General features: G+C 72.2%; 55 protein-coding genes and 3 pseudogenes (1 of these 58 only partly in view). 23 read left to right on the top strand and 35 right to left on the bottom strand.

Going from position 1 to position 55,365, the window contains the following annotated elements; genetic code table 11:
- From OFY01_RS13690 to OFY01_RS13680, 3 genes are all read left to right on the top strand, one after another.
- A protein-coding gene (locus OFY01_RS13690; protein ID WP_266599653.1) for a hypothetical protein crosses the window boundary here: on the top strand, positions 1–553 show its 3' portion. The gene continues 287 nt to the left of window position 1, outside the view; the window shows 553 of its 840 coding nt (coding positions 288–840); its start codon lies off the left edge, out of view; the stop codon is at positions 551–553.
- 84 nt (positions 554–637) lie between these two features.
- Entirely contained in the window at positions 638–859 is a 222-nt protein-coding gene (locus OFY01_RS13685; protein ID WP_266599651.1) for a DUF5988 family protein, read from the top strand.
- A gap of 128 nt (positions 860–987) precedes the next feature.
- A complete protein-coding gene (locus OFY01_RS13680; RefSeq protein ID WP_266599649.1) occupies positions 988–2,199 on the top strand; it encodes a low temperature requirement protein A in 1,212 nt (403 codons plus the stop codon).
- Here OFY01_RS13680 and OFY01_RS13675 read toward each other — a convergent pair.
- Together OFY01_RS13675 and OFY01_RS13670 are read right to left on the bottom strand one after the other, a co-directional pair.
- Positions 2,174–2,842, bottom strand: a complete 669-nt coding sequence (locus tag OFY01_RS13675) for a class F sortase (protein WP_266599647.1) — start codon at positions 2,840–2,842, stop codon at positions 2,174–2,176. The two genes, OFY01_RS13680 and OFY01_RS13675, sit on opposite strands and share 26 nt — an antisense overlap.
- On the bottom strand, positions 2,839–3,408 hold the full coding sequence (locus OFY01_RS13670; protein ID WP_266599645.1) for a hypothetical protein: 570 nt from the start codon (positions 3,406–3,408) through the stop codon (positions 2,839–2,841). Before OFY01_RS13670 ends, OFY01_RS13675 begins: the two co-directional genes overlap by 4 nt.
- A gap of 222 nt (positions 3,409–3,630) precedes the next feature.
- Here OFY01_RS13670 and OFY01_RS13665 point away from each other — a divergent pair, with 222 nt between their 5' ends.
- The 7 genes from OFY01_RS13665 (at position 3,631) to OFY01_RS13635 (ending at position 11,244) form a co-directional block, all read left to right on the top strand.
- The gene (locus OFY01_RS13665) at positions 3,631–3,909 is read left to right on the top strand and encodes a hypothetical protein (protein WP_266599644.1); all 279 of its coding nucleotides are present in this window, start codon (positions 3,631–3,633) and stop codon (positions 3,907–3,909) included.
- Positions 3,910–4,514: 605 nt separating this feature from the next.
- Positions 4,515–5,111 carry a TMEM165/GDT1 family protein gene (locus tag OFY01_RS13660; RefSeq protein ID WP_266599643.1) on the top strand — a complete coding sequence of 199 codons (597 nt, stop codon included), beginning with the start codon at positions 4,515–4,517 and terminating at the stop codon, positions 5,109–5,111.
- Positions 5,112–5,182: 71 nt separating this feature from the next.
- Positions 5,183–5,794 (top strand): TetR/AcrR family transcriptional regulator, encoded by a 612-nt coding sequence (locus OFY01_RS13655; protein WP_266599642.1) that lies wholly within the window; start codon positions 5,183–5,185, stop codon positions 5,792–5,794.
- A gap of 14 nt (positions 5,795–5,808) precedes the next feature.
- Complete coding sequence (locus OFY01_RS13650; RefSeq protein ID WP_266599683.1) at positions 5,809–7,500, top strand: FAD-binding dehydrogenase; 1,692 nt, start codon at positions 5,809–5,811, stop codon at positions 7,498–7,500.
- Positions 7,497–8,339 (top strand): SDR family oxidoreductase, encoded by an 843-nt coding sequence (locus tag OFY01_RS13645; RefSeq protein WP_266599641.1) that lies wholly within the window; start codon positions 7,497–7,499, stop codon positions 8,337–8,339. Before OFY01_RS13650 ends, OFY01_RS13645 begins: the two co-directional genes overlap by 4 nt.
- 231 nt (positions 8,340–8,570) lie before the next feature.
- Positions 8,571–10,391: a S9 family peptidase gene (locus OFY01_RS13640; RefSeq protein WP_266599640.1), complete on the top strand. Its 1,821-nt coding sequence runs from the start codon at positions 8,571–8,573 to the stop codon at positions 10,389–10,391.
- A gap of 64 nt (positions 10,392–10,455) precedes the next feature.
- Positions 10,456–11,244 carry an SURF1 family protein gene (locus OFY01_RS13635; protein WP_266599638.1) on the top strand — a complete coding sequence of 263 codons (789 nt, stop codon included), beginning with the start codon at positions 10,456–10,458 and terminating at the stop codon, positions 11,242–11,244.
- An 8-nt stretch (positions 11,245–11,252) separates the two neighbouring features.
- On the opposite strand, the gene OFY01_RS13630 is transcribed toward OFY01_RS13635, so the two are convergent.
- The 7 genes from OFY01_RS13630 to OFY01_RS13600 form a co-directional block, all read right to left on the bottom strand.
- Positions 11,253–12,455, bottom strand: coding sequence for a hypothetical protein (locus tag OFY01_RS13630; RefSeq protein ID WP_266599636.1), 1,203 nt, complete (start codon positions 12,453–12,455; stop codon positions 11,253–11,255).
- Positions 12,455–13,030: a SigE family RNA polymerase sigma factor gene (locus tag OFY01_RS13625; RefSeq protein ID WP_266599681.1), complete on the bottom strand. Its 576-nt coding sequence runs from the start codon at positions 13,028–13,030 to the stop codon at positions 12,455–12,457. Before OFY01_RS13625 ends, OFY01_RS13630 begins: the two co-directional genes overlap by 1 nt.
- A gap of 513 nt (positions 13,031–13,543) precedes the next feature.
- A complete protein-coding gene (locus OFY01_RS13620; protein ID WP_266599634.1) occupies positions 13,544–14,623 on the bottom strand; it encodes an aspartate-semialdehyde dehydrogenase in 1,080 nt (359 codons plus the stop codon).
- Entirely contained in the window at positions 14,623–15,900 is a 1,278-nt protein-coding gene (locus OFY01_RS13615) for an aspartate kinase (protein ID WP_266599632.1), read from the bottom strand. Before OFY01_RS13615 ends, OFY01_RS13620 begins: the two co-directional genes overlap by 1 nt.
- A gap of 342 nt (positions 15,901–16,242) precedes the next feature.
- A complete protein-coding gene (locus OFY01_RS13610) occupies positions 16,243–16,902 on the bottom strand; it encodes a DUF5063 domain-containing protein (protein WP_266599630.1) in 660 nt (219 codons plus the stop codon).
- Complete coding sequence (gene recR, locus OFY01_RS13605) at positions 16,895–17,494, bottom strand: recombination mediator RecR (RefSeq protein WP_266599628.1); 600 nt, start codon at positions 17,492–17,494, stop codon at positions 16,895–16,897. Before recR ends, OFY01_RS13610 begins: the two co-directional genes overlap by 8 nt.
- Before the next feature lie 76 nt (positions 17,495–17,570).
- On the bottom strand, positions 17,571–17,915 hold the full coding sequence (locus OFY01_RS13600) for a YbaB/EbfC family nucleoid-associated protein (protein ID WP_266599626.1): 345 nt from the start codon (positions 17,913–17,915) through the stop codon (positions 17,571–17,573).
- A 245-nt stretch (positions 17,916–18,160) separates the two neighbouring features.
- Here OFY01_RS13600 and OFY01_RS13595 point away from each other — a divergent pair, with 245 nt between their 5' ends.
- Complete coding sequence (locus tag OFY01_RS13595; RefSeq protein ID WP_266599624.1) at positions 18,161–18,928, top strand: SLATT domain-containing protein; 768 nt, start codon at positions 18,161–18,163, stop codon at positions 18,926–18,928.
- A 16-nt stretch (positions 18,929–18,944) separates the two neighbouring features.
- Here OFY01_RS13595 and OFY01_RS13590 read toward each other — a convergent pair whose 3' ends face one another.
- The 5 genes from OFY01_RS13590 to OFY01_RS13570 form a co-directional block, all read right to left on the bottom strand.
- A complete protein-coding gene (locus tag OFY01_RS13590) occupies positions 18,945–19,595 on the bottom strand; it encodes a hypothetical protein (RefSeq protein WP_266599622.1) in 651 nt (216 codons plus the stop codon).
- Positions 19,596–19,675: 80 nt separating this feature from the next.
- Positions 19,676–20,365 carry a GntR family transcriptional regulator gene (locus tag OFY01_RS13585; RefSeq protein WP_266599620.1) on the bottom strand — a complete coding sequence of 230 codons (690 nt, stop codon included), beginning with the start codon at positions 20,363–20,365 and terminating at the stop codon, positions 19,676–19,678.
- Positions 20,366–20,513: 148 nt separating this feature from the next.
- A complete protein-coding gene (locus OFY01_RS13580; protein ID WP_266599618.1) occupies positions 20,514–21,869 on the bottom strand; it encodes an aspartate aminotransferase family protein in 1,356 nt (451 codons plus the stop codon).
- A gap of 144 nt (positions 21,870–22,013) precedes the next feature.
- Positions 22,014–22,814, bottom strand: coding sequence for a VTC domain-containing protein (locus OFY01_RS13575; protein ID WP_266599616.1), 801 nt, complete (start codon positions 22,812–22,814; stop codon positions 22,014–22,016).
- 85 nt (positions 22,815–22,899) lie between these two features.
- Positions 22,900–23,709, bottom strand: coding sequence for a DUF4389 domain-containing protein (locus OFY01_RS13570; RefSeq protein ID WP_266599614.1), 810 nt, complete (start codon positions 23,707–23,709; stop codon positions 22,900–22,902).
- A gap of 144 nt (positions 23,710–23,853) precedes the next feature.
- Between OFY01_RS13570 and OFY01_RS13565 the strand changes: the two genes are divergently transcribed.
- Entirely contained in the window at positions 23,854–24,786 is a 933-nt protein-coding gene (locus OFY01_RS13565) for an ornithine cyclodeaminase family protein (RefSeq protein WP_266599612.1), read from the top strand.
- Positions 24,787–24,867: 81 nt separating this feature from the next.
- On the opposite strand, the pseudogene OFY01_RS13560 reads toward OFY01_RS13565, so the two are convergent.
- Positions 24,868–25,350, bottom strand: a pseudogene (locus tag OFY01_RS13560) (S1 RNA-binding domain-containing protein); the annotation flags it as partial.
- Positions 25,351–25,365: 15 nt separating this feature from the next.
- Entirely contained in the window at positions 25,366–25,770 is a 405-nt protein-coding gene (locus tag OFY01_RS13555) for a hypothetical protein (RefSeq protein ID WP_266599610.1), read from the bottom strand.
- Between the two features lie 115 nt (positions 25,771–25,885).
- On the opposite strand from OFY01_RS13555, the gene OFY01_RS13550 reads away from it, so the two are divergent.
- From OFY01_RS13550 to OFY01_RS13530, 5 genes are all read left to right on the top strand, one after another.
- Complete coding sequence (locus tag OFY01_RS13550) at positions 25,886–26,725, top strand: helix-turn-helix domain-containing protein (protein ID WP_266599679.1); 840 nt, start codon at positions 25,886–25,888, stop codon at positions 26,723–26,725.
- Positions 26,722–27,018 carry a DUF397 domain-containing protein gene (locus OFY01_RS13545; protein ID WP_266599608.1) on the top strand — a complete coding sequence of 99 codons (297 nt, stop codon included), beginning with the start codon at positions 26,722–26,724 and terminating at the stop codon, positions 27,016–27,018. The genes OFY01_RS13550 and OFY01_RS13545 overlap by 4 nt, the downstream gene beginning before the upstream one ends.
- Positions 27,019–27,133: 115 nt before the next feature.
- Positions 27,134–27,772 carry a hypothetical protein gene (locus OFY01_RS13540; RefSeq protein ID WP_266599606.1) on the top strand — a complete coding sequence of 213 codons (639 nt, stop codon included), beginning with the start codon at positions 27,134–27,136 and terminating at the stop codon, positions 27,770–27,772.
- A 23-nt stretch (positions 27,773–27,795) separates the two neighbouring features.
- Positions 27,796–28,164 carry a CU044_2847 family protein gene (locus OFY01_RS13535; RefSeq protein ID WP_266599604.1) on the top strand — a complete coding sequence of 123 codons (369 nt, stop codon included), beginning with the start codon at positions 27,796–27,798 and terminating at the stop codon, positions 28,162–28,164.
- A 50-nt stretch (positions 28,165–28,214) separates the two neighbouring features.
- Positions 28,215–32,534 (top strand): nSTAND1 domain-containing NTPase, encoded by a 4,320-nt coding sequence (locus tag OFY01_RS13530; protein WP_266599602.1) that lies wholly within the window; start codon positions 28,215–28,217, stop codon positions 32,532–32,534.
- Positions 32,535–32,548: 14 nt separating this feature from the next.
- Here OFY01_RS13530 and OFY01_RS13525 read toward each other — a convergent pair whose 3' ends face one another.
- Complete coding sequence (locus OFY01_RS13525) at positions 32,549–33,379, bottom strand: diacylglycerol kinase catalytic domain-containing protein (protein WP_266599677.1); 831 nt, start codon at positions 33,377–33,379, stop codon at positions 32,549–32,551.
- A gap of 241 nt (positions 33,380–33,620) precedes the next feature.
- On the opposite strand from OFY01_RS13525, the gene OFY01_RS13520 reads away from it, so the two are divergent.
- Positions 33,621–34,904 carry an adenylosuccinate synthase gene (locus tag OFY01_RS13520; protein ID WP_266599600.1) on the top strand — a complete coding sequence of 428 codons (1,284 nt, stop codon included), beginning with the start codon at positions 33,621–33,623 and terminating at the stop codon, positions 34,902–34,904.
- A 63-nt stretch (positions 34,905–34,967) separates the two neighbouring features.
- On the opposite strand, the gene OFY01_RS13515 is transcribed toward OFY01_RS13520, so the two are convergent.
- Complete coding sequence (locus tag OFY01_RS13515; protein ID WP_266599598.1) at positions 34,968–35,471, bottom strand: GbsR/MarR family transcriptional regulator; 504 nt, start codon at positions 35,469–35,471, stop codon at positions 34,968–34,970.
- Between the two features lie 63 nt (positions 35,472–35,534).
- On the opposite strand from OFY01_RS13515, the gene OFY01_RS13510 reads away from it, so the two are divergent.
- Complete coding sequence (locus OFY01_RS13510; protein ID WP_266599596.1) at positions 35,535–36,464, top strand: ABC transporter ATP-binding protein; 930 nt, start codon at positions 35,535–35,537, stop codon at positions 36,462–36,464.
- Complete coding sequence (locus OFY01_RS13505; RefSeq protein WP_266599594.1) at positions 36,461–38,038, top strand: ABC transporter permease; 1,578 nt, start codon at positions 36,461–36,463, stop codon at positions 38,036–38,038. The genes OFY01_RS13510 and OFY01_RS13505 overlap by 4 nt, the downstream gene beginning before the upstream one ends.
- A gap of 45 nt (positions 38,039–38,083) precedes the next feature.
- Here OFY01_RS13505 and OFY01_RS13500 read toward each other — a convergent pair whose 3' ends face one another.
- From OFY01_RS13500 to OFY01_RS13485, 4 genes and pseudogenes are all read right to left on the bottom strand, one after another.
- Complete coding sequence (locus OFY01_RS13500) at positions 38,084–38,422, bottom strand: hypothetical protein (RefSeq protein WP_266599592.1); 339 nt, start codon at positions 38,420–38,422, stop codon at positions 38,084–38,086.
- Between the two features lie 98 nt (positions 38,423–38,520).
- Positions 38,521–39,741 carry a cytochrome P450 gene (locus OFY01_RS13495; RefSeq protein ID WP_266599591.1) on the bottom strand — a complete coding sequence of 407 codons (1,221 nt, stop codon included), beginning with the start codon at positions 39,739–39,741 and terminating at the stop codon, positions 38,521–38,523.
- Between the two features lie 139 nt (positions 39,742–39,880).
- Positions 39,881–40,012: pseudogene (locus OFY01_RS32560) on the bottom strand (response regulator transcription factor); the annotation flags it as partial.
- 74 nt (positions 40,013–40,086) lie between these two features.
- Complete coding sequence (locus OFY01_RS13485) at positions 40,087–40,998, bottom strand: alpha/beta hydrolase (RefSeq protein WP_266599589.1); 912 nt, start codon at positions 40,996–40,998, stop codon at positions 40,087–40,089.
- A gap of 153 nt (positions 40,999–41,151) precedes the next feature.
- On the opposite strand from OFY01_RS13485, the gene OFY01_RS13480 reads away from it, so the two are divergent.
- Positions 41,152–41,865: a TetR/AcrR family transcriptional regulator gene (locus tag OFY01_RS13480; protein ID WP_266599588.1), complete on the top strand. Its 714-nt coding sequence runs from the start codon at positions 41,152–41,154 to the stop codon at positions 41,863–41,865.
- On the opposite strand, the gene kynU is transcribed toward OFY01_RS13480, so the two are convergent.
- The 10 genes from kynU to OFY01_RS13430 all read right to left on the bottom strand — a co-directional run bounded on the left by kynU (position 41,858) and on the right by OFY01_RS13430 (position 51,545).
- Positions 41,858–43,126, bottom strand: a complete 1,269-nt coding sequence (gene kynU / locus OFY01_RS13475) for a kynureninase (protein WP_266599587.1) — start codon at positions 43,124–43,126, stop codon at positions 41,858–41,860. The two genes, OFY01_RS13480 and kynU, sit on opposite strands and share 8 nt — an antisense overlap.
- Complete coding sequence (locus OFY01_RS13470; RefSeq protein ID WP_266599586.1) at positions 43,119–43,958, bottom strand: tryptophan 2,3-dioxygenase family protein; 840 nt, start codon at positions 43,956–43,958, stop codon at positions 43,119–43,121. The genes kynU and OFY01_RS13470 overlap by 8 nt, the downstream gene beginning before the upstream one ends.
- Positions 43,959–44,112: 154 nt before the next feature.
- Positions 44,113–44,526 (bottom strand): DUF3151 domain-containing protein, encoded by a 414-nt coding sequence (locus tag OFY01_RS13465; protein ID WP_266599584.1) that lies wholly within the window; start codon positions 44,524–44,526, stop codon positions 44,113–44,115.
- A gap of 80 nt (positions 44,527–44,606) precedes the next feature.
- Positions 44,607–45,638 carry a class II fructose-bisphosphate aldolase gene (gene fbaA / locus OFY01_RS13460; RefSeq protein ID WP_266599582.1) on the bottom strand — a complete coding sequence of 344 codons (1,032 nt, stop codon included), beginning with the start codon at positions 45,636–45,638 and terminating at the stop codon, positions 44,607–44,609.
- Positions 45,639–45,833: 195 nt separating this feature from the next.
- Positions 45,834–46,388 (bottom strand): orotate phosphoribosyltransferase, encoded by a 555-nt coding sequence (gene pyrE / locus OFY01_RS13455; RefSeq protein ID WP_266599580.1) that lies wholly within the window; start codon positions 46,386–46,388, stop codon positions 45,834–45,836.
- 24 nt (positions 46,389–46,412) lie between these two features.
- Complete coding sequence (locus OFY01_RS13450; protein WP_266599578.1) at positions 46,413–47,207, bottom strand: aldose epimerase family protein; 795 nt, start codon at positions 47,205–47,207, stop codon at positions 46,413–46,415.
- A gap of 107 nt (positions 47,208–47,314) precedes the next feature.
- Positions 47,315–48,316, bottom strand: coding sequence for an SRPBCC domain-containing protein (locus tag OFY01_RS13445; RefSeq protein ID WP_266599577.1), 1,002 nt, complete (start codon positions 48,314–48,316; stop codon positions 47,315–47,317).
- 256 nt (positions 48,317–48,572) lie between these two features.
- The gene (locus tag OFY01_RS13440; RefSeq protein ID WP_266599575.1) at positions 48,573–50,099 is read right to left on the bottom strand and encodes a polyamine aminopropyltransferase; all 1,527 of its coding nucleotides are present in this window, start codon (positions 50,097–50,099) and stop codon (positions 48,573–48,575) included.
- 116 nt (positions 50,100–50,215) lie between these two features.
- The gene (locus OFY01_RS13435; RefSeq protein WP_266599573.1) at positions 50,216–50,740 is read right to left on the bottom strand and encodes a DUF2617 family protein; all 525 of its coding nucleotides are present in this window, start codon (positions 50,738–50,740) and stop codon (positions 50,216–50,218) included.
- 499 nt (positions 50,741–51,239) lie between these two features.
- A complete protein-coding gene (locus OFY01_RS13430) occupies positions 51,240–51,545 on the bottom strand; it encodes a hypothetical protein (RefSeq protein WP_266599571.1) in 306 nt (101 codons plus the stop codon).
- A gap of 110 nt (positions 51,546–51,655) precedes the next feature.
- On the opposite strand from OFY01_RS13430, the gene OFY01_RS13425 reads away from it, so the two are divergent.
- Complete coding sequence (locus tag OFY01_RS13425; RefSeq protein WP_266599570.1) at positions 51,656–52,873, top strand: pyridoxal phosphate-dependent aminotransferase; 1,218 nt, start codon at positions 51,656–51,658, stop codon at positions 52,871–52,873.
- 52 nt (positions 52,874–52,925) lie between these two features.
- On the opposite strand, the gene OFY01_RS13420 is transcribed toward OFY01_RS13425, so the two are convergent.
- Both OFY01_RS13420 and OFY01_RS13415 read right to left on the bottom strand, forming a co-directional pair.
- Positions 52,926–53,276 (bottom strand): hypothetical protein, encoded by a 351-nt coding sequence (locus tag OFY01_RS13420; protein WP_102913566.1) that lies wholly within the window; start codon positions 53,274–53,276, stop codon positions 52,926–52,928.
- Positions 53,273–53,758, bottom strand: a complete 486-nt coding sequence (locus OFY01_RS13415) for a prevent-host-death family protein (protein ID WP_266599567.1) — start codon at positions 53,756–53,758, stop codon at positions 53,273–53,275. Before OFY01_RS13415 ends, OFY01_RS13420 begins: the two co-directional genes overlap by 4 nt.
- Positions 53,759–53,994: 236 nt before the next feature.
- On the opposite strand from OFY01_RS13415, the gene OFY01_RS13410 reads away from it, so the two are divergent.
- A complete protein-coding gene (locus OFY01_RS13410) occupies positions 53,995–55,248 on the top strand; it encodes a hypothetical protein (RefSeq protein ID WP_407700334.1) in 1,254 nt (417 codons plus the stop codon).
- A gap of 9 nt (positions 55,249–55,257) precedes the next feature.
- Here the strand turns inward: OFY01_RS13410 and OFY01_RS13405 are convergent.
- A pseudogene (locus tag OFY01_RS13405) lies at positions 55,258–55,365 on the bottom strand (YbjN domain-containing protein); the annotation flags it as partial.

Below are 55,365 nucleotides of genomic sequence, written 5' to 3'. Positions count from 1 at the left end.
GCGGGAACGGACGGCCGGCGGGCACATCCGTACCCGTACGTACTTCTACGACGTTCCCGGCGGCCACCTGGACACGCCGGACCCCGACCCCGAACCGGACCCGCCCGCGAAAGCCCCGGCACCCGCGCCCGAGCCCGAGCCGCCCGCCAAGGCCCCGGCGCCCGCCGACCCGCGCGCCCTCGCCGTACTCGGCTCGCTGCGCCGCTACGACTCACGCCTCATCCTGACCGTGGCCGAGGCCGACCGGCTCGCGCCGCACGTGGCGCGGTGGCTCGCGGCGGGCGTGGGGCCGGGACAGCTCACGGAGTTGCTGACGGCGGACCTGCCCGACCGGTTCCGTACGCGCCCGGTCGGCGTCCTGACGTACCGACTGCGCGAGACGCCGCTGCCCGCCCCGCCGCCACCGGCCCGGGATCCTTCGAGCGGGCGGCCCGCCGTGGTACCGCTCCGTAACTGCGACGGCTGCGAGCGCGCCTTCCGGTCGGACGAGCACCAGCACTGCCGGGAGTGCCGCGAACACCGCCACCGGGCGGCCACCACGAGCGCGGCGTAATCGGCTGTCGGCTGTCAGCGCCCACACGGCTGATTTCCCGCCCCGCACGCGACACCGCGCCCCGCCCCAGGGAACGGTGAGGGCATGAGCGAGACAGAGAACATGACAGGCAAGGCACTCCTGGAGGGCGGCCCGCTGGACCTGGCCGAGCGGGTCGTCCCCGTCGCCTCCCCCGGCGCGGACGTGAAGGTCCAGCACCGCAACGGCTACGAGCACTTCCGCCCCACCCAGCGGCGGGCCGAGACGGAGGACGGGGAGGAACTGCCCGTGTACGAGTGGTGGGAGCGGACCGAGATGCCCGGATAGGCAACCGGGCAGGGCTCCGGCGCTCCGGTCCCACGTAGGCTGCCGCCGTCGCAGCGCATGGCCCGCTGTTGTCACGGCGGCCAGGAGGGGGAGCGGGACTCGTGATACTGAGCGGGGAACGGCCACACATGGTCGCGACCACGGACGACCACGCGGTCACCACGGCCGAACTCTTCTTCGACCTCGTGTTCGTGTACGCGATCACACAGGTCACCGGTCTGATGGCCGCCCACCCGGTGCCGGTCCGGGTGGGCGGCGCCATGGTCGTGCTCGCACTGCTGTGGTGGTGCTGGTCGTGCTTCGCCTGGCTGGGCAATGTCGTACGGGCCGACTCGGGACCCGTGTTCGCGGTCCTGGTGACCGTGATGGCGGTCGTGTTCATCGTGTCGCTGGAGGTGCCCAGCGTCTACGGGCAGGGGCTCGGGCACGGGCTCGGGCCTGGACACGAGCACGTGCACGGCTCCGACGGGTTGCCGTCGGCGTTCGTGTTCGTCGTCTGCTACGGCCTGGTGCGGCTGCTGCACCTGGTCTCGTACTGGATCTCGGCGCCGGAGGACACGGCGTTGCGGGCGACCCTGCGGCGTACCGCGCTGATCTCGGTGGCGCCGCCGTTCGTGCTGCTGCTGATCGGCGCCGCATATCAGGGAACCGCCCGACTCTCCCTGTGGGCGGCGGCCGTTGTGCTCGACTACGCCGGGGTGTTCATCACCGCGACGGGCGCCTCCGGGTGGCGGGTGAGGTCCGCGGGGCACTTCTCCGAACGGCACGGCCTGATCGTGATCATCGCGCTCGGTGAGTCGATCGTGGCCATGGGCGTCGGGGTGTCCGGCTACCCGCTGACCGGCCCGGTCGTCGCGGCGTGCGTCGCGGGACTGCTGTACGCGGCGGCGCTGTGGTGGCTGTACTTCAAGGAGTTCGGCCCGGCCGCCGAGGAACGGGTCGCCGAACTCGACGGAAGCGCGCGCATGCGGGTCGCCCGGGACGTCTACACGTATCTGCACCTGGTGCTCGTGGCGGGCATCGTCATCGGCGCCCTGGGGGTGAAGAAGGTACTCACGGACGTCGCCGCCACCGGTCGGCACGGCTTGGCCGAACCACTGCACGGCGTGGTGGCCTGGGCGTTGAGCGGCGGCGCGGGGCTGTTTCTGCTCGGGGCGTGGGCGATCACGCTGCGCGCCACGGGCCGCGGATCCACGACGCTGCTGGTCGCCGGGGTGTGCGGCCTGGCGGCGGGCCCGCTGACCGCCCACGTACCGGCCCTCGCCGCACTCTGGGCGCTCGCGCTGGCCGTGACGGCGGTGGTGGCGGCCACCGTCAGGGCCTCGCGCTCACCCCGGTGAGGTGGGCGAAGACCACGACGTTCGCCAGGTAGCCGGTGGCCCGGTCGTAGCTGCCGCCACAGGTGATCACACGGAGTTCGGGGCGGCCGCGTGGCTCGTACACCTCGGCCGTCGGGAAGGACGACTTCGCGTACGTGTGGACCGAGTCCACGCGGAACACGGCGGTGCGGCCGTCCTGGCGCTGTACGTCGACGCGGTCGCCGGAGTGGACTCGGCTCAGCGGGTAGAAGACGGCCGGGCCGTATTCGGTGTCGACGTGCCCGACGACGACAGCCGTGCCCTGACTGCCCGGCGTCGGGGCGCCCGTGTACCAGCCGGCGATCGTGGGACGGCTCAGCGGCGGCGGCATCAGGTGCCGGGCCTTGTCCAGGCCGACCGCGGTGAGCGGCGCGTCGACGCCGATGCGCGGGATGACGATGCGCTCGGGCTCGGAGCGGGGCAGGGCGCCGCCCGTGTCCGGCGCCTGGGTCTTCGCGGGCGCGGCGGACGTGGCCGCCCGTGGGCCGGGCAGGGCGCGGGACCCATGGTGGGCCGTGCACGCGGGCGCGACAAGCAGCAGGGCCAGCACCGACAGAAGCGCGGCGAGGGCGCGCCCCGCCTTGCGGGCGGGTACGCGCTCCTCGGTCCGGGGCTGCTCGGTCACCGGGCCGCCATGCCGCCGCCACCGGCGTTCACGCCGCCCGTCGGATAACGGTGGCCATGGCCACCGTGGCCGTGCGTCGGGGTGGGCTTCGGGGTGGGCTTCGGGGTCGGTCCCGGCGGCGTCGGCGTCGGGGTCGGGGTCGGCGTGGGACGCGGCGGCCTGCCGCAGGTCACCTCGAACACCTTGTGCTTGGCCGAGCCGTGCTCACCCGGCCAGGTCCAGGTCACCTTGTAGTGGCCCTTGGGCAGCGAGTACGGGTACGTGAAGCCGTGCCCGTTGCGCAGACGCAACGTGCCGTGCGTGATCTCCTTGCGGCCGGTGGGCGGGAGTTGGTAGATCTTCCACGTCACGCGGCGCACGGGCTGGAAGTTGAACGCGTCGAGGTAGAAGCGGCACACCTTGGGGTCGTTGCGCTGGTCGCTGACCTTGGTGGTGATCTTGTGGACCTTGATGTCACCGTTGTCGCCGGGCGCGGCGTGCGCGCCGATCGCGCCCGGCACGGCGACCAGGGTCGCGGCCAGGGGGACGGCGATCCCCGCGCTCTTGAGAAGAGCCTTCACTTTCATGCGATCTCCAGATCGTCAGTCGGAGTGGTGGTCACGGCGGCGCTCGCTCACTTGCCCGCCATACCGCCGCCGCCCGCGTTCACGCCGCCGGAGGGGTACTGGTGGTGACCCTTGTGGTGGTGGCCCTTGTGTGGCCGCTTGTGGTGGTGCCGCTTGTGGTGGTGGTGACCGCCGACGTGCGTGGGCGTCGGGGTCGGAGTCGGGGCTGAGGCGGGCGGGGTCGTGGCCGGCGGAGTTGTCGCCGGTGGAGTCGTGGCCGGCGGGGTCGTGGCCGGCGGAGTTGTCGCCGGTGGAGTCGTGGCCGGCGGGGTCGTGGCGGGCGGCGTCGTGGCGGGCGGGGTCCAGCCCGAAGCGGGCGGGCTCGGCGGAACCGACCTGGGCGGCCGCGAGCTCGGGGGAGCCGTCGTCGGCGGGACGGTTCCGGGCGGGGTCTCGCCCGGCGGGGTCTCGCCCGGCGGCGTCCAGGTCGGCGGGGCCGAGACCGGCGGGCACACGGTGTAGTCCGCGCAGAGCCCGGGGCCGGGACTCCCCTCGCCGAACCCCTGACTGACGTGATGGGCCTTGCCGTCGACACCACCCCCGGGCGCGGCCTGCGCGCCCATCACACTCGGTACCGCGACGAGGGCGGCCACCAGGGGAACGGTCGCCCCGGCGCCCTTCAGAAGAACCTTCGCCTTCATGCGATCTCCAGCTTGTCGTTCCGTATGACAGTCGCACTGGCGCGACCACCGCCGAACAATGTGGAGCCCGCCGCCCGAGGACGTACGCCGGACACGACCGACACGCGGCGACGACCACTCGTCCGCACCCAGGCCGACCACTCGACCGGCGTCACAGTCAGTGCCCGGGGCGGCGTGTACGCTGGAGCGGAGAAAGCGAAGGGGAGTAGCCCCGCGAACCGGTCGTCGACACACTGGAACCCCCGGGTTCCCGGTGGCCGGGCCCAGCCGACAGGACGGTCAGAACCGTCGGAACTGTCACGACGCTCGGGCGGGCGAGACCTTCGACCAGGCAGTCATGTCCACTGCCGGGTCGAGTGGTCCTCCTGGCGCAGACAGCGGGTGGGTTCGCGAAGACCCGGCCCGTACGGAAAGCGCCCCGACTCCATGCACCTCGATCTCGACCCCCTGGCGATCGTCACCGCCTTCGGGCTGATCTTCCTCGCCGAGCTGCCCGACAAGACCATGTTCGCCTCGCTGGCCATGGGCACCCGGATGAAACCGCTGTACGTGTGGTTCGGCACGTCCGCGGCCTTCATCGTGCACGTGGCCATCGCCGTCGGCGCGGGCTCGCTGCTCGGGATGCTGCCCGGATGGAGCGTGAAGCTCGTCTCGGCGCTGCTGTTCGGGTTCGGCGCGTTCATGCTGCTGCGCGGCGGCGACGGCGACGAGGACGGCGACGACGCCGCGTCCGCGCGCACCGTCACCGGCTTCTGGCCGGTCTTCGGCACCGCCTTCATGGCCGTGTTCATCAGCGAGTGGGGCGACCTCACGCAGATCACCACGGCCAACCTCGCCGCGACGAACGGCACCTGGTCCACGGCCGTCGGCTCCGCCGCCGCTTTGATGTCCGTCTCCGCGCTCGCCCTGGTCGCCGGGCGGTTCATCGCCAAGCGGGTCCCGCTGAAGACCGTGCAGCGAGTGGGCGGCGTGTGCATGCTCGGGCTCGCCGTGTGGTCGCTGGTGGAGGTGTTCGCCGCCTGACCCTTGTCGATACACGAACGTATCGAATACGTTCGTGTATCGAACCGGTCCCGGCCAGGAAGGCGACGACCATGGCGACCACGACCGTCACCCGGCGGCGCGCCCGTACCCGGCAGCGGCTGCTCGACGCCGCGCTGCACACGTTCGCCGAGGAGGGGTTCGGGCGGACCACCGTCGAGCAGGTCTGTGAGCGGGCCGGGTTCACGCGCGGCGCCTTCTACTCCAACTTCTCCTCCCTCGACGAGCTGTTCCTCGCCCTGTGGGAGGAGCGGTCGGCGCGCATGCTCGACGAGGTGCGGGCCGCCCTCGCCGACCTCGACCCGGACGACCCCGAGGCCGCCGTGCGGGCCGCCGTCGCCGCCGCACCCGTCGACGACGCCTGGTACCGGATCACCGCCGAGTTCACCGCGCACGCCCTGCGCAACCCGGGCCTTCGCCGCGTCATGGCCGCCCGCGAGGCCGCCATCAGGGACGCGGTCCTGCCGGTGCTCGTCGCCGCGCTCGAACGGCTCGGGCGGCGCGTGCCCGACGAGCGGGCCCTGGGCGACGCGCTGGTGGCCGTGCACGACGGGACGGCCGTCCAGGTCCTGACGCAGCCCGACGACGACGCCGTACGGGCCCGGCGGCAGGCCCTGTTCATGAACGTACTGGACGTCTACAGCACACCGGAGGACAGCGCGTGAGTGACCTGAGCGAAATGAGCGGTGCGAGCGGCGCGAGTGGTGCGAGTGGCGACAAGGCCGATGTCATCGTCGTGGGGGCCGGGCTCGCCGGGCTCGTGGCCACGTACGAACTGACCCGCGCGGGCAAGCGCGTCCTCGTCGTCGACCAGGAGAACGAGGCCAACCTCGGCGGGCAGGCATTCTGGTCGCTCGGCGGGCTCTTCCTCGTCGACAGCCCCGAGCAGCGGCGGATGGGCATCAAGGACTCGCGCGAACTCGCCCTGGCCGACTGGCTGGGCTCGGCGGGCTTCGACCGCGAGCGCGAGGACCACTGGCCGCGCAAGTGGGCCGAGGCGTACGTGGACTTCGCGGCGGGCGAGAAGCGTGACTACCTGTACGGGCTCGGGCTGCGGCTCACCCCGAACGTCGGCTGGGCCGAACGCGGCGCCGGAACCGCCACCGGGCACGGCAACTCGGTGCCGCGCTTCCACATCACCTGGGGCACGGGCCCCGAGGTCGTCCGGGTCTTCCGCGAGCCGGTCCTCGCGGCCGCCGCGCGGGGCCTTGTCACCTTCAAGTACCGGCATCGCGTGGACGAGCTGGTGGTGGAGGACGGGGCCGCCGTCGGGGTGCGGGGGGCCGTGCTCGAACCGTCCGACCAGGCGCGTGGTGTCGCCTCCTCGCGAAAGAGCGTCGGCGAGTTCGAGCTGCGCGCCCAGGCCGTGCTCGTCACCTCCGGCGGTATCGGCGGCAACCAGGAACTGGTCAGGAAGAACTGGCCGGTCGACCGGGTCGGGCCCGCGCCCTCGTCCATGGTGACCGGTGTGCCCGCGTACGTCGACGGGCGCATGCTCGGCATCAGCGAGGAGGCGGGCGCGTCGATCGTCAACCGTGACCGCATGTGGCACTACACCGAGGGCGTCAAGAACTGGGACCCGATCTGGCCCGGACACGGCATCCGGATCATCCCCGGCCCGTCGTCGCTGTGGCTGGACGCGACCGGCAGACGACTGCCCGCGCCGCTCTTCCCCGGACACGACACCCTCGCCACCCTCAAGCACATCACCGCCTCCGGGCACGACCACACCTGGTTCGTGCTCACCCGGGCCATCGTCGAGAAGGAGTTCGCGCTCTCCGGGTCCGAGCAGAACCCCGACATCACCGGCAAGGATCTGAAGCTGGTGCTGCAACGGGTCAAGAAGGGGGCTCCCGGCCCCATTCAGGCGTTCCTCGACCGCGGGGCCGATTTTGTGGTACGGCGCGATCTGAAGGATCTCGTCGCCGGGATGAACGAGCTGACGCCCTCGACCCCCGTCTCGTACGAGCAGGTCGAGCGGGAGATCGTCGCCCGGGACCGGGAGGCCGGGCACGGGTATTCCAAGGACCTCCAGCTGATGGCCGTGCGCAACGCGCGGGCGTACCTGCCCGACCGCATCACCCGTGTCGCCAAGCCGCACCGGCTGCTCGACCCCGCGCACGGGCCGCTGATCGCCGTCCGGCTGCACGTGCTGACGCGCAAGACGCTCGGCGGGCTTGAGACCACCCTTGAGTCGCAGGTCGTACGGCCGGACGGCGAGGTGTTCGACGGGCTGTACGCGGCCGGTGAGGTCGCCGGATTCGGCGGGGGCGGCGTGCACGGGTACAACGCCCTCGAAGGGACCTTCCTCGGCGGGTGCGTATTCTCCGGGCGGGCCGCCGGACGCTCTCTCGCGCGCAGGCTCGCATGAGTGCGGCCACCCCGGCCACCCCGGCCACCCCGGACGCCGGTACGACCGCCGGTACGGCCCTCGTCACGGGGGCGTCGTCCGGGATCGGCGCCGCCGTCGCCGCCGCGCTGGTACGGCGCGGGTACCGGGTGTACGGGACCAGCCGGGACCCGGAGCGGGTCCAGTCGCCGGTGGACGGCGTGACCTACCTCGCGCTCGACCTCACCGACGAAGCCTCCATCGAGGCGTGCGCCGTCGCCGCCGGCGAGGTGGACGTGCTCGTCAACAACGCCGGGGAATCGCAGAGCGGGCCCTTCGAGGAACTGCCCATGGACGCGGTGCGGCGGCTGTTCCAGCTGAACGTGTTCGGAGCGGTGCGGCTCAGTCAGCTGCTCCTGCCCGGCATGCGGGAGCGGCGGCGCGGGCGGGTGGTCATGGTCGGCTCCATGCTCGCCAGCTTCCCGCTCGCCCACCGGTCCTCGTACGTCGCCTCGAAGGCGGCGATCAAGGGGTTCGCCAGTGCGGCGCGGCGGGAGTACGCGCCGTACGGGGTGGGTGTGACGACGGTGGAGCCGGGGGCCATCGCGACCGGGATCAGCGCGCGGCGTACCCAGTACGTGGCGGACGGGTCACCGTTCCAGGACGCGTACGAGACGATGCTGTCGCGGCTCAACCACCATGAGGCGCACGGAACTTCAGCCGAGAAGGTCGCCGCGAAGGTGGTCGCGGCCATCGAGGCCCGGCGGCCCCGGCAGCTCTACGCCGTGGGCAACGCGGCGCCGGTCGTGTTCGCGCTGCGGCGGATTCTGCCGCGCGGGGCGACGGAGTTCATGGTCCACCGCAGGCACGGGCTGCGGTGAAAGTTCCTGGTTGAACAGATATATGCGCCGGGTATTCCGGCGCACGCCGCGTAGGCGTACATTCCAGTCACCGTCGTCGCCGCGCGCGGGACGCTCTGATGAACGGGGTCGGCGCCGTTCATCCCTGGTTCCGCCGTGCCCGGCCGACGCGAGGCGGGCCCGGCCGCTCCCCCGGACGCTCCCTGGGCCGGGCCCTGCCGCCACGGGGGTCCTTGGGGGACCATGGGGGGCATGACTGAGAGCAACGGGGCGCAGAATCCCGCGCCCACGCCGTCCATGCCCGACTGGGAGAAGCGGTTCCGCGCACCACGTGTCTCCCTGCCCGACTGGGCACAGGACGCCCCGCACCGCTCGCTGTTCGTGTCGAACGCGACGGGCACGTACGAGCTGTACGCGTGGGACAGGACCACCGGAGAGCAGCGGCAGGCCACGGACCGGGCCAACGGGACGACGGACGGCGTGCTCTCCCCGGACGGCGGCTGGATCTGGTGGTTCGACGACACGGACGGCGACGAGTTCGGGGTGTGGCGGCGCCAGCCGTTCGACGGTGGCGACGACAGCGAGGCCGTGCCGGGCCTCGCCCCCTCCTACCCGGCCGGTCTCGCGCTCGGCCGCGACGGGCACACGGCGGTCGTCGGCCGGTCCACGGACGAGGACGGCACGACCATCCACGTCGTACGCCCCGGCTCACAGGACCCGGTCGAGATCTACCGGCACCGCGAGTCCGCGGGCGTCGGCGACCTCAGCCACGACGGCACGCTCATCGCGATCGAGCACACCGAGCACGGCGACGCGATGCACTCGTCGCTGCGCGTCGTCCGCCTCGACGGCTCGACCGTCGCCGAACTCGACGACACGGCGGGCGGCACGAAGGAGCTGGGGCTTGAGGTCCTCGGCTTCGCGCCGGTGGACGGCGACACGCGCCTTCTCGTCGGGCACCAGCGCCGCGGCCGCTGGGAGCCCATGGTCTGGGACGTGGCGAGCGGGGAGCAGCACGACCTCGCGCTCGATCTGCCGGGCGACGTGTCCGCCGAGTGGTACCCGGACGGCTCGGCGCTGCTGATCGCGCACAGCTTCGAGGCCCGCGGCGAGCTGTTCCGCCACGACCTCGCGAGCGCCCGTACGACCAGGCTCGACACCCCCGTCGGCTCGGTGTCGGGCGCGGCCGCCCGCCCGGACGGCAGCGTCGAGTACCTGTGGTCGTCGGCCGCCGAGCCGCCCGCCGTCCGCTCCACCGAGGGCGGCGTGGTGCTCGACCCGCCCGGCATGAGGGCGCCGCGGTCGGTGCCCGTGGAGGACGTGTGGGTGGACGGGCCCGGCGGGCGCGTCCACGCCCTCGTGCAGAAGCCCGAGGGGGCGAGCGGGCCGCTCCCCACCGTTTTCGAGGTGCACGGCGGGCCGACCTGGCACGACTCGGACTCGTTCGCGGCGGGGCCCGCCGCCTGGGTCGACCACGGGTTCGCGGTGGTGCGGGTCAACTACCGCGGCTCGACCGGGTACGGGCGGGAGTGGACGGACGCGCTCAAGCACCGCGTCGGCCTCATCGAGCTGGAGGACATCGCGGCGGTCCGCGAGTGGGCGATCACGTCCGGCCTTGCCGACCCCGACCGGCTCGTCCTGGCGGGCGGCTCCTGGGGCGGCTATCTGACCCTGCTCGGCCTCGGCACGCAGCCGGGCTCGTGGACGGTGGGGCTCGCGGCGGTGCCCGTCGCCGACTACGTGGCGGCGTACGAGGACGAGATGGAGGCGCTCAAGGCCCTCGACCGCACGCTCTTCGGCGGCTCGCCCGAACAGGTGCCCGAGCGGTTCACGGCGTCGTCGCCGCTGACGTACGTCGACGACGTGAAGGCCCCCGTCTTCATCTCCGCCGGGGTCAACGACCCGCGCTGCCCGATCCGCCAGATCGACAACTACGTCGACCGGCTCGCGGCGCGCGAGGCGGTCCACGAGGTGTACCGGTACGACGCCGGGCACGGCTCGCTCGTCGTCGACGAGCGGATCAAGCAGCTCGGCCTCGAACTGGACTTCGCGCGGCGCCACCTGCCCAGGTGAGCGGCGGCCGTCGGGGCGGGGGGCGCGGTACGGGTCCTCACATCGGACCCGTACCGTGGACGGTGTGTACCGGTTCCTGCTGACTCCCCGCTGGTGGGGGATCAACCTCTTCGTCGTCCTGGCGATCCCCGTGTGCGTCTTCATGGGCTCGTGGCAGCTGAGCCGCTTCGAGGCCCGGGTGCAGGAGCACCGCGACGCCTCGCAGCAGTCGCTGGCGAACAAGCAGGAGGCCCCCGAGCCGCTCGGCTCGCTGCTGCCCGTGAGCACGAAGACCTCCGGCAAGCAGGCCGAGGCGACCGGCCGCTACGACAGGCAGTTCCTGGTCCCCGGCCGCGAGCTCGACAAGCGCGACGGCTTCTACGTGGTCACACTGCTGCGCACCGAGACCTCCGGCGGCAAGCCCGGCAAGGCGGTCCCGGTCGTGCGCGGCTGGCTGCCCGGCCCGGCGTCCGCCGCGAAGGCGCCGGCGCCGCCGAAGGGCGAGGTCACGGTGGTCGGCGCGCTCCAGGCGTCGGAGACGGCGCAGTCGGACGGCGTGACGGCGGCCGGTGGCCTGCCCTCGGGCCAGGTCGGCATCATCAGCGCGGCGTCGCTCGTCAACCTGGTGCCGTACGGCGTCTACGACGGGTGGATCACGCTCGACAAGGCGGACTCCGGCATGACGGCGGTCCCGGCCTCGGCCCCGCAGGGCAGCGGCCTCGACCTCAAGGCATTCCAGAACCTCGGCTACACCGGCGAGTGGTTCGTCTTCGCGGGCTTCGTCCTGTTCATGTGGTTCCGCCTGGTCAGGAGAGAGGCGGAGGCGCTCCGCGACGCGCGGATGGGCGTGGCCGCCCCGGCACAAGCCCCGTAGGGCCGCGCTCAGGGCGACGACGCGGGCAGCACACCCGTCCGGTACACCGTCCCGGCGCACGCGTTCGCAATCGTCGCGGCCGCGCTCGGGTCGCCCGGCTCCGCCGTGTGGGACACGGCGACGCTGCCGTCACCCGAGCCTCCCGTGCCGGTACCGGCGTCCGTCCCGGTCCCCATCTGCGTGGACATCCCGGAGGACGTCGTCGCGGTCGACGTGGCGGCCGCGTGGTCGGCGGTGCCGCCGGTGCCGCCAGTGCTGCCGCCGCCGGAGGCGGACGGCGAGGGTGACGGCGACGCCGTGGCGTCCCCGCCGGTCGAGCCCGTGCCACCGCCGGACGGCGTGCACGCGGCGGACGGCACCCAGGCGAAGCGGATCTCGTACGCCATCCCCGGCTTGAGGACGATCTGGTCCACCTCGGTCGAGGGGTCGGGCAGGCCGGTCGCGGCGTCGCCCTTGGTGTGGTCGACGACGCTCACCTTCGTGGCGTCGGCGGCGCCCTGCGCGATGGTCTGCACCGTGCCCGGACCGTCGACCGTGCAGCTGTCCTTGGAGATGTTCGAGACGCGGAACGAGCCGTAGACCTTGCCGTCGGCGTCGGGGTTGCCGATGCTCGCCGTCGCGGTGAGCTCGTCGGCCGCGCAGGTGGGCGAGGTGACGGCCTCGGTGGCGTCGGGGCTCGGCGTGGCCGGCTTCCCGTGCGTCCTGCCGGTGCCCGTCCTGCCGCCCGAGCCGCCGACGGTGCCACCCACCTGCTTGGACCGGCCCGCGTCGGCGGAGGCCGAGGACGTGCCCGCGACGCTGTGCTCGGCCTCGCTGTGCCCGGCGATGGCCGGGTCCACGCCGCTGATGCCGCCGTTCGCCACGTGCAGCGCCGCCGGGACCGCGAGAGCGACCAGGACGCTCGCGGCGATACCGCCCACGAGGGCCTGTCGCTTGCGGGCGCGCCGGGCGGGCACGGCGCGGCGCAGCTTGTCCAGGGAACCGTCGGACGGCTCGATGTCCGCCACGGCCTGACGCATCAGCTGCCGCAGGGCCTCGTCGCCCTCGCCCTCGTTCTCGGCGCCGGTGCGACGGTGCGGGGGGCCGTCGTTCACGTTGGTGTTCCCAGCCTGCTCGTCGAACTCGTCCTGCTCGAAGTACGCGTCGTACTCGTTCCGCTCATGCCGCTCACGCCGCTCGAACCGCTCGCGCGGCTCGTCGCCGGGGCTCATCAGGATGCCTCCATGGCCACGCGGAGCGCGGCGATGCCCCGGGAGCCGTACGCCTTGACCGAACCCAGGGATATCCCGAGCGCCTCGGCGACCTGCGCCTCGGTCATGTCCGCGAAGTAGCGCAGCACGAGGACCTCGCGCTGGCGGCGCTGGAGCCCGCGCAGCGCCTTCTTCAGGGCGTCGCGCTCCAGCAGGTCGTACGCGCCCTCCTCCGCGCTCGCCATGTCGGGCATCGGCTTGGTGAGCAGTTTCAGGCCGAGGATGCGGCGGCGCAGCGTGGACCGGGAGAGGTTCACGACGGTCTGCCGCAGATAGGCGAGGGTCTTCTGCGGGTCGCGGACCCGCTTGCGGGCGGAGTGCACCCGTATGAACGCCTCCTGGACGACGTCCTCGCAGGACGCGGTGTCGTCGAGGAGCAGCGCCGCGAGGCCGAGCAGGGAGCGGTAGTGGGCGCGATAGGTCTCGGTGAGGTGGTCGACGGTCGTGCCGGCGGCGTCCGCCGCCACGTCAGCGCCCTGTGCCTGTGCCGGAATGTGTGCGGGCCGCGCTGCGGGCATGGGCGCGATCACCGGCATGCCGCCGGCCGCCGCCCTGCGGGGGCGGGGCCGGGTCGTGCCGGGCGGGCGCGGGGCGATACCGCGCGCCCGCGCCGCTGTGAAGTCGAGTACCTCTGCTGCCACGTCTGTTGGACACGCTTCCCCCCGTCAGGGTTGTACGCGTCAGGCGCACCTTTTGCGACGGGCTGGGTCATCGTCACCGATGCCGTCGCGATCCATGCCGACATGCGTACCTACTCTTCCCCTATGCCCCAATTGCCCTATGTGAGCCAACCCCTCCGAAGAGTGACCACACAGACGCCCCCCGGGCCGCCCGCGGTTGCGAGGCGGTGGGAAATCTTCGAACGCGAACCCCCACGGACGCAAGTGGTCTAGACCAAATTGCAACGCGGACGCCACGCGGAGACTCACAGAAAACACACAAAGGCCGACCAAACACTGCGGCCAGTGTGAACAGCGCCACGTCGACAGTCGTGAACAGCGCCACGTCGACAGTCGTGAACCGCTCAGGAGTCGACAGACGTGAACCGCTCAGGAACCGGTGAACTCCCCCGCCAACAGCTCCGCGATCTGCGCCGTGTTGAGCGCCGCGCCCTTGCGTAGGTTGTCCCCGCACACGAACAACTCCATCCCCGTCGGATCGTCGAGCGAACGCCGCACGCGCCCCACCCACGTCGGATCGGTGCCCACCACGTCGGCGGGCGTCGGGAACTCCCCGGCCTCCGGGTTGTCGAACAGCACGACACCGGGCGCGGTCGCCAGGATCTCGCGCGCCCGCCCCACCGTGACCTCCCGCTGGAACCGGGCGTGCACGGTCACCGAGTGCGCGGTCACCACGGGAACGCGTACGCACGTCACCGCGACCGGCAGATCGGGCAGGCCGAGGATCTTGCGGGACTCGTCCCGCACCTTCATCTCCTCCGACGACCAGCCGTCCTCGCGCGGCGTCCCCACCCACGGCACCACGTTGAGCGCCACCGGCTCGGGGAAGGGGCCCGTCGCGTCACCGACGACGCGGCGCACGTCCCCGGGGTTCGTGCCGAGCTCCGTACCGGCGACGAGCGACAGCTGCGCGCGCAGCGTCTCCACGCCGGAGCGCCCGGCCCCGCTCACCGCCTGGTACGAGGAGACGACCAGCTCACGTACCCCGTACTCGGCGTGCAGCGCGCCGACCGCCACGATCATCGAGAGCGTGGTGCAGTTGGGCGTGGCGACGATGCCGCGCGGGCGCACGCGCGCGGCGTGCGGATTGACCTCGGGGACGACCAGCGGCACGTCCGGGTCCATGCGGAAGGCCGCCGAGTTGTCGACGACGACCGCGCCCTTGGCGGCGGCGACCGGCGCCCACTGGGCGGCCACGTCGTCGGGCACGTCGAACATGGCGACGTCGACCCCGTCGAAGACGGACTCCTCCAGGGCCACGACCTCGACCTCCTCGCCGCGCACGGCGAGCTTGCGCCCGGCCGAGCGGGCGGAGGCGACGAGCCGGATCTCGCCCCAGATGTCCGCGTGCTGGGAGAGGATCTGCAACAGGACGGCGCCGACGCTCCCGGTCGCTCCCACGACCGCGAGCGTCGGGCGCCGCCCGGCTGCCGCTGAGGCGTCGGCCATCAGCGGCCGGTGCCTCCGTAGACCACGGCCTCGTCGCTCTCCGAGTCCAGACCGAACTCGGTGTGCACCGCGCGCACGGCCTCCTTGACGTCGTCGGCGCGCGTCACGACCGAGATGCGGATCTCGGACGTCGAGATCAGCTCGATGTTCACGCCCGCGCCGCTGAGCGCCTCGAAGAAGCCCGCGGTCACGCCCGGGTTGGTCTTCATACCGGCGCCGACGAGGGAGATCTTGGCGATCTGGTCGTCGTAGCGCAGCGAGTCGAAGCCGACGAGGGCCTTCTGCTTCTCCAGGGCCTCCATGGCCTTGCGGCCCTCGGTCTTGGGCAGCGTGAAGGAGATGTCCGTCAGGCCGGTCGACGCGGCCGAGACGTTCTGCACGACCATGTCGATGTTGATCTCGGCGTCCGCGATGGCGCGGAAGATACGAGCGGCCTCGCCCGGCTTGTCCGGGACACCGACGACGGTGACCTTCGCCTCTGAGGTGTCGTGTGCGACACCGGAGATGAGCGCCTGCTCCACGGGCTTGTCCCCTTGCTTGATCGGTGTGCTGCTGACCCACGTGCCCTGCAGCCCGCTGAAGGAGGACCGCACGTGGATCGGGATGTTGTAGCGGCGCGCGTACTCCACACAGCGGTGGAGCAGCACCTTGGAACCGGAGCTGGCGAGCTCCAGCATGTCCTCGAAGGAGATCCAGTCGATCTTCCTGGCCTTCTTCACGACCCGCGGGTCGGCGGTGAACACGCCGTCGACGTCCGTGTAGATCTCGCAGACCTCGGCGTCGAGCGCGGCGGCGAGGGCGACCGCGGTCGTGTCGGACCCGCCACGGCCGAGCGTGGTGATGTCCTTCTTGTCCTGCGAGACGCCCTGGAACCCGGCGACGATCGCGATGTTGCCGCCGTCCAGGGACTGCTGGATACGGCCCGGCGTGACGTCGATGATCCGGGCTTTGTTGTGGACCGAGTCGGTGATGACGCCGGCCTGACTGCCCGTGAACGACTGGGCCTCGTGGCCCAGCTTTTTGATCGCCATGGCCAGCAGGGCCATGGAGATCCGCTCTCCGGCGGTCAGCAGCATGTCGAATTCGCGCCCGGCAGGCAGCGGAGATACCTGCTCGGCGAGATCGATCAACTCATCCGTCGTGTCGCCCATCGCGGACACCACGACAACCACCTGGTTGCCGTTCTTCTTGGTGTCGACGATCCGCTTGGCGACCCGCTTGATGCCCTCGGCATCGGCAACGGAGGAGCCTCCGTACTTCTGCACGACAAGGCCCACGTGCGCTCCTCGCTCAGTCCGTCTGTCACCGCACGTACGCGTGTACTGCGGTCGGCTCAGTTTAGCGAGCGGCCGAAATCCGCCCCGGTCGTCCCGGATCGTGAGATGTCCCGCTCATGATCCGGTCGCCGGGTTGATGAAGCGGAGTTCCGGCCACCCGGTTCGTCGCATGCCCGTCCTTGCCGGGGGCAACCCGGAAAGTGGGGCGGGTCACATGTTTTCGGGTCGGGGTCGACTGTTTTGCGCCGACGCGTGTCGTGCGCCTGCGCACCGTGGGAGGCCGCGCGCTCGCGGGTCGGGGGCGGCCCCGCCGTGGCTCGTCGCGCAGTTCCCCGCGCCGCTTCAGGGCCGCAGGCCCAACGGGCCCGCGATCTCCTCCGCCATGACCTTGCCGGCCTCCTCCTCCAGGCTTCCCTCGCCCGCCGCCAGGTCCTCGTCCGTGTCCAGGCCGTCCAGGTCCTGCAACGGCTGGTCGAGGCGGACGTGGGCCACCAGGGACTGGAGGGCGCGCAGGGTCGCCGAGGCGGTGGAGCCCCAGTTCGAGAAGTACGAGAACTGCCACCACCACAGCGCCTCGGTGACACGGCCCGCCCGGTAGTGGGCCATGCCGTGCCGCAGGTCCGTGATGACGTCCGCGAGGTCGTCCGAGATCCGCGCGGCGACCGGCGCCTTGCGCGGCTCGTACGGGTCGAAGACCTCCGAGTAGACGTCGACCGGTTCGAGCATCTTGGCGAGGCGTTCGCGCAGCTCGTCGACGTCCGGCTCGGGGCCGAGATCCGGCTCGTACCGCTCGTCCGGGACGATGTCCTCGTGCGCCCCGAGCCGCCCGCCCGCGAGCAGCAGCTGGGACACCTCCAGGAGCAGGAACGGAACGGCCGAATCGGGCTCGTCGCCCTTGGCGACCTCGGTCACCGCGACGATGAACGATTCGATCTGGTCGGAGATCTGGACCGCGAAGCTGTCGGGGTCCTGCGTGGTCGCGTGCAGCGTGGCGTCAGACATCTAGGAGTCGTCTCCCCTCGAAGGCACGGCCGAGTGTGACCTCGTCCGCGTACTCCAGGTCGCCCCCGACGGGGAGGCCGCTGGCCAGGCGGGTGACCTTCAGGCCCATGGGTTTGATCATGCGGGCCAGGTACGTCGCCGTGGCCTCGCCCTCCAGGTTGGGGTCGGTGGCCAGGATCAGCTCCGTGACCGTACCGTCGGCCAACCGCGCGAGAAGTTCTCGTATACGCAGGTCGTCGGGTCCGACACCCTCGATGGGGCTGATCGCGCCGCCCAGGACGTGGTAGCGGCCCCGGAACTCGCGGGTGCGTTCGATCGCGACGACGTCCTTGGGCTCCTCGACGACGCAGATGACCGCCGGGTCGCGGCGCTGGTCACGGCAGATGCCGCAGAGTTCCTCCTGCGCCACGTTGCCGCACGTGGCGCAGAAGCGGACCTTCGCCTTGACCTCCATCAGCGCCTGCGCGAGGCGCCGTACGTCGGTGGGTTCGGCCTGCAGCACGTGGAAGGCGATCCGCTGCGCGCTCTTGGGACCGACGCCGGGCAGCCTGCCCAGTTCGTCGATGAGGTCCTGGACCACGCCTTCGTACACGGATCTCCGCACCTTCCTCTTGTCGCGTTGTCGCGTTGTCGCGTTGTCGTGATTCGTACGGTAGCCGCGGCGGTGGCTAGAAGGGGAGCCCCGGGATGCCGCTGCCGCCGCCCAGGCCCTGGGCGAGCGGGCCGAGCTTCTGCTGCTGGAGGGTCTGCGCGTTCTCGTTGGCCGCCTGGACCGCCGCGACGACGAGGTCGGCGAGGGTCTCCGTGTCGTCCGGGTCGACCGCCTTCGGGTCGATGACGAGGCCGCGCAGCTCGCCGGAGCCGGACACGGTGGCCTTCACCAGGCCGCCGCCCGCCTGCCCGTCGACCTCGGTGCGCGCCAGCTCCTCCTGGGCCTGCGCGAGGTCCTGCTGCATCTTCTGGGCCTGCTGGAGCAGCTGCTGCATGTTGGGCTGGCCACCACCGGGGATCACGATCAGCTCCTTACGGGAAATACGGCTGTGAAACGAGCCTACGTGGTCCCGGGCACACCCGCCCCGGCACCTCGCACTGCACTCTTTCGGGTGAGAAAGGCAGCTCTCCTATACCTGATCAAGCCCCACTTCTGAGCGGAAAACTCGCGAAAACGGGAACTTGGCCACCCATTGGGCGGTAAGAAGATGCTGCACATTCAGCCCCAGCCGTAACAAGCCGCCGCCGTCAGTCGAGGGAGTGCCGGGTGAGTCAGCCGGAGATGCAGCCCGATGGACCGCCCCCGGACCGGGCCGGCGCGGGCAAGAACGGCGGCCACGGCGCCCGTGACCTGGCCGGACGGACCTTTCCGCTCGGCGACTGGGCCGAGCCCGCCGAGCGTCTCGACGAGCTGTACCGGTGGGTCGAGCAGGGCGCCCTGCGCACCGCCGCGTGGTACCTCGCCGACCGGGTGTGGAAGCGGCGGGCCGCGCGGGCGCTGCGGGCCGGGGCGGCGCTGGGGGCCCTGTGCGGGGGGCTGCTGCCGCTGCTCGACCTGACGGGGGTCGCGGGCGCAGGGGGCCGGGGCCTGGCCCCCTGGGGCTATCTGGCGCTCCTCGTGGCGGTGGGGTGCGCGGGCGCCGACCGCTACTTCGGGCTGACCTCCGGGTGGATAAGGGACGTCGCCACGGCGCAGGCCGTGCAGCGGCGGTTGCAGGTGCTGCAGTTCGACTGGGCGTCGGAGAGCGTACGAGAGGTACTCGGGCCGGCCGAGGGCACCGCGAGCGAGGCGGCCGAGCGGTGCCTCGGGGTGCTGCGGAGATTCACGGACGACGTGACGGAGCTGGTGCGGGCCGAGACGGCGGACTGGATGGTGGAGTTCCGCTCCGGCCCCGCGCCGCTCGGCCTGCAGTCGGCCGGGGTGGCGGGCGCCGCGGGCAGGGCGACGGAAGCGGCCCCGCAGGGCCGTTTCCCCCTGCCGCCCGGTGCGGCCCGCCCCAACATGCCGCGCCAGCGGCCCCCGGAACCGCGGTAGGCGGGCAAGGCGGCGGTCAGCTGAAGATGATCATCGAGCCCTGGGCCAGGCTGCGCGTGGCGGCCTGGTGCAGGCCCAACCACACGTGCCGCTCCCGCGCGAACGGCCCGTCGTCCGCGGGAGCCGGTGCCGCCGGTTCCTCCAGCTCCGTCGGCGCCGCCGGCGGCGCCGGGGGCAGCGGCGGGTTGGCCGGGTCGAGGCCGATCGCCTCGGCCACGTACTCCAGCTCCCGCAACAACGCGTGCGACGACCCCAGCGGCCCGCCGCCCTCAAGGAGTTCCTCGTTGGAGAGCGGGTGCGGGAAGTCCACCGGGACGTACGCGCCCGCGTGGTCGTAGTGCCACACCAGGTGCGACGCCTGGGCCGTCGGCTCGAACATCTCCAGGAGCTGCTCGTAGTCGCCGCCCAGCTCGTCGACCGGCGTCACCTCGAGGCCGCACAGCTGCAACAGGTACGCGCGGCGCAGAAAGTGCAGCGCGTCGTAGTCGAACCCCGCGACCGGCGCCACGTCACCGGAGAGCCCCGGCATGTACGAGTACACCGGCACCGATGGCAGTCCCGCCTCGTGCAACGCCTTGTCGTACAGCGCGAGTTCCTCGGAGAAAGGGTTGTCGGGGCTGTGGCACAGCACGTCGACGAGGGGAACGAGCCACAGGTCACAGGCCAAGGGGGCTCCTCGGGATCGTCGGGGGTGGCGTCGGGGGGTGGTGGTCGGGTCGTCAGGGTAGTTCCCGGACCCCGGCACGCCTACTCCCCCGCCAGGCTCTCGATCAGCGCGAGCGAGGCCACGTTGTACGCCGCGATGATCGCGTGCGCCGCCTCGGCGTCGCGCCGCGACAACGCGTCGACCAGCTCGCAGTGGCCCGACCACAGGCGGCCCCGCAGATCGCCCGCGGCGCGCAGGTGCGGAACCGCGTACATCCAGCTCTGTACGCGCAGCCGGTGGAAGAAGTCCGAAAGGTACGCGTTGCCGAACAGCGCGGACAGCTCGCGCCAGAAACGCAGGTCGTAGCCGATGAGGATGTTCAGGTCGCCGGCGGAGGCCGCGCGGGACGCCTCCTCGCCGCGCCTGCGGACACCGGCCAGGTCGTCCGCGGTGAGATCGCGGCCGCGTTCCGGGTCGGCCGCCAGGCCCCGGAAGATGCCGTCGGCGACGAGGCGGCGGGCCTCCAGCATGGCCCGGTGGTCGGCGAGCGAGAACTCGTGGACGCGGAAGCCGCGGTGCTGCGCGGAGTCGAGCAGGCCCTGCGCGGTCAGGTCGACCAGGGCCTCGCGGACGGGCGTGGCCGACACCCCGTAGCCCTCGGCGATCTCCTTGACCGTGAACTCCTGGCCGGGGCTCAGGCGGCCCCCGAGGATCTCGTCGCGCAGCGCGTCCGCGATCTGCTGACGCAGGGTCGAGCGGGTGACGGCTGGGCCGTCGGGTCCGGCTGGCACGTTTTCCCTTTCCGGGGGGGGCGGGTCGTTCGGCGCCGCCAAGGTTACGCGTGCCGGGGCGGGGACCCGCCTGCCCAGGGGCGTCTCGTCGCCGGGTGCGGGCCGTCCCCCGCCCTCGCGCGGCCCCCCGCGCCCCTGGGCCTGGCCGCTACGCCACGTGCTCGTCCGCGGCCTCCAGCGCCCGGTCGAGGGCCGCCAGGCCCTCCTTCAGCTCGCCCTCCGTGATGTTCAGGGCCGGGACCACGTGCGTGCGGTTCATGTTGATGAACGGCCACAGGCCGTTCGCCTTGGCGGCGGCGCCGAACGCGGCCATCGGCGCGTTCGCCGCACCGGCGGCGGCGTACGGCACCAGCGGCTCGCGTGTCTCGCGGTCCCGTACGAGTTCGAGGGCCCAGAACATGCCCACGCCGCGCACCTCGCCCACCGACGGGTGCCGCTCGGCCAGCTCGCGCAGGGCCGGGGCGACGACCTGCGCGCCGAGCCTCGCCGCGTGGTCGACGATGCCCTCCTCCTCCATCACCCTGATCGTGGCGACGGCGGCGGCACAGGCCAGCGGGTGACCGGAGTAGGTGAGGCCACCGGGGTACGGGCGCTTGGCGAACGTCTCGGCGATCGCCGGGGAGATCGCGACGCCGCCCAGCGGCACGTACCCGGAGTTCACGCCCTTGGCGAAGGTCATCAGGTCGGGCGTCACGTCGTACAGGTCCGCGGCGAACCACTTGCCGGTGCGGCCGAAGCCCGCCATGACCTCGTCGAGCACGAAGACGATGCCGTACTTGTCGCACAGCCCGCGCACCCCGGCGAGGTAACCGGCGGGCGGCAGCATGATGCCCGCGGTGCCCGGCACGGTCTCCAGGATGATCGCCGCGACGGTCGAAGGACCCTCGAACCGGATCGTCGTCTCCAGGTGCTCAAGGGCACGCGCGCACTCCTGCTCCTCCGTCTCGGCATAGAAACGAGAGCGGTACAGGAACGGCGCCCAGAAGTGGACAACCCCCGCCGACGCGCTGTCGTTGGCCCAGCGGCGCGGGTCACCGGTGACGTTGATGGCCTGCTCGGTGCCGCCGTGGTACGAGCGGTACGCGGCCAGCACCTTCGGGCGTCCCGTGTGAAGCCGGGCCATCCGCAGGGCGTGCTCGACGGCGTCCGCTCCGGCGTTGGTGAAGAAGATCTTGTCGAGCTCGCCCGGGGTGCGCTCGGCGATGAGGCGTGCGGCCTCCGAGCGCGCCTCGACGGCGAACGCGGGCGCGAACGTCGTCATCGTCGCCGCCTGCTCCTGGATCGCGGCGACGACCTTCGGGTGCTGGTAGCCGATGTTGGTGTAGACGAGACCTGAGGTGAAGTCGAGGTAGCGGTTGCCGTCGTAGTCCCAGAAGTACGAGCCTTCGGCGCCGGCGACGGCGAGCGGGTCGATCAGCTCCTGTGCGGACCAGGAGTGGAAAACGTGCGCGCGGTCCGCGGCCTTGACGGCGGCGCCGACCTGGGGATTCGGCTGAGGGGTCATGGGGCCGAGGGTAGATGTCCACAGCGTGGACGGACCATCGGCGTCCTGTCTGCGCGGCGGCGGGGAACACGACAGTCTGTCGGGTCGGGCCCGGCCGAGTCGGGTCGGGTCGGGTCGGTTGAGATCGGGTCGGGTCGGGTCGGGTCAGCACGTCCGGGGCCCGGGAAAGGCCAGCCGTACCGTGCGCGCCCAGCGGTCGACGCCCAGCTCGGGCCGCAGGGCCGCGAACCCGCCGCAGTACTTCGAGAACTCGGCCGCCCGTACGCCGAACCGGCGCAGCACCTGGTCCGCCTCGCTCAGCGGCCCCCCGGCCTTCGTCTCGACCAGGACGAGCCCGCCGTCCGCCCGCACCGAGCGCCCGCTCCCTGCCTCGGTGACCACGAGGCCCGCGTCGCAGGTCACCCGCTGCCCGTCCGCGACGAACGTGGCCCGCTGGTAGTCGGTGACCAGGGACGGTTCGAGCCCGGCCGGGGCCTCGATGCCGTACGAGCCGCCGAGCACGCCCGCCAGGAACCCGAGCTGGCGCGCGTCGAGCGCGCGGTCGTCGCCGGTGAGGCGGCGGCGGTGCTTGACGGTCTCACCGTGCCGGTTGCTGAGCTTGATCTCGAACTGGCGCTCCCCGGTGTCCCGGTACAGCCGCTCGCGGACCTTGAAGCGGAGCCGGTCGCCACGCCGGTGGTCGTGGTAACTGCGCAGGTCGGCGGTGTCGTAGTACGCGGACCTGTACGCGAACCAGCGCCGCCCGTTCACGGACAGCGCCCGGAACGGGCCGCAGGAGCGCCGCGGGTCGGTCAACAGCGCCGCGAAGTCCTGGAACACCTCGACGGGCACGAGGTAGCTGTGGCCGCGGCGGGCCAGGAGTGCGGCGCGCCCGTTGAGGTCGTCGAGCGAGAGGGGGCGGGCGGCGAGCGCGGCGCGCCCGATGGCGCGTACGGCGGGGGTCACACGGTCTCCTCGGCAAGGGGGCAGCGGTCTTCGTCGTACTACGGGTTGGACGAGCGGGTGCGCCCCATTGTTCCCGAGCTTCCGGCTACCGGAAGTGAACTTCCATGAACTCGGCGTTGTTGTCGTGGTGGTGGTCGTGGTCGTGGTCGGTCCCGTAGTTCTCCGTGCCGTTGACGACATGACCGGCCAGGCCCAGCAGCAGGAAGAGGATGACGAGGACCGTGGCTCCCGTGCTCAGGCGCAGCGGGTGCGTGCCGGAGCGGGCCGCGCCCGGCGGGGCGGGCTCGTCGCCGAAGAGCCGCTTGGGGTAGGCGGGCGTCAGCATCGACACGTACGCGTTGAAACGCATCTCGTAGCGGACGACCGCGGCCGTGGCGGCGAACACCGGATCGGGGAGCCGGCCGAGCACGATCCCGATCAGCCAGAAGACCCAGCTCACGGCGAACCACCCGGACTGCAGCAGGCTGTTGACGACCGCCGCGGGGATCATGAGGATGAGGCGGAAGAGCACCGCGAGGCGGTTCAGCGGCGTCGCCCGCAGCTCGATCCGCACGGGGTGGTCCGGCGCGTAGAACGAGAACGGCGGGTAGCGGTCGACCAGGAGCGCCGCGCTCGCGTTGACCCGGGTCTCGTAGGCGAGGACCGAGCCGAGGAACGAGAAGATCCCGTCGGGCAGCCGCCCCAGGACCAGCGCGGCGAACCAACCCGCCACGGTCACGAGGAACGCGGCGATCGACAGCAGGACGACCACCACGAACTGCGGCACCAGCAGCAGCCACCGCAACAGGATGGTCCAGCGCCGCTGGCGCCCGGCCGCCGGGACGTCCAGAACCGGCAGCCACTCGCCGCCCTCCACCGGGCCGAGGGGCCCCCTGGACTCCCACTGTGCCGCCATCGAGAACTCCCAGCGTACGGATCCGTCGGCCTGACCCCTCCATGCTGTGCGGGTGGCACGGCCCACGCCCCCACAAGGACCCGAACGAGTGATCGGGCAGAGTTGAGCGGTCGAACCCGCTCCCTACGCGAAGGACGTGCGCTCATGCCCGTACTGCTGCTCGACGACGACGAGGTGCGCGCCCGCCTCGACGCCCCCACCGCCGTCCGCGCCGTGCGGGGCGCGCTCCTGGCGGCGCACGAGGGCGGTCTCGACGCGCCCGCGCGAGTCCGCGCCGACCTCGGCGACGGCCATCTGGTGTTCACGGCCGGACGGCTGCGCGCGGAGGGGCTGTTCGGCTTCCGGGCCTATGACACCGCCGTCGGCGCGGAACAACTGGTCGCGGTCTGGGGCAGCGACGACGGGCGGCTGCGGGCCGTGGTGCACGGCGACGAGCTGGGCGCCCGGCGCACCGGAGCGATCGGCGCGGTGGCGGTCGACGCGGCCGCGCGGCCCGGCCCGATACGGCTCGGGCTCGTCGGGGCCGGGGCGCAGGCGTGGACGCAGTTGTGGGCCATCGGTGCCGTACGGCAGGTGGCGGAGGTGACGGTGGCGGCCCGCAGGCCGGAGCGCGCGCAGACGTTCGCGCGGCGCGCGGCCGAGGAGCTGGGGGTCAGGGCGCGGGCCGTACGGGAGCCGGAGCAGGCCGTACGCGACCACGACGTCGTCGTCACCGCCACGCACAGCGCCACGCCTGTCCTGGAGGCCGACTGGATCGCCCCGGGCACACACGTGACGACGCTCGGACCGAAGACGCTCTCGCGCCACGAGGTGCCCGCGGCGCTCGGCGACCGGGCCGACGTGCTCCTCACCGACTCCCTCGCCCAGGCCAACAGCTACAGCGAGCCCCACGTCCTCCCGGCCGACCGGATGGTGGCGCTCGGCGCCGTCCTGGCCGGGGCCGAGCCGGGCCGCACGAGCCCCGAGGACATCACGGTCTTCTGCTCCGTCGGCCTGGCCGGGACCGAGGTCGCCGTCGCGGCCGCGCTGCATGATGCGGTACTCGGTCGACCGGAGGGGTCGACGGTGGCCGGATGAGCCGTCTGCTTGAGCCAGAAGTCGGGACAGGGCCAGCCTGCGGCGCTCCCGGTCGATCTCGCTGACGACGACCGTGACCTCGTCACCGGCCTGGACCACCTCCGACGGATCTGCCACTGGCCTCGATGCGAGGTCGCGCAGGTGGACCAGGCCCTCGATCCCGTCGGTGACCCGGACGAAGGCGCCGAACGGGACCAGTTTGGTGACCCGTCCGCGCAGTGTCTGTCCCAAGGCGGTGCGGTCGGCGAATGCCTGGAAGGGGTCAGGCCGCGTCGCCCGCAAGGACAGTCTGGCCTCCAGGTTCCCCGTGTCGAACTGGAGGAACTCGGCCGAGACGCGCTGTCCGACCCGCACGACGTCGGATGCCGTCTCGAAGGGCAGCCAGGGCAGTTCGGGAGGCGCGATGAACCCGACGCCGGGGAAGACCGGGTGGTCGGGTCCGTCGTCCAACGCCACGAACACCCCGAACGGTTCGATCGCCACGACGGTGCCGGACAGGATCTCGCCGCAGCGCAGTGATTCCAGAAACGCCCAGAGTTCCGGGTTCTCGGACGGACCGCCCATCATGCCCCCGGTCTCTCACCCGGGCATCGACTGGAGCGCCGCGCAGAGCAGTTGGGCGTGGACGAGGTGGGCTTCGTCGTACGGTTCGTGGCGCCAGCTCAGCGGCCAGGTCGCGCCACCGCGCGCCGGCACGGGCACGTACGCGACCAGGTTCGGGCCCGCCGCGAGCGGCGTGACGCCCGGTGGCCAGTACTTGAACGCCGTGCTGCCGACCGGCACCAGGAAGTACACGGGCCGCGCCCCGTTCGCCTGCTGCACCACAGGACCCGGGTCACCGTCCGTCATCGAGGCGAGGAGGTCCGCCACCTCGCGGCCCCGGTCCCCGTCCACGCGCACGGCGTCGAACTGGACGCCTGCCTTGCGGAGTTGGAATCCGGAGCGGGGAATCCAGCCGGACATGACGTCACTTTCCGTATTCATGGTTTCAGGAAACCGTCGACCGGATACCGTCGTCCATGACTCTGTGTCATCGGTCGAGCACGGTTGAGTGGCGACTCCGACCGGTTGAGATCAGTTGAGAGCGGGGGTGACCGCAATGGCGCGGGCCGAGAACAAAGAAGAAGCGGGCGGGGTGACGCGCTTCGTCGGCGACATGGTGAAGGCGATGCGCCTGCAAAAGGGCTGGTCGCAGGAGCAGTTGGCGAAGCGCATCGGGTACACGGCCGCCGCCGTCAGCGCGGTCGAGACGTGCGCGCAGCCCGCGAGCGACGAGATGCTCGTGAAGCTGGAGGAGGTGCTCGGCGGGGACCTCGGCCTCTTCGAGAAGGCGCGCGAGTACATGCTCCTGGAGAAGTACCCGCGCCAGTTCCGGAACTTCGCCGGGATGGAGGCGAAGGTGGTGACCTGGTCCGCGTACGAGACGTACGTGTTCAACGGGCTGTTCCAGACGTCCGAGTACGCGCGCGACCTGATCGGGGGCGGCTTCCCGAAGCTGTCCGACTCCAAGGTCGAGGAGCTGGTCGTAGCCCGAACGGCGCGCAGGAAGCTCTTCGACCGCGAGCCGACCGCGCTGATCGAGATGATCGTCGACGAGTCCGTGCTGCGGAGGCCGTTCGGCAGCTGGGAGACGCACCAGGGGCAGCTGCGCTCGCTCGCCGAGGACGCGCAGCGGCACAATGTGAGCGTCCAAGTGATGCCGCTCAACCGAGGTTTGCGCGGCACACACGCGGGCGTGCGCGGCGACATGACCCTGGTGGAGACCAAGGAGCACCAGCACGTCGTCTACATGGAGATCGAGGACGAGAGCATCCTGGTCAGCAATCCCACCAAGGCGTCCCAACTCGCCCACCGCTATGCGAAGATCCGCTCACAAGCCCTGAGTCCCGACGACTCGCTGAGCCTCATCGAGCGGTTGGCAGGAGAGAAGAACCCATGAGCAACGACACCCGCACCCTTCGGTGGTTCAAGTCGAGCTACAGCAATGACAGCGGCGGCGCGTGCCTCGAAGTCGCCTACGCCTGGCGCAAGTCGTCGTACAGCAACGACAGCGGCGGCAACTGCGTCGAGGTCGCCGCCTGCGCCTGTCACGGCGCGGAGGCGGGCGGGGCGGGTGGGGCCGCCGCGACCGTTCACGTACGCGACTCCAAGGACGTCGCGCTGCCGGGGCTCGCCGTGTCGGCGGGCGCGTGGGCGGCGTTCGTCGCGGAGACCGGCGGCGACCCTCGCTAGGACCAGACCCCCATCCCCAAGAAGTGTCGCAGTTCTACGTAAAACTGCGACACTTCTCCGACCGGGCACCCCTTCCCCGTCGGATCGCACACGTACGCAGAGGGAAGCAGCCCGGATGACCGAGAAGACCCGGCACATCCAGAACCCTCCCGCGCTGACGGCCGTCCACCGCGCGGTGCTCCAGGTCATGGCGGAGTACGGGCCGCGCAGGGTGCCCCGCGTCCAGGTCGCCGAACGCGCGGGCACCGACCGCCAGTTCCTGCGCCGCAACTGGCCCGACCGCGCCCGTCTCCATCACGACGCGGTCGCGAACGAGTTGCGGCGGCTGCTCTCCGTCGCCTCCGAGCTGGCCGACTTCTCCGACAACCCGACCGACGCCTGCTTCTCGATCCGGGTGATCGTGCGCGCGGCGCGCATGGTGCGCGAACACCCGGTGACGCGGGCGACGGCCCGTACGGCCCCCGACCTCCTGCGCTCCGCGTTCCTGCACACGGACACCGGGCTGCACGGCGTCGCCTGGGAGTGGTTCCAGCGCCTGCCCGTCGCCCGGCGGGCACCTTTCGACCGGGATGTCCTGGCGCTGACGCAGCTGCTGTTCACCGTGTCCCTCCCCTACGCCCTCACCCCGGACGACGTTCCGATCGCGGGCGAGGAGACCCGGAAAGAGCTGGACAGCCGACTCGACAGCGCGCTCCACATGTTCCTGCGGCGCACGCCCCGCTGCCCGGCGTGCGCGCCTGACCGACTCGCCTGACTCGCCCTCATGACAGGAGCGTTATGACCGACCGGTTCATCCACACAGTCGAGGTTCCCCTGGGCGACGGAAGCGACGAATCCGTTCGCGTCCAGATCCGGGAGGTGGACGAGGCCCTGGTCCGGGTGGGGCGGGGCGGCCGCTCCGTGGCGAGGGCCGAACGGTCGCTCGGGCAGATGCTCGACACGGTCCGCCCTGTGGCCGAGAGCTTCGTGGGGCGGTTCAAGGGACTCGCGAACGCGCCGGACGAGATCACGCTGCAGTTCGGGGTGTCCCTGTCCGCGGGAGCCGACGTGGTGATAGCCAGCACGGCGACAGCGGCGAACTTCTCCGTGACTCTGGCTTGGAACAGCCGTGATGCGGGTGAGGCCGACGCGCAGAATACGGACTGAGGCCGACACGGGCACGGACACGCATACGGGGTCGCGGGGGAGCGGAGTCCATGGTGACAGTGACGCACGGTCGGGACACCGGGGAGGCGGAACCGTCCCTGGTCGCGGCGACCGTACGGGTCAAGGGGCCGGACGGAACCATCGGCGGCGCGGGCTTTCTGGTCGCCCCCGATCTGGTGGTCACCTGCGCCCACGTAGTCTCGGACGCGCTGCGTCTGCGCCGGGAGGACCCGGTCGGGCCCGGCACCGCCGTCACGATCGACCTGCCGTTGGCGGGCAGCGGGGACGGCGTCGCGGCGGGTGACCACGAGGCCGAGGTCGAGCACTGGGTACCGATCAGGCCGGATCAGACCGGGGACGTCGCGGTACTGCGGACGCGGAACCCCGTCGCGGGGGCCCGGCCGCTGACCATGGCCGACACTCCACGCGGATTCTGGGGCCATGAGTCCCGCGCTGTCGGCTTCACCGACGACAACCCGGACGGCATATGGCACAGCGGCAGGTTCCGTGGCCCCACCGGTCAGGGGTGGATACAGCTCGCGCGGGACGACGGCGAGTCCGTGTACGTCCAGGGAGGATTCAGCGGCAGCCCGGTCTGGGACAGTGAACTCGGCTCCGCTGTCGGGATGATGGTCGCGGCGCAGCCTGTACGCGAGGCCCAGCAGGCATTCGTGCTGCCGGTGCGCACCCTGCTGGCGGACGTGCCCGGCCTCGCCCGGCTGGTGACTCCCACGAACCCGTTCCGCAGCCTGTCCACGTACCAGGAGGACGACGCGGACGTGTTCTTCGGCCGGAACGCCGACGTCGACCGGGTGGTCGACGCGCTGCACGGCGACCGGTCCACCGTCACCCTCTACGGCCCGTCCGGCTGCGGAAAGTCGTCGCTCGCGCGGGCCGGCGTGGTGCCTGCGCTGCGCCGGGAGGGCTATCTGGTGCTCCGGGTGAACGCCGTGCACTCCGCATCCGTACGGACGGCTCTCGCCACCGAGCTGTTCGAGGTCGCGCGGTCGGGGCGGTACGGCGCGCCTCGCGCCGACAACGCGGCCCAAGTGGATGGGTGGCTGGCCGAGTTGGGGCTCGCGGACACCGTGCACCGCGCACTGGGAACGGCGGCCGAGCGGGTCCTCGTCGTACTCGACCAGGCCGAAGCCCTGCTCGACCGCCCCGAGGACGTGACGCGCGACACCGCCGACCTGCTGTTTCCCGAGCGGAGCCGGAGCGGCCTGCGGGTCCTGGTCACCCTGCGGGCCGACTTCATGAACACGGCCCTGAACCACCCCGTTCTCGGCTCCGCCCTCAAACGCGGCCTGACGGTCCCCCTCACTCCCATGGCGGAGGACCAGCTCTTCGAAGTGATCACCGGGCCGGTCGCGCGCGTTCCGGGCGTGGAGTACGACCCCGGCCTCGACCAGCGCATCCTCGCCGACGCGGGCGCCGAACCGGGAGCCCTTCCGCTGCTCGGCTTCGTGCTGCACGAACTCTGGAAGGACATGACCGGCGGGCGGCTGCGCTCCACGGCGTACGACGACCTTCAGGGCGTCTCCGGCGCGTTGAGGCTGCACGCCGAGCACGCGTGGACGGCGTGCGTCGAGAGGGAACCGGGCGACAAGACCCGGGCCGAGGCGCTCCAGTTGCTGACCGGCCTCGTACGTGTCCTGCCGGGCAGCACGGTACCGCTCAGACGCCTGCTCACCCGGGAGGAGGCCGGTGAGACGCGCTGGCGGATCGCGACGGCCCTCGCCGACCGCCGCCTGCTCGTGCTGCACGGGGATGAGGAGCGGACGCAGAGTGTCGAACTCGCACACGAGGCGCTGATCAGCGTCTGGCCGACACTCGCCGAACAGGTGCGGGCCGACGCGGAGTTCCTCGCGGGCCGCGCGGAGCTGGCACACGACCTCGACCGCTGGAAAACGCAGGACAAGTCACCGCAGCTCCTCCCCCAGGCCCTCCACCTCGCGCTGCTGGACAGGCGGCTGCGCGACCGCGAGCCGGAACTGACGTCCGAGGAACGTCACTTCCTCGCCCTCGCCCGACGCCGCGACCGACTGCGCCGCAACGGCAGGCGCGCCACCTGGACGGCGGGCGTGATGGCGCTGGTCCTGGTCGCCGGGCTCAGCGTCTTCCTCACCCAGCAGTCGCGGGCCCGCGTGCAGCGGGCGGCCGAAGGGCGCTCCCGGGCGGTGGCCGTCCAGTCGGACACCTTGGCGGAAAGCAACCCCGTCCAGGCCGCGCTGGCCGCGATCGACGCGTACGAGATCGCCCCCACGAAGGAGGCCCGCAGCGCCCTGTTGCGCCGCTACATGGCACTGCGGGGCGCTGCGTGGACGCTGTCCGGGGCGCAGGGCGAGATCGCGCACACCGCCATGAGCGGGGACGGCAGGGTGACCCTGGTGACGTCGGACCGGGGCCGCGCCACCCTGTTCGTGCGTTCGGCCGGGGGCCGGGTCCGGCTCGAACAGCTCAGGCTCGGCGGCAACGCGGAGGCGCCCGTGATCAGCGCGGACGGCAGCACGATCGCGTATCTGCGCGACAGCGACTGGAAGGTGTTCTGGTCCAAGGTCACGCCCTCCGGGAAGAAGCTCGTGGGAGCATGGCACCAGCTCAGTGCCGCACTCAAGGACGTGTCCGCGGGCGTCCAGGATCTCGACACGAAGGTCATGGCGCTCTCCTCGAACGGGCATCGGCTCGTCAGCGTCCCGGCTGCGGACACGAAGAAGCCGCCGAAGGTATGGGATCTGGCGACGGGGCGGGTACGGACTCTGCCTGAACGGGTCCGGGGGCTCACGGACGTCTGGTTCGGCCCGGACGCGAACACGATCGTGGCCACGCGGGACACCGGGAGCACCGCGCATCCCACGCCCTCTGTGGTGGCGGTCGACGTCCGGACCGGCAGGATGCGCACGCTGGCCCCGTACACGGGCTCGGCCGCGAACGCCACCGTGTCGACCGACGGCAGTCTGGTGGTCGCGTGCCGAGAGACCGATCACGGGAGCGACGACTGGAGCGCGCACTACCGCGCAGTCCGCGTGTCGGACGGCGCCGTGCTCCGCACGTACACGGACAAGGGCAACTGTGGCTCGGTCGCCGTCGACGCGTCGGGCACGCGCGCCGCGCTGTATGACGCGGACGACTCCGACTGGGTACTGCTCGACATCCGGCACGGCGGAAAGGCCCAGCGCTTCCTCGCCCCCTCCCCTTCGACCAACAGCCTTGTGACCGACGCCCCTCAGCTTCCGCTGCTCGGGGCATCGGATCCCGTCTTGGTCGTGCCGGGTTCCGTCGCGGTGACCGCGTGGCAGATGGATCAGGAGGGGCCCCAAGCCTCGACCAGCCCGGTCCTCTTCGACCACGGGACCAAGATGGTTCTCCGCACGGGCAAGCGAAGCGAAACGCTGAACGTCGCGCAGACCGAAGGCGACCAGCGGACGCTCGCCTCGGCGAAGGCCGGGGCCGTCACGGAGGGCAGCGACACATCGCAACTCGAGGTCAACCCGGCGGAAACGCTCGTGGCGGACGTCGCGAAAGGGAACGTCGTCACGGTGCGTGCTCTGCCCTCGCTGCGTCGCGTGGCCGCGTTCACCACGCGGAAGCCGCCCAAAGGCAAGAAGAACGCAGCGGACTCGCTCTCCTTCACGTTCCTCGACGACGACCAGATCGTCACGGCCTCGGGCACACAGATGGAGGTGTGGGACGCGCGGACGGGCAAACGGCTGTACCGGCCCGTCGACCTGTCCCGCCTGCGGCTGACGTCCGTGAGCGACCCCTCGTACGCGGTCGGTCGGCACCGGGAGCACGGTTATGTGGCGGTCACCGTCGCCGGAGATCCCGCCATCCACGCCGTCGACCCGCGCACCGGCAAGGAGAACAAGCGCCTTCGCATACGCCTCAACCGCGACCTCGAAGCGGCGGTGTTCCTGAGGAACCAGAACTACATCGCCGTGATGACGGTGGGAGGGATGGTGGAGCTGTGGTCCGCGCCGCCGGGGCGACCGGCGAGGCGGACCGCCGGGCCGTTCGGGCCGTTGACGACGCCAGGCACATGGGCGGCGGGCGGCTTCGGGAAGACCGGATTCTTTCTGGCGAACGACATGGCCATTCGCTTCTACAAGGCGGACGACCCCGCATACCGCGACTGGTACGACTTCGGGCGTCCCTCGAGCGAATCCGGGGATTCGCTCGACTTCGTCGCGACCGCCAGGGGTGGCACGGCACTGCTGGTGGTCTCGGAGAACGGCGGCCGGTCGACGCTGCTCCGGCTCGACCCCGCCCGGTGGAAGCGCGCCCTGTGCGGTCAACTCGGCCGCGATCTCACCCCCGGCGAGCGAGGCGGCCTGCCCGGCACACTGCCCGAGCACCCCTGCGGCCGGTGAATCCGCTGTGCCCCTCACGGCCGGGGCGGCAACGCCAGCCCCCACGCCCCCGCCCGCACCGCCCACGTGCGGCGCCGCACCGGGCCCGTGACCACCGCGTCCGCGCGGTAGCGGAAGTCCGCGCCGGTCACCGTGACCGTGCGGGCATCGGCGTGGAGCGGGGAAGGGGGCGGGGCCGTGCCGGGGGCCGTCAGGGCCGGGTGCACCTCGACGCGGGCGTAGCCGGTACGGGCGGCCGGGCCCACGGAGACGCCGGCGACCGGGTGGTCGAGGTCGGCCAGGGTGACGCCGTCCGCCTCCACCCTCAGCCGGGTCGGTGCCGCGTCGTCCGGGGCGGCGGCGCGCGCCGGGCGGGCCGTGAAGCCACGGACGAGCGAGCGGCAGGTGCTCAGCCACGGGTGCGCAGGCGGGGAGGCGGGGCGTGCGGCACCCCGCCCGTCCCGCAGCGGCGGAATCGTGAGGCCGCCGAGGACCACCCCGTCGCTGTCGTCGACCAGCAGGTCCATGCGGCGCTCCGCCCCGTCGAGCACCGCACGCGCCGCCGCCACCGCGCCCGTGGGCACGCCGAGCGAACGGGCCAGCGAGACCGCGCCGCCCACCGGAACCATGGAGAGCACCGATCCGGCCAGGTCACGCTCGCGGTGCAGGAGCGAGACGACCCTCAGCAGCGCTCGGTCGTCGCCGACCACCACGGGGCGCCGCTCCCCCCGCTTGGCCAGCGCTTTCGCCCATTCCTCCGGGCCGTCCGGCAGGCAGAGCCGGACGGTGGCGCCCGCGCACAGCACGTCCTTCGCGATCCGTACCGACTCGCCGTCCGCACGCCGCGCGGCGGGGTCCACGATCATCAGGAGCTGCCGCGACAGCCCGTCGCCCACACGCTCAGCCGACCGGTCCGGACGATCCAATGGCGCCACCTCGGCCTTGCCTCACTTCCTCGGGTAGCATCTTTGTGCAAGAGCCCCTTGCGCTATTGCGCCAGGGGCTTCGTCTATTCCGGGGCACCCCGAGGCTCACCAGGGCACCACCGTCGCACGGCGGCCGCGCCCCTGACCTTGGACATGCCCCGCCCGGAAGGGGTGTACGCCTGTGCCCGCACTTGTGCTGCTCGGTGCTCAGTGGGGTGACGAAGGCAAGGGAAAGGCCACCGACCTGCTCGGTGGCTCCGTGGACTACGTGGTGCGTTACCAGGGCGGCAACAACGCCGGTCACACGGTCGTCGTAGGCGACCAGAAGTACGCGCTGCACCTCCTCCCTTCCGGGATCCTCTCCCCGGACTGCACGCCGGTCATCGGCAACGGCGTCGTCGTCGACCCGTCGGTCCTGCTCTCCGAGCTGAGCGGTCTGAACGAGCGCGGCGTCGACACGTCCAAGCTGATGATCAGCGGCAACGCGCACATCATCACGCCGTACAACGTGACCGTCGACAAGGTGACGGAGCGTTTCCTCGGCAAGCGCAAGATCGGGACCACCGGGCGCGGCATCGGGCCGACGTACGCGGACAAGATCAACCGCGTCGGCATCCGCGTGCAGGACCTCTACGACGAGTCGATCCTCCAGCAGAAGGTCGAGGCGGCCCTGGAGGTCAAGAACCAGCTGCTCACCAAGCTCTACAACCGCCGCGCCATCGAGGCGAACCAGGTCGTCGAGGAGCTGCTCGGCTACGCGGACCAGATCAAGGGCTACGTCGCCGACACCACGCTGATCCTCAACAACGCGCTCGACGACGGCAAGGTCGTCCTCTTCGAGGGCGGCCAGGGCACGCTGCTCGACATCGACCACGGCACGTACCCCTTCGTCACCTCCTCCAACCCGACCGCGGGCGGCGCCTGCACGGGCGCCGGTGTCGGCCCGACGAAGATCAACCGCGTCATCGGCATCCTGAAGGCGTACACGACGCGTGTCGGCGCGGGCCCGTTCCCGACCGAGCTGTTCGACCAGGACGGCGAGGACCTGCGCCGCATCGGCGGCGAGCGCGGCGTGACCACGGGCCGCGACCGGCGCTGCGGCTGGTTCGACGCGGTCATCGCCCGGTACGCGACCCGCGTCAACGGCCTGACGGACTTCTTCCTCACCAAGCTCGACGTGCTGACCGGCTGGGAGCAGATCCCGGTCTGTGTCGCGTACGAGATCGACGGCAAGCGCGTCGAGGAGCTGCCGTACTCGCAGACCGACTTCCACCACGCGAAGCCGGTGTACGAGATGCTGCCGGGCTGGTCCGAGGACATCACCAAGGCGAAGACCTTCGCCGACCTGCCGAAGAACGCGCAGGCGTACGTGAAGGCCCTTGAGGAGATGTCGGGCGCGCCGATCTCGGCGATCGGTGTCGGCCCCGGCCGGGACGAGACGATCGAGATCAACTCGTTCCTGTAGCCGTACCGAGCAGTGAGCCGGTGAGCCCCGGTCCGCCACCCGCGGACCGGGGCTCGCCGCCGTTCAGCCCAGGCCCAGCGTCTTGCGGTGTTCCCGCCAGCGGTCGAGCAGGCCGCCCAGTTCGCTCTCCATGAACTCGAAGAACGCCAGGGTCTCGCCGAGGCGCCGGCCCGCCGGGGTGTCGGCGCCGAGGCTGTCGACGCCTTCCCGCAGCGCGTCCTGCCAGCGCCGGATGACGGCGTCCCGGCTGGTGAGGGCCTCGTACCACTGGTTGCTGTGGACCCGGAAGAGGTCGCGCCGGGTGCCGGGCTCGCGCTCGCGGGTGACCATGTGCTGCTGCACGAGGTAGCGCACACCGCCGGAGACCGCGGCCGGGCTGACCTGGAGCCGCTCGCCCAGTTCGGCCGCGGTGAGCGTCCCGTCGTCACTGGCGAGCAGCGCCGCGAAGATGCGGGACGGCATCCGGGGCATCCCCGCCTCGACCAGCTGCCCGGCGAACCGCTCGATGAACCGGGAACCGTTCTCCGTACCTGTGGTGCCTGCGTCCTCGTTGCCTACGTCCTCCATGCCCATGAGTTTATACGGTTCCTTAACTTCACAAATTTGTGAAGTCCACGTACCTTCAGAATCATGACGAAGGCAATCACGGTCTCCGGACTTCACAAGTCGTTCGGCGGGACCCACGCCCTCGACGGCCTCGACCTCGACGTCGAGACCGGCGAGGTGCACGGCTTCCTCGGGCCGAACGGGGCCGGGAAGTCCACCACCATCCGGGTCCTGCTCGGACTGCTGCGAGCCGACTCCGGGGCCCTCCGGCTGCTCGGCGGCGACCCCTGGTCCGACGCCGTCGAGCTGCACCGCAAGGTCGCGTACGTCCCCGGCGACGTCACGCTGTGGCGCAACCTCAGCGGCGGCGAGGTCATCGACCTGTACGGGCGCCTTCGCGGCGGCCTCGACACCCAGCGCCGCGCCGAACTCATCGAGCGCTTCGAACTCGACCCGACGAAGAAGGGCCGTACGTACTCCAAGGGCAACCGGCAGAAGGTCGCCCTCGTCGCGGCCTTCGCCGCCGCCGACGTCGACCTGCTCATCCTCGACGAGCCCACCTCCGGGCTCGACCCGCTGATGGAGGAGGTCTTCCAGGCCTACGTACGGGAGGCCGCGCGCGAGCGCGGGCAGACCGTGCTGCTCTCCTCGCACATCCTCAGCGAGGTCGAGGAGCTCTGCGACCGCGTCAGCATCATCCGCAAGGGCCGCACCGTCGAGAGCGGATCGCTGGCCGACCTGCGCCACCTCACCCGCACCAGCGTCAACGCCGAACTCGCCGACGCCCCCGACGGCCTGGGCGGCCTGGGCGGCCTGCCCGGCGTCCACGCCCTCTCCGTCGACGGCCACCGCGTCCGGCTCCAGGTCGACACGGACAAACTGGACGCGGTGCTGCGCTCGCTCACCGCGTCCGGCGTACGGTCCCTGACCAGCACGCCACCGACCCTGGAAGAGCTGTTCCTGCGCCACTACCAGGAGGACGGTTCCAGCGGCGCGGCGGCGGTGGCACGATGACCACGCTCGCGGGCACCGGCCCGCTCGTGAGGTTCGCGCTGCGCCGCGACCGCCTGATGATCCCGCTGTGGATCTCCCTCGTCGCGCTGACCCTGATCACCTCGCCGAGGACGCTCAAGGGCATCTACTCCACACCCGCCGACCGCGCCGACCTCCTGGCCACCATGCGGACCAACAGCTCGCTGCGCGCCCTGTACGGACCGGCGCTCAGCGACTCGCTCGGCGGCCTGGCCGTGTGGCGCGTCGGCGCGTGGGGCGCCCTGTTCGCGGGGGCGATGAGCCTGCTGATCGTCGTACGGCACACCCGTGACGAGGAGGAGAGCGGCCGCCAGGAGATGGTGTCGGCGGCGATGGTCGGACGCCGCGCGCCCCTCACGGCCGCGCTGCTCACCGCGCTGGTCGCCAACGCCACGGTCGCGCTGCTCATCGCGGCCGGGATGACGGTGACCGCCGGGGACGGCTTCGCGGGCGCCCTCGCGCTCGGCCTCGCGACCGGCGGGACCGGCATGGTGTTCGCCACGCTCGCCGCGATCGTCGCCCAGTTCACCGAGAGCGCGCGGCTGGCCCGTGGCGTGAGCGCGGGCCTGCTCGGCGCGGCGTTCGTGCTGCGCGCGGCCGGGGACGCGGGCACGGCCGACGCCTCCTCGCCCCTGACCTGGGCCTCGCCGATCGGCTGGCTGGAGAACGTGCGCGCCTACGCCGGTGAGCGCTGGTGGGTGCTGCTGCTGTTCGTGGCGGCCGTCGCGGCGCAGGGGGCGGTGGCGTACGCACTGACCGGGCGCCGGGACGTCGGCATGAGCTTCCTGCCGAGCCGTCCGGGCCCGGCCGCCGGGCGGCTCGGATCGGCGGGCGCACTCGCCTGGCGGCTGCAGCGCGGCGCCGTCATCGGCTGGTCCCTGTCCTTCCTCGCCTCCGGGGCCGCACTCGGCGGGGTGACGGCAGGCGCGACCGACCTGGTCGGCGACAACCAGGCGACCCGCCGGATGATCGAGCGCATGGGCGGCCAGTCGGGCCTCACCGACGCGTTCCTGTCCGCCATGGTCGGCCTGCTCGGCATGGTCGCGGCGCTGTACGTGGTCCAGTCGGTGCTGCGGATGCACGGCGAGGAGACGTCGGGGCGGGCGGAGCCGGTGCTGACCGGGGCGGTGGGCCGCGTCCGCTGGGCCTCGGGCCATCTGGTGATCGCGTTCGCGGGGGCGGTGCTCATCATGCTCCTGGGCGGCCTGGGCCTGGCGGCGGGCTACGGCCACGGACTCGGCCCGATCCTCGGGGCCTGCCTGGTCCAACTCCCCGCGATCTGGACGCTCGGCGGCCTCGCGGTGCTGCTGTACGGGGCGACGCCCCGCGCGGCGATGGCGGCGTGGGGCGTCGCGGGCGCGGTGCTGCTCCTCGGCTGGCTCGGCCCGGCCCTGAAGGTGCCGCAGTCGGTGATGGACCTCTCCCCGTTCGGGCACCTGCCGAAGCTGCCGGGGGGTGGAATGGCCTGGAGCCCGGTGGTGCTGCTCACGGTGGTGGCCGTGGGGTGCGTGGGGGCGGGGGTCGCGGGGGTGCGGCGGCGGGATACGGCGGGGTGACGATGCGAGGTGGGCTCCGCCCGGGGTGGGCGAAGCCCGCCGGCCTCAGCGGACGTACTGCTTGAGCTGCTCGGTGTCCAGTTCGATACCTACGGGATCAGGGAGGCAGACTCGCTCGCCGAAGTGCGCGGTGTGGACGTCCCGGTACTCGGCACGTTCCACGTCCGGCTTGCTGTGCATGACCACCGCGCCCGCGTCCCGATCCACCTGCAGATATACGGGGATGTCCGCGGCGGCATCCGCCGCCTTCTTGGTCCCGATCCGTCCGTCGATGAACTCCAACCTGACGGTGCCCTCGGTCTCCTTCCCGGTGAACGCGGCGATCTTCTCGAACTCCTCCACCGACATCTGGGTGTGGGCCGTGCGCTCTGCCACAACCGTCATGGTGCCCTCCTTTCAAGGCGGGCACCACTGTGTCCAGGCATATGCGCGTACGCGCCGCGTTCGATGGCCCATCATCCGTTCGAGCGAGCGCAGAATCGTCACCCCACCTCGACGGACAACGTCTCCACCCCCCGGATCACGAAGTTCGGCTTGCGCACCGGCTCCGCCGCGAGCCGCAGCGTAGGCGCCCGCGTGAGCAACGCCCGCATGGACGCCGCGAGTTCGATACGGGCCAGCGGGGCGCCGATGCAGTAGTGGATGCCCGCCGAGAAGGAGAGGTGCGGGTTGTCGCGGCGGGTCAGATCGAGGCGGGACGGGTCCGCGAAGACCGCCGGGTCGTGGTTGGCCGCGCCGAACAGGAGCGCCACCTCCGAGCCGACGGGGATCGTCTGCCCGGCCACCTCGATCTCGTCGAGCACCCAGCGTTCGAAGAGCTGGAGCGGAGTGTCGTAGCGCATCAGCTCCTCCACCGCCGACGGTACGAGGCCGTGGTCCGCGCGGAGCGCCGCCAGCTGGTCCGGGTGGCGGAACAGGGCCCACCAACCGTTCACGGTGGCGTTGACCGTGGCCTCGTGACCGGCGTTCAGGAGCAGGACGCACGTCGAGATCAGCTCTTGTTCGGTGAGGCGGTCGTCGTCCTCGTCGTGCGCGGCGATGAGGGCCGAGATCAGGTCGTCGCCGCCGGATGCGGTGCGGCGGGCCGCGATCAGCTCCCTCAGGTAGTCCGAGAATTCGGCCGAGGCCCGGACCGCCGCGCGCGCCGTCTCGTCCGACGGGTTGAGCTCGTACATGCCGCAGATCGCCGCGGACCACGGGCGCAGGAGCGGGCGGTCGGCGTGCGGGATGCCGAGCATCTCGGCGATCACGGCGACCGGGAGCGGCTCGGCGACCGCCGTGAGCAGGTCCCCGCCGCCGTCCGCGACGAGATCGGCGACCAGGTCGGCGGCGAGCTTGTCCACGTAGGGGCGGAGCCGGTCGACCGTGCGCGGGGTGAAGGCCCTGGAGACCAGGCGGCGGATGCGGGTGTGGTCCGGCGGTTCGAGGTCGAGCATGCCGTGGTCGTTGAGAGTGTGGAACGGCTCGTGCTCGGGCGGCGGAGCGGCGCGGCCGAAGTCCTCGTGGGCGTAACGGTGTCGGTAGGTGCGGCCGAGGCGGCGGTCGCGCAACAGGGCGGACACGTCGGCGTGGTGCGGGACCAGGTACTGGTTCGTGGGGCCGAACCAGTGCACCCTGCCCGCCTCGCGCAGGGCCGCGTAGGCGGGGTACGGGTCGGCGAGGAAGGCGGGTGACCAGGGGTCGAAGCGGGCGGTGGTTGCCATGCGGCGACGCTACTGGCCTGCCAGCCGGGCGGGAACATGCCCACGGGCCCGGAATGCGCCGCCTCTTGGCGGGCGTGGGGCTCGTCGTGGCCGGTCGCGCCGTCCCCCCGCGCCCCTGCGATGCGACGCGTCGTCCGCGTCACCCCGGAGTGACCAGCCGCGCCTCGTACGCGTACACCGCCGCCTGCGTCCGGTCCCGAAGCCCCAGCTTCACCAGCACCCGGCTCACATGCGTCTTGATCGTCGACTCCGCCACCACGAGCCGCGCCGCACCACCAGCCGACCACCCGCACCTCACCACCAGCCGACCACCCGTATCACCGTCGGACCAGCCACCGGCCCCCGTCACCAGGCCAGTTGGGCGATCTCCTCCGCCACCACCGCGCACGCGTCCGCCGCCGGGTCGATCAGCGGGAAGTGGCCGACGCCCTCCAGGAACGTCACGCCCACCACCTCTCCCGCCCTGGCCGCGGCGTCCGCGTACGCCTCGGCCACCGTGTGCGGCACCGTGGTGTCGGTGCGGCCCTGCACCAGGGCCGTCGCGATGCCCGTCGGCAGGAGCAGGGACGGGTCGGCGTACGGACGGCGGGAGGTGAACAACTCCGTCTCCCCGCCCAGGAGTTGCGCGCTCGCTCCCCCGCACACCCCCAGCTCCTGCGACAGCGCGAAGTCCGCGATCGGGGCGAGCGCGACCACGCCGCGCAGCGCGGGCGGCGCCGCGGTCCGCCACGGCGCGTCCTGCGGCAGCACGTGCCGGGCGGCCGCCCACAGCGCGAGCTGGCCGCCCGCCGAGTGCCCGGTGACGACCGTGCGGCGCACGTCCGCCGCCGGAAGGTGCTCGGTGGCGAGTTCGGGCAGCGCGTCCAACGCCGCCGCCACGTCGTCGAAGGTCTCCGGCCACCGCCCCGCGACCGGGCCGCCGCCACCCTGGCGCGGCACCGCCGCCCCCTGTGCGGGCGCACCCCCCGCACCCCGCCGGTACTCGACGCTGGCCACCGCGAACCCGCGCCGCGCGAGGAAGTCCGCGAACGGGCTCACATGCTGCCGGTCGTACGGCGCGCGCCAGGCGCCGCCGTGCAGGACCACGACGAGCGGGGCGGTCGGGACGCCGCTCCTCGGCGCGTAGAAGTCGATCACCTGATCAGGGTGATCCCCGTACGCCGCGGTGACGTCCGGCGGCACGGCGGGGTGCGAGAAGGCCGACGCCTCCTCGGCCGCGTCGCGTGCGGCGGACTCCTCCGGCGATTCCTCCGGCATACTCCAACCTCTCGGCAGCTCAACGGTATTGCGGACACCAGCGGTTCGCGGTGATCGCAGGGGGCGGGTAAGCGGACGCTACCAGGCCCACGACGTGCACCGACACGCACAGTGACCGAACAAACGGTCCTGCTGTTCCGTTAATCTGCGCCCATGAACCGTGCGCCCGAACACCGCGCGCCAGGACCCGGCACACTCCGACCCGGCGGCCGCACCGCCCGGGTCCGCGCGGCGGTCCTCGACGCCGTGGGCGAGGCGCTGGCCGAGCACGGGTTCGACCGGCTCGACCTCGCCGACATCGCGCGCCGCGCCGAGGTCGGCAGGACCACCGTGTACCGGCGGTGGGGCTCGCCCGCCGGGCTCGTCGCGGACCTGCTCGCGCAGATGACGACGGAGTCGCCGCCGCGCACCGGGAGCGGGACCAAGGCCGGGAGCGGGACCGGGGCCGGGGCCGGGAGCGGGACCGGGGCCGGGGCCGGGGCCGGGAGCGGGTCACTGCACGGCGATCTGAGCGCCGGCGCGCGGCTGGTGCGCCGGGCCCTGACGGACGCCCGCCAGGGGCCCCTGTTCCGCGCCGCGATCGCGGCGGCCACCTGCGACCGGCGCACCGCCGATGCGCTGCGCCGGTTCTGCGAGGTGCGGGTCGCCGAATGGGCGCCGACCGTCGAAGCGGCCGTCGCCCGGGGGGAGTTACCCGTCGGCACGGACGCGGCTGAGGTCGTACGGGCCGTGTCCGCGCCCCTGTACCACCGGATGCTGACGACCGGGACCGCGCCCACCGAGGAGGACGCGGCCCGCGCCGTCGACGCCGCCGTGGCCGCCGCCGCGGCGGGCGTCTACGTCAGCCGGACCAGCGAGGTCAGCTGAGTTCGCGCGCGAGCACCCGCGCCGCGCGCTCCACGTCCCCGAACCCCAGGTACAGCGGCGTGAACCCGAACCGCAGCACGTCCGGCGCCCGGAAGTCCCCGACCACGCCCGCCGCGATCAGCCGCGCCATGACGTCACCGGCGTCGTCGCACCGCAACGCCACCTGGCTGCCCCGCTCCCCGTGCGCGAGCGGCGTCATGACCTCGACCCGGCCGTCCGGCACGTACGCCTCGACGCACTCCAGGAAGAAGTCGGTCAGGGCGAGGGACTTGGCCCGTACGGCGTCCACGGACACATCCGGGCGGTCCCACACCTCAAGGGCCGCCTCCAGGGCGAGCATCGAGAGGATGTCCGGGGTGCCGACCCGCCCGCGCACGGCCCCGTCCGCGGCCTCGTACTCGGGGCGCATGCCGAACGGCTCGGCGTGCGAGTTCCAGCCGGGCAGCGGCGAGTCGAAGGCCGCCTGGCGGTCCCGGCGCACGTACAGGTACGCGGGCGAACCCGGGCCGCCGTTCAGGAACTTGTACGTGCACCCCACCGCCAGGTCCACGCCGTGCTCGTCGAGGCCGACGGGCAGCGCGCCCGCGCTGTGGCACAGGTCCCACACGCCGACCGCCCCGGCGGCGCGGACCGCCGCCGTCAGGCCGGGCAGGTCGTGCAGGCGGCCCGTGCGGTAGTCGACGTGGTTGAGCAGGACCGCCGCCGTACGCGGGCCGAGGGCGCCGGGCACGTCCGCCGGTGCCACCGCGCGCACCCGGCAGCCGGTCATCCGCGCCGCCGAGGAGGCGATGTACCCGTCGGTGGGGAAGGTGGCCGCGTCGACGAGAATCTCGTCCCGCCCGTCGGGAGCCATCCGGACCGCCGCCACAAGTGCTTTGAAAACATTGACACTTGTCGAGTCGCCGACCACGATCTGCCCGGCCGCCGCGCCCACGAGCGGCGCGATGACGTCACCGATCCGCTCGGGCGCGGTCCACCACCCGGACTCCGTCCACGACCGGATGCGCAGCTCGCCCCACTGGCGCCGCACGACGTCCTCGACCCGTCCGGGAACGTTGGCGGGCAGCGCGCCCAGCGAGTTCCCGTCGAGGTAGACGGCAGTGGCGGGGGTAGTGGCAGGGGCGGGGGCAGGGGTAGTGGCAGGGGCAGGGGTAGTGGCAGGGGGAGTCGTGGCGGCGGCGTCGAGGACGAAGGCGTCGCGCACGGCGGCCAGCGGGTCGGCCGCGTCGAGCTCCCGGGCCCGCTGCGTGAAATCAGACATGGGACCTCGCCGTCCACAGCTCGGGGAACACGTTCTTGCGCGCGCGCCGCTCCAGCCACGCCACACCGGCGGAGCCGCCCGTACCGGCCTTGGAGCCCATCGCGCGGCGCGTCGCCACCAGGTGGTCGTTGCGCCATCGCCACACCAGCTCGGCGACGTCCGTCAACGCCTCGCCTAGACGGGCCAGTTCGTCGTTCTCGTCGCCCGCGTACAGGGCGGTCCACACGGCTTCCACCTCGGGTGACGGCTCGTAGCGCCGCGACACGTCACGGTCGAGGACCGGGCGCGGCACGGGGTGGCCGCGGCGCGCCAGCAGGCGCAGCACCTCGTCGTACAGGCTCGGCTCGTGCAACGCCTTCTCCAGCTCGGCGTGGACGCGGGGCGCGCCGCGGTGCGGCACCAGCATCGACGCCGACTTCTCGCCGAGCAGGAACTCCATCCGCCGGTACATCGCCGACTGGAAGCCGCTGCCCTCGCCGAGCGCGGCGCGGTAGGAGTTGAACTGGGCCGGGGTGAGCTGCCCCAGCGGCCGCCACGACGCGTTCAGCGCGTCCAGCTCGCGCACGGACCGCTTCAGGGCGGCGACGGCGCGCGGCACGTCGTCGGCGGCGAGCGCGCGGCTCGCGGTCTCCCACTCGTGCACGATGACGGTGAACCACAGCTCCATCACCTGGGTGGTGACCAGAAAGACCATCTCGCCGGGGTCGTCCGAGCGAGGGTGCTGGAGGTGGGTGAGCACGTCCGCCTGTACGTAGTCCTCGTACGGCGTGGTGCCCGCGAAGTCGAGATGCGGTGTGGCGGGCGCTTCCGCCTCGTGATCCGCCTGGGACATCGCTGTCTCCTGTTGTGTACTCCGGGTAGCGGTCCGCCCTGCCGATACCGGCACGGGGCCCCGGTCCCCAACGGCACATCCTCCGCAATAGTCCCCCGAAACGGCAAGGCCCGCCTGGTCACAGGCGGGCCTCGGCACACAGCGGTGAGGGCTCCTAGCCGAGCGTCTGCGCGGCCACCGGCGAGGAGTCCTTGAGGAACTGCGTGCAGCGCTCGTACTCCTCCTGCTCACCGATCGCGCCGGCGGCCCGCGCCAGGGCGTGCAGGGCGCGCAGGAAGCCGCGGTTGGGCTCGTGCTCCCACGGCACCGGGCCGTGGCCCTTCCAGCCGCTGCGGCGCAGCGCGTCGAGGCCGCGGTGGTAGCCGGTCCTGGCGTACGCGTACGACTCGACGACGCTGCCCCGCTCGAACGCCTCGTCGGCCAGCTGCGCCCAGGCCAGCGAGGACGTCGGGTGCTTGGCCGCGACGTCCGCCGGAGGCGTGCCGCCCGCGAGCAGCTCGCGGGGCTCGGGGTCGTCGGGCAGGTGCGTGGGGGGCGGTCCCCCGAGCAGGTTCTCGTGAAGGGTCATGGGGTCCAGTGTGCCCCGCCGCGCGGGCGGGAAGCGCGGGCGGGGCCACTTGATCCGCGGGCGTCGACCCGCGGGCGGGACTACTTGATCCGCGTACCGGTCGAGCGCAGGTTCTCGCATGCCTGGACGACACGGGCGGTCATCCCGGCCTCGGCCTTCTTGCCCCACACGCGCGGGTCGTACGTCTTCTTGTTGCCGACCTCGCCGTCGACCTTCAGGACGCCGTCGTAGTTCTCGAACATGTGGCCCGCGATCGGGCGGGTGAAGGCGTACTGGGTGTCGGTGTCGAGGTTCATCTTCACGACGCCGTTCTCCAGCGCGGTCGTGATCTCCTCCAGCGTGGAGCCGGAGCCGCCGTGGAAGACGAAGTCGAACGGCTTGGAGCCGGCCGGCTGACCGTACTTCGCGGCGACGCCGTCGTTCAGCTCCTTGAGCAGGTCGGGGCGCAGGACGACGTTGCCCGGCTTGTACACGCCGTGGACGTTGCCGAACGAGGCGGCGAGCAGGTAGCGGCCGTTCTCGCCGAGGCCGAGCGCCTCGGCGGTGCGCAGGGCGTCGTCGACGGTGGTGTAGAGGTTGTCGTTGATCTCGTGCGAGACGCCGTCCTCCTCACCGCCGGTGGGGGTGATCTCGATCTCCAGGATGATGTGCGCGGCCTTGGCCTTGGCGAGCAGTTCCTGGGCGATGGAGAGGTTGTCGGCGAGCGTCTCGGCCGAGCCGTCCCACATGTGCGACTGGAACAGCGGGAGGCCGCCGTCCTGGACGCGCTTGGCGGAGATGTCGAGCAGCGGGCGTACGTAGCCGTCCAGCTTGCCCTTGGGGCAGTGGTCGGTGTGGAGCGCGATCTTGTTCGGGTAGCGTTCGGCGACGACGTGCGCGAACTCGGCGAGCGCGACGGCGCCCGGCACCATGTCCTTCACGCCCTGGCCCGACAGGTACTCGGCGCCGCCCGTGGAGATCTGGATGATGCCGTCGGACTCGGCCTCCGCGAAGCCCTGCAGGGCGGCGTTGAGGGTCTGCGTCGACGAGACGTTGATGGCCGGGTAGGCGAACTTCCCCGCCTTGGCCCGGTCGAGCATCTCGTTGTACTGGTCCGGGGTTGCGATGGCCATCTGGCGTCTCCTCGTAAAGCGCGGGATGTGCGGGTGCGGGTCGTCGTGGCTCTGGCGGCTCCGGCGGCTCTCTGCCTCCGGCGACCCTCACCGAGCGTCAAGGGGTGACATCATCGTCGGCCCCATCTTCCCAGACTTGGGCGAATGCTCCAGTCCGGGGGAGGGCCCGGCCGGGCGGGCCCAAGGGCCCGAACCTCAGTCGAGGCCGAGCTCGTCCTTGGAGAACGCGAAGCGGTACGGCACCCCGGCGCCCTCGGTGATCTTCTCGGCGGCGCCGGTCGCCCGGTCCACGATGGTGGCCACGGCGACGACCTCGGCGCCCGCCTCGCGCACCGCCTCGACGGCGGTCAGCGGAGAGCCGCCGGTGGTGGAGGTGTCCTCGACGACCAGGACCCGGCGGCCCTTGATGTCCGGGCCCTCCACGCGTCGCTGCATGCCGTGCGCCTTGGCGGCCTTGCGGACGACGAACGCGTCCAGGCGCTTGCCGCGGGCGGCCGACGCGTGCAGCATCGCGCCCGCGACCGGGTCGGCGCCCATGGTGAGGCCGCCGACCGCGTCGTACTCCAGGTCGGCGGTCAGGTCAAGCAGCACCTGGCCGACGAGCGGGGCGGCCTCGCCGTCGAGGGTGACGCGGCGCAGGTCGACGTAGTAGTCGGCCTCGATGCCGGAGGACAGCGTCACCTTGCCGTGCACCACGGCCTTGTCCTTGATCTGCGTCAGCAGCGCGTCGCGCACGTCGTTCGTCGTCATGGCTATGAGCTTAAAGGCCGCCTTTCACAGCCTGCGCCAGGTCCAGGTGGCACCCGCCTCCAGCGGGTCGACCATGGTGACCAGGCGGGGGGTGGTGTTGAGGCCGTTCGGGGGGCCGGTCTGCGGTTCGACGCACACGGCCGCCTCCTGCTCGTCGTAGACGACGGCCCACTTCTCGCGGCTCGTGACGTTCAGGGAGAGCCGGCCGGGCCAGGTGAGGGTGACGTCCACGCCCTCGGGCATGCCGAAGCAGTCGTCCCAGGGGCCCGGCTTCGGGTCGATCCGGTGGCCGGTGGGCAGATGGTCGTCGCCGCGCTCCTCCTGCCAGGCCGGGGCGAAGTCGAGCGTCACGTCTTCGCTGTCGCCGCCCAGGTTGCGGTTGAACCAGGGGTGCCAGCCGAGCTGCGCCGGGAAGGAGTCCTTGGCCGTCTCGATGCCGAGCGACAGGCTCAGCGAGTCCTCGGTCAGGGCGACGGTCTGGGTGACGCGCCCGCGGTACGGCCAGGGGTCCGTCAGGTCGTACGTGAAGGATGCCTCGGTGGACGTCGCGTGCGCGGTGGTCCACTCGTGGTCGCGGGCGAAGCCGTGGATGGCGTGCGGCGGGGAGTTCAACGGCATCTGGTGGAGCTGCCCGCCGTCCAGGAACCGGCCGTCCCTGATGCGCCCGCACCACGGCGCCATCGGGAAGCAGCCGTAGCGCTCCCCCTGCCGCAGCAGCTCGGTCCCGGCGATCTTGAGGCTGCTCACCCGGCAGCCGTTCCCCGGCGCCACGGTCACTTCCGCGTCACCCGCGGTCAGCGTCGTCTCCTGTGTCGTCACGGCCCTGAGCCTAGGCCGTCTGCCGCGCGCAACACTCAGTGGTGTCAGTGGTGTCAGTGGTGTCAGTGGTGTCAGTGGTGTCAGTGGTGTCAGTGGTGTCAGTGGTGTCAGCGGCGTCTGCGCAGGGCGCGGCCGACGACGACCGCCGAGGCGAGGGCGAGGGCGGCGGCCGGGGCGACCCAGCGCAGGGTGGCGCCGCTCGGGCCGCCGTCCGGGGCGGGGGTCGGGGCGTAGCGGCCGCGGGGCGGGGCGTGGTCGACCTCCTCGGCGCTGCGGCCGATCATGGTGCGGCGGGCGTGCGCGGCGGCGGGTTCGGGCGGGAGTTCGTCGGTGTCGTACGGGTAGGGCTCCGCGTACTCGGTGTGGTCGCCGTACTCGGTGTGATCGTCGGCGGCGCCTTCGTCGTCGGAGGCCGGCGCGAGGGAGGGCGGGGGGACCTCCGTGTCGAAGACGGAGAGGTGCGGTTCCGACCGCGCGTCGGGCTCATCGTCCGGCCCGGCGTCCGGCTCGTCGACCGGCTCCGGCGAGGTGCCGGTGTCGTCGCCCCCCGTCTCGGACGTGCCCCGTGCCTCGTCCGTCTCCCGCGTCTCGCCTGACTCCTCCGACTCCTCCGACTCCTCCGGCTCCTCCGGCTCCTCCGGCTCTTCCGACTCCTCCGGCTCCTTCATGTCGTCGGGGTCCGAGCCCGGTTCCTGGCCGGCCGCGCCGAGGTTGCCCGCGAAACGGTTCAGCAGGCGGTGGGCGGCGGATTCCACGGCTTTTGGGGGGAGCTCGGCGATCCGGCCGTCGCCCGACGCGGTGCCGATGAAGGTGAGCGCGGAGCCGCCGTTGGTCGCGGCGACCCGGGCGGTCAGGGAGAACGTGACGGTTCCGGTGCCGCGGGCCTCGGTGCCGTCGCCGGTGACCGCGAACGTGCCGTCGGGGGCGGGGGTGACGGTGACCGTGCCGCGGTACGTGATGGCGTGCCCGGCGACGCGGACCTTGAGGCGACCGCCGTCGCCGGACGCGTCGCGCTGGAAGCCGGGGACGGCCCGCGCGACCCGGAGGGGGTCGCACAGCACGGCCCGTAGGGCTTCTGCCGGCACCGGAACGAACACCTCATGCTCCATGTGACCCGACCCTACCGAGACGGTCGGGAACGTGTCTGCCCATTCACCGTCGCGGGTCGCGATCACGGCACGGCGGCGGGCCGTGCGTGGCTGATCTGATCACGCGGTTCCCCGCTCCCCTGAAGGCATGCGGCTCCGCCGCGCCTGCCCCGGGGAGATGCCGCACGCAGTGCGTGCGTCTCAGTGCGTCTCAGGGGCGTGGGGAACCGCGTGAGAACGGGTCACGGGCCCGCGGTCGACGACGACAGGCCCGCCCCTACGGGGCCTGCTCGCCGTACCGCGGATGCACCAGGGTCGAGGGGGCCCGCCCCGGCGCCGGTTCCGGCAGTCGTGCTCCCGGCGGGGCCACCGGCCGCCGCCACCCCGCGAGCGCGTACCGCGCGTTCCCGGCCCCCCGGTAGGCGACCACGCGCAGCCCCGCCGACCGCAGGGTCGCGGCGACCGTCGGCAGGGCCGACCGGCCGGTGTGCACCACGACGCGGCCCCGCTCCCCCAGGACCCGCCCGACGAGCCCGTAGAACTCCTGGGAGTACAGCTTCGCGCTGTCCGTGCGGACCGGGTCGGGCAGGTCGCAGACCACCACGTCGTACGGGCGGCTCGGCGCGGCCTCCCGTACGCGCCGGAACACGTCGCCGGTGGTGACGTGGACGCGCGGGTCGGACAGTGACCGCCCGTTCAGCTCGGCGAGCCCGGGGTCACGGCGGGCGAGCCGCACCAGGCCGGGGTCGGGGTCGACCACGTCCACGTGGCGCACCCCGGGGTGGCGGAGGACCTCGTGGACCGCCAGGCCGTCGCCGCCGCCCAGGACGAGCACCCGCGCGTGCGGCCCGCCGTCCATCGCCGGGCCGACCAGCGAGCGGTGGTAGCGCGGCTCGTCGGCGCCGCGCACCCGCAGCCGCCCGTCCAGATAGAGGTCGACGGTGCCGCCCCTGCCCTGTGTGAGGACGACCTCGTGCGTGCCGGTGCGCTGGGCGACCCGGACGTGCGCACCGAACATCGCGTGCCGCGCCGCCCGTTCGAAGTCGCCGACGTGCGCCCACGCGGTGGCGAGCAGGCCGATCGCCGTGACGTTGGCGACGAGCAGCAGCCAGCGGCAGCGGCGGCACAGGTCGCGGCGGAACAGGCCGAGGACCAGCGCGCCGCCCGCCACCGCGTTGACCCCGCCGGTCAGCAGCGCGCCCGTGAGCTGGCCGAGCCGCGGGAGGAGGAGGAAGGGGAAGGCGAGGCCACCGACCAGCGCGCCCACGTAGTCCGCCGCGAAGAGGTCGGCGACCGCGCCGCCGGGGTCCTGGCGTCTGATGCGCTGGATGAGGACCATGAGCAGCGGCACCTCGGCGCCGATGAGCACCCCGATGGCCAGCGAGAAACCGACCAGCAGGTAGCGGGGGCCGTCGGTCCACGCCCCGCCCCAGTCGCCGGTCCAGACGAACGCCGCGTACAGGGCCATGGCGCTGCACCCGCCGACGAGCGCGAGGGCCGCCTCGACCATGCCGAACCCGGCGGCGGCGCGCGCCCGCAGCCGCTTGGCGGCGAGCGAGCCGAGGCCCATCGCGAAGACCATGACGGAGAGTACGACGGATGCCTGGGTGACCGAGTCGCCCATCAAGTACGAGGCGAGTGCGACCAGTTCGAGCTCGTAGACAAGGCCGCAGGCCGCGCAGACGAACACACCGACGAGGACGAGCAGCCGCGCCGTGCCCGCCGCCACGGGCAGCGGCGCCCTGCACGGCTCGGCCGGGGACTGCGGGGCCGCGGGCTTGACAGGCGCGTGCGGTTCGATCACGCGTGGAACGCTACGTCACCGTTCGACTCCGTCCAGTCACCCACACGTGTGGAACCGGTGCACTGCGCCCCGCGCACCACCCGCGCCACTCCGCTGCTCCGGCGCCGCGAACGGAGTCAGAGCACGGCTCGGGCCGTGGAGCCCACGCCCACCCGCGTACGCGTGGCGACGAGTTGACCGTCCTGCGGGTAGGCGTGCCAGGTGCGCCAGTGCACCTGACCGTCGTGGCGCTGCGCGAGCATCGCGGTGAAGGCGTGCGGGCTGCCGGGGAAGACCCCCGCGAGCCCGTTGGGGTGGTCGGAGACGAGCGCGAGCAGCTCCTGGGCCCGGCCGGCGAACTGCCCCGGCGTCAACTGCTCGACCCGCGCGGCGAATTCGTACTCCCATTCGCCCAGGCGCTTGGCGACGCCGAGCGGCAGCGGGGTGCTGCTGCCGGGGATGCAGGCGACGGTCTCCGAGCAGGTGCCGCGCTCCTCTTCGAGAAGCACCTGATGAGAGGCGCCGAGCAGCCTCAACTGGAGCTTCGCACCGGTCAGTTCGAGGTCGAGGGCGGCGAGGGCGGGGAGCGCCTCGCGGCCCAGTGCCCAGGCGAGATCATCCGCGCTCGTATCGGTATAGGCGGTTTTCAGAGTCGTGAGCATGGGTCGGCTCCGCTAGCACGCAAAGGGAGGTGGGGCCGGCTGACGCCACGCTGACGGCTGACGTCAAAGTGTCCGGCTCGTGCCCACGCGAACGCGATGGCTACGTAGTACGAGGGCTGCGTTGACAGTTACAACGCCTGAAAGGGAATCATGAGGTGCGGGCGCGCCACAGCGTTTTTACCCAACTTCGGAGGGTTTCCATCCCCCCGAGGGCTGCACAGCTCAACTGTTCAACCATCAGAGCTTCTCCGTGCGCCCCGCGCACAACCCTTCCGTGTCAACCCCGCACATGCGTACGACAGTTACCGGACGCCGTGAGCCACCGCCCGGCGTGAGCCACAGGTGCCGGCCGTGAGCCACAGGTGCCGGCCGTCGTGCGTGCGGCCCGCGCGGACCGACTGCCCCGTGTCAGTCGCCTCCGCGCGGACCGCACGTCCTCGGTACGGCGGCGAGTCCGCAGACCGCGGCCCGTCAGCCGCGACCTGTCAGCCGCGGCCCGTCAGCTGCTGCCGCAGCCGCCGCCACCGCCGCAGCCGCCGCCACAGGAGTGGCCGCCACCGCAGGAGTGGCCCCCGCCGCAGGAGTGCCCGCCGTGGTGGTGGCCCGAGCCGCCCGACGACCAGCTCGACCCGCCGTCGTTGTCGCCCGCCCCGCCGGCCCACCAGCTTGCCCCCGCCCCGCCGGCGGACCGCTTGCGCAGGGACGTCGTCCGCTTCTTTCCGCCTCCGTCACTCCCCGCCTTCGCCGTGGCGACGACGAGCACGATCACCAGTAGTACAAAGGCGCCAGCGATGAATGCGTCCACCGCCACCCCTCCTTTCCGTCCCCCGGTCGCGCTTGTACGCGCGACGGTCAGATGCCCGTGTGCGTACACGGTCAAAGCAGAGTTGAGGAAGTCCAGAGGTTCGGCGCAGGATGACCGCCATGACCTCCGCCGCGTCCTCCTCCGCTTCCTCCTCCGCGCGCCCGCTGCTCAACCGCCGCCTCGCCGAGTTCGGAACGACGGTCTTCGCGGAGATGTCCGCGCTGGCCACGGCCACCGGCGCCATCAACCTCGGGCAGGGCTTCCCCGACACCGACGGCCCCGAGCAGGTGCGCGAGGCCGCGGTGCGCGCCCTGCGCGACGGCCGCGGCAACCAGTACCCGCCGGGCCCCGGCATCCCCGAGCTGCGCACGGCCATCGCCGCGCACCAGAGCCGCCGCTACGGCATCACGCTCGACCCCGACCGCGAGGTCCTGGTCACCGCGGGCGCCACCGAGGCCATCGCCGCGTCGCTGCTCGCCCTCGTCGAGCCCGGCGACGAGGTGATCGCCCTGGAGCCGTACTACGACTCGTACGCGGCGAGCATCGCCATGGCGGGCGGCACCAGGGTCCCGGTGACCCTGCGGCCCCGCGACGGAGCCTTCCGGCTCGACCTCGACGAGCTGCGCGACGCGGTCACCCCCCGCACCCGCCTGCTCCTCCTCAACACCCCGCACAACCCCACCGGCACCGTCCTCACCCGCGCCGAACTGACGGCGATCGCCGAGCTCGCGGTCGAGCGGGACCTGCTCGTCGTCACCGACGAGGTCTACGAACACCTCACCTTCGACGACGCCGAACACATCCCCCTGGCCACGCTCCCCGGCATGCGCGAGCGGACCGTGACGATCGGCTCGGCGGGCAAGACGTTCTCGTTCACCGGCTGGAAGGTCGGCTGGGTGACGGCCGCGCCCGACCTCGTCACCGCCGCCCGCTCGGCCAAGCAGTTCCTCACGTACGTGTCGGCCGGCCCCTTCCAGTACGCCGTCGCCGAGGCCCTACGCCTGCCCGACTCCTACTTCGACGCCTTCCGCGCCGACATGACCACCAAGCGCGACCTGCTCGCGGCAGGCCTGACCGACGCCGGCTTCACCGTCTTCCGCCCACGGGGCACGTACTTCATCACCACCGACGTCCGCCCCCTCGGCCACGACGACGGCCTCGCCTTCTGCCGCACCCTGCCCGAACGCTGCGGCGTCGTCGCCATCCCCAACGCCGTCTTCTACGACGACCGAGAGGCGGGCGCACCCTTCGTACGGTTCGCGTTCTGCAAGCGGCCCGAGGTCCTCGCGGACGCGGTGGGACGACTCCGCAAGGCATTCGCGCACTGACCGCTCTGAGGCAGAGCGAACCGGGGTGCGGGCCGTGACGAAGCGCCGCAGGCTATTCGGTGTCCTTCGGGTGGCGCGGGGAGGCGTACACCAGGATCACCGTCGAGGTGTCCGGGCTGACCAGGTAGCGGACCCGACCGCCGCTGGTGATCTCGTACTCCCACTGCTCCAGCTCGGAGCCTTTCCATTCTCTGGTGGCGTGCCTGCCGCGGAGCTGGTGCTGGCGGTTCCAGTTGGCCCGCGACAGCGGGTCGGTGCGAAGGGCTTCCAGGCAGCGATGCGCATTCGGCAACGCCACCCGGCACAGCTCTTCCCAACCGGTTGCGGCCTCCGTCGTGCCGTGGACGACGTTCCAGCCGCTCAGCGGAGGGACACTGACCCGATCGCCCTTCTTCGGGCTCACTCGTGCACCTCGACCGGGCCGAGGTCGACGTCACTCAGCGGACGGAGTGCCTCTCTGAGCTGGTCAGGGTCAGCGTTGATGCGGGCGGTTGCCCGCCACGAGACGATCGCTCGGTGCACGGCCTCCTTGGCACCCAGCTCAGCGGCGTCGGACAGCGCGTCGAGGAGCTCGACGGTGAATTCCCGGACTTCCTCGTCATTCAGGTGGCGCACCCATGGGAACACCTCGGGCAACGCAAGCAGAAGCGACCTGATGCCGTCGTCCTGCTTCATCAGAGCGAGGAACAGTCGGGACGCCGTGCTCAGGTTTTCCTCGGTTCGCTCTGCGTGTATGGCCGTGGTCAGCACCATGTCGGGCGCGTCTCGGTGCGTGACCCGCAGGCAGCCCAGGGCGGCGGCCCTCGCGGCGACTGCCTTCGGGTTCCGAGACAGATCGGTGAACGAGACGGATTCCGGTTCGGCTGCTGGGTGCACGACACTCATACTCAGACTGTACTCTGACTACACTCTGATTTCTATGGCGAGGCGGTACCCCCAACGCCGTCTTCTACGACGACCGAGAGGCGGGCGCACCCTTCGTACGGTTCGCGTTCTGCAAGCGGCCCGAGGTCCTCGCGGACGCGGTGGGACGGCTCAAGCGGCTGTAACAGCCCCGTCCCCTCCCCCCGTCCGGGCGTGTCCGAGTCGCGTCTGACCTGGTGTTATCGCAAGGTTCGGGTGTGACCCAGCCGATCACCACGCGTATCGCCCAGGCACTGGCGCCGCCCCCCGCCCGCCCTGACGCCCCATCAGCCCCATCAGCCCCACCGTCGAAAGCGCCGGAGGTCCTGCCGCCGCGCCGCGCGCTCCGCGTCCTCGCCTGCGGCGCGCCCCGTGCGCTCGCCCTGTTCGCGGCGGCGCGGCTCACCGGCGTACTGGCGCTCGCCGTCGCCGCCCGGCACACCGGCAAGCGCCCGCTCGCCCTGCTCGGCCACACCTGGGACTCGGCCTGGTACCTCGGCATCGCCCGGGACGGCTACGGCGCCCACACCCTGCATTTCGGGCCCGACACCGTCCTGAGCGACCTGGCGTTCTTCCCGCTCTACCCGGCGCTGATCCGCGCCGCCCACACGCTGCTGCCGGTCGGCGCCGCCGGGTGCGCGCTGCTCGTCTCCTGGACGGCCGCGCTCGCCGCCGCGCTCGCGCTGTACCGGATCGGCGAGCGGCTCCACGGCCGCGCCGTCGCGACCGCGCTCGTCCTGCTGTGGGGCCTGCTGCCGCACTCGGTGGTGCTGAGTCTCGCGTACACCGAACCACTGCTCACCGCGCTCGCCGCGTGGTCGCTGTACGCCGTGCTGACCCGCCGCTGGCTGTGGGCGGGCTCCCTCGCGGCGCTCGCCGGGCTCGCCCGGCCCAACGGGTTCTCGGTCGCCGCGGCCGTCATCGCCACGGCCGCCTGCGAGACCGTCCGGCGGCGCGGAAAGGTTTCCCACAGGCTGTGGACGGGCGCGGCGCTCGCCCCGCTCGGCTGGGTGGCGTTCGTGCTGTGGGTCGGGGTACGCCAGGGCGATCCGCTCGGCGGGTACTTCGCGGTGCAGCGCAAGTGGGGGTCGACGTTCGACCTGGGGGTCGGTTCGGCCCGTTTCACGAAGAAGATGCTGCTGCACGGGGACCGGTTCGTCTTCCCGATGGCGCTGCTGATCGTCGCGGCGGGCGTGCTCCTGTACGTACTGCTGCTCCTGGACCGGGCGCCGCTGCCGCTGCTCGTCCACAGTGGGGTGCTCGTACTGATCGCCGTCGGGGGGTCCGGCTTCTTCGAGTCCAAGCCGCGGTTCCTGCTGCCCGCGTTCCCGCTGCTGCTGCCGCTGGCGCGGGCGCTGGTGCGGACGGCGAGAGCCCGGCCCGCGCAGGCCGTCGTGGTGACGGCCGCGCTGGCCGGGCTCTCGCTGGCGTACGGCGCGTATCTGGTCGTCTACGCGAACCAGCCGCTGTGACGCCGGACGCTACTCGGCGGCGCCGTCGCCCTCGTCGCCCTTGTCCTGCGCGGACTCGACATCGGCCTCCAGGCCGAGCTGCTCGACCAGCCAGCGGTCGAACTCGATGGCGGCCCG

The organism is Streptomyces beihaiensis, assembly GCF_026274175.1.
Classification (GTDB): Bacteria; Actinomycetota; Actinomycetes; order Streptomycetales; family Streptomycetaceae; genus Streptomyces; species Streptomyces beihaiensis.
Note: the sequence above shows the minus strand (reverse complement) of the source record. Positions and strands in the feature narration are given on the sequence as shown.

Excerpts from the sequence above, each read along its gene's own strand:
- OFY01_RS13415 (WP_266599567.1), bottom strand. The coding sequence starts at position 53,758 with ATGAGTGTCGTGCACCCAGCAGCCGAACCGGAATCCGTCTCGTTCACC.
- OFY01_RS13445 (WP_266599577.1), bottom strand. The coding sequence starts at position 48,316 with ATGGAGCATGAGGTGTTCGTTCCGGTGCCGGCAGAAGCCCTACGGGCC.
- OFY01_RS13670 (WP_266599645.1), bottom strand. The coding sequence starts at position 3,408 with ATGAAAGTGAAGGCTCTTCTCAAGAGCGCGGGGATCGCCGTCCCCCTG.
- OFY01_RS13580 (WP_266599618.1), bottom strand. The coding sequence starts at position 21,869 with ATGACCCCTCAGCCGAATCCCCAGGTCGGCGCCGCCGTCAAGGCCGCG.
- OFY01_RS13505 (WP_266599594.1), top strand. The coding sequence starts at position 36,461 with ATGACCACGCTCGCGGGCACCGGCCCGCTCGTGAGGTTCGCGCTGCGC.
- OFY01_RS13630 (WP_266599636.1), bottom strand. The coding sequence starts at position 12,455 with ATGAGCCCCGGCGACGAGCCGCGCGAGCGGTTCGAGCGGCGTGAGCGG.
- OFY01_RS13525 (WP_266599677.1), bottom strand. The coding sequence starts at position 33,379 with ATGATCGTGGACCCCGCCGCGCGGCGTGCGGACGGCGAGTCGGTACGG.
- OFY01_RS13465 (WP_266599584.1), bottom strand. The coding sequence starts at position 44,526 with ATGACCCTTCACGAGAACCTGCTCGGGGGACCGCCCCCCACGCACCTG.
- OFY01_RS13685 (WP_266599651.1), top strand. The coding sequence starts at position 638 with ATGAGCGAGACAGAGAACATGACAGGCAAGGCACTCCTGGAGGGCGGC.
- OFY01_RS13640 (WP_266599640.1), top strand. The coding sequence starts at position 8,571 with ATGACTGAGAGCAACGGGGCGCAGAATCCCGCGCCCACGCCGTCCATG.
- OFY01_RS13545 (WP_266599608.1), top strand. The coding sequence starts at position 26,722 with ATGAGCAACGACACCCGCACCCTTCGGTGGTTCAAGTCGAGCTACAGC.
- OFY01_RS13500 (WP_266599592.1), bottom strand. The coding sequence starts at position 38,422 with ATGACGGTTGTGGCAGAGCGCACGGCCCACACCCAGATGTCGGTGGAG.
- OFY01_RS13510 (WP_266599596.1), top strand. The coding sequence starts at position 35,535 with ATGACGAAGGCAATCACGGTCTCCGGACTTCACAAGTCGTTCGGCGGG.
- OFY01_RS13610 (WP_266599630.1), bottom strand. The coding sequence starts at position 16,902 with ATGTCTGACGCCACGCTGCACGCGACCACGCAGGACCCCGACAGCTTC.
- OFY01_RS13645 (WP_266599641.1), top strand. The coding sequence starts at position 7,497 with ATGAGTGCGGCCACCCCGGCCACCCCGGCCACCCCGGACGCCGGTACG.
- OFY01_RS13425 (WP_266599570.1), top strand. The coding sequence starts at position 51,656 with ATGACCGCCATGACCTCCGCCGCGTCCTCCTCCGCTTCCTCCTCCGCG.
- OFY01_RS13495 (WP_266599591.1), bottom strand. The coding sequence starts at position 39,741 with ATGGCAACCACCGCCCGCTTCGACCCCTGGTCACCCGCCTTCCTCGCC.
- OFY01_RS13470 (WP_266599586.1), bottom strand. The coding sequence starts at position 43,958 with ATGTCCCAGGCGGATCACGAGGCGGAAGCGCCCGCCACACCGCATCTC.
- fbaA (WP_266599582.1), bottom strand. The coding sequence starts at position 45,638 with ATGGCCATCGCAACCCCGGACCAGTACAACGAGATGCTCGACCGGGCC.
- pyrE (WP_266599580.1), bottom strand. The coding sequence starts at position 46,388 with ATGACGACGAACGACGTGCGCGACGCGCTGCTGACGCAGATCAAGGAC.
- OFY01_RS13625 (WP_266599681.1), bottom strand. The coding sequence starts at position 13,030 with ATGCCGGTGATCGCGCCCATGCCCGCAGCGCGGCCCGCACACATTCCG.
- OFY01_RS13515 (WP_266599598.1), bottom strand. The coding sequence starts at position 35,471 with ATGGAGGACGTAGGCAACGAGGACGCAGGCACCACAGGTACGGAGAAC.
- OFY01_RS13660 (WP_266599643.1), top strand. The coding sequence starts at position 4,515 with ATGCACCTCGATCTCGACCCCCTGGCGATCGTCACCGCCTTCGGGCTG.
- OFY01_RS13570 (WP_266599614.1), bottom strand. The coding sequence starts at position 23,709 with ATGGCGGCACAGTGGGAGTCCAGGGGGCCCCTCGGCCCGGTGGAGGGC.
- OFY01_RS13655 (WP_266599642.1), top strand. The coding sequence starts at position 5,183 with ATGGCGACCACGACCGTCACCCGGCGGCGCGCCCGTACCCGGCAGCGG.
- OFY01_RS13530 (WP_266599602.1), top strand. The coding sequence starts at position 28,215 with ATGGTGACAGTGACGCACGGTCGGGACACCGGGGAGGCGGAACCGTCC.
- OFY01_RS13680 (WP_266599649.1), top strand. The coding sequence starts at position 988 with ATGGTCGCGACCACGGACGACCACGCGGTCACCACGGCCGAACTCTTC.
- OFY01_RS13485 (WP_266599589.1), bottom strand. The coding sequence starts at position 40,998 with ATGCCGGAGGAATCGCCGGAGGAGTCCGCCGCACGCGACGCGGCCGAG.
- OFY01_RS13555 (WP_266599610.1), bottom strand. The coding sequence starts at position 25,770 with ATGAATACGGAAAGTGACGTCATGTCCGGCTGGATTCCCCGCTCCGGA.
- kynU (WP_266599587.1), bottom strand. The coding sequence starts at position 43,126 with ATGTCTGATTTCACGCAGCGGGCCCGGGAGCTCGACGCGGCCGACCCG.
- OFY01_RS13620 (WP_266599634.1), bottom strand. The coding sequence starts at position 14,623 with ATGGCCGACGCCTCAGCGGCAGCCGGGCGGCGCCCGACGCTCGCGGTC.
- OFY01_RS13480 (WP_266599588.1), top strand. The coding sequence starts at position 41,152 with ATGAACCGTGCGCCCGAACACCGCGCGCCAGGACCCGGCACACTCCGA.
- OFY01_RS13435 (WP_266599573.1), bottom strand. The coding sequence starts at position 50,740 with ATGCTCACGACTCTGAAAACCGCCTATACCGATACGAGCGCGGATGAT.
- OFY01_RS13550 (WP_266599679.1), top strand. The coding sequence starts at position 25,886 with ATGGCGCGGGCCGAGAACAAAGAAGAAGCGGGCGGGGTGACGCGCTTC.
- OFY01_RS13650 (WP_266599683.1), top strand. The coding sequence starts at position 5,809 with ATGAGCGGTGCGAGCGGCGCGAGTGGTGCGAGTGGCGACAAGGCCGAT.
- OFY01_RS13565 (WP_266599612.1), top strand. The coding sequence starts at position 23,854 with ATGCCCGTACTGCTGCTCGACGACGACGAGGTGCGCGCCCGCCTCGAC.
- OFY01_RS13540 (WP_266599606.1), top strand. The coding sequence starts at position 27,134 with ATGACCGAGAAGACCCGGCACATCCAGAACCCTCCCGCGCTGACGGCC.
- OFY01_RS13535 (WP_266599604.1), top strand. The coding sequence starts at position 27,796 with ATGACCGACCGGTTCATCCACACAGTCGAGGTTCCCCTGGGCGACGGA.